Annotated in this window: 51 protein-coding genes (2 of these 51 cut by a window edge); 26 read left to right on the forward strand and 25 right to left on the reverse strand. The window is 59.6% G+C overall.

All coding sequences use genetic code 11. From position 1 onward, the window contains the following. Positions 1 to 1,837, reverse strand: partial view of a hypothetical protein gene (locus tag M9Q49_RS30500; RefSeq protein WP_254513084.1) — the 5' portion only. 1,358 nt of this gene lie to the left of the window's left edge; the window shows 1,837 of its 3,195 coding nt (coding positions 1-1,837); it begins with the start codon at positions 1,835 to 1,837; its stop codon lies beyond the left edge, outside the window. Positions 1,838 to 2,365: 528 nt separating this feature from the next. On the opposite strand from M9Q49_RS30500, the gene M9Q49_RS30505 reads away from it, so the two are divergent. Further along, positions 2,366 to 2,794, forward strand: coding sequence for a dual specificity protein phosphatase family protein (locus tag M9Q49_RS30505; RefSeq protein ID WP_254513085.1), 429 nt, complete (start codon positions 2,366 to 2,368; stop codon positions 2,792 to 2,794). 28 nt (positions 2,795 to 2,822) lie between these two features. Here the strand turns inward: M9Q49_RS30505 and M9Q49_RS30510 are convergent, their stop codons facing one another. The 5 genes from M9Q49_RS30510 to M9Q49_RS30530 form a co-directional block, all read right to left on the reverse strand. Then, complete coding sequence (locus M9Q49_RS30510) at positions 2,823 to 3,392, reverse strand: Maf family protein (protein WP_254513086.1); 570 nt, start codon at positions 3,390 to 3,392, stop codon at positions 2,823 to 2,825. Between the two features lie 24 nt (positions 3,393 to 3,416). Next, entirely contained in the window at positions 3,417 to 4,319 is a 903-nt protein-coding gene (locus tag M9Q49_RS30515) for a hypothetical protein (RefSeq protein WP_254513087.1), read from the reverse strand. Then, a complete protein-coding gene (gene uvrA / locus M9Q49_RS30520) occupies positions 4,309 to 7,140 on the reverse strand; it encodes an excinuclease ABC subunit UvrA (RefSeq protein ID WP_254513088.1) in 2,832 nt (943 codons plus the stop codon). The genes M9Q49_RS30515 and uvrA overlap by 11 nt, the downstream gene beginning before the upstream one ends. Positions 7,141 to 7,276: 136 nt before the next feature. Beyond that, the gene (locus M9Q49_RS30525) at positions 7,277 to 9,943 is read right to left on the reverse strand and encodes a tetratricopeptide repeat protein (RefSeq protein ID WP_254513089.1); all 2,667 of its coding nucleotides are present in this window, start codon (positions 9,941 to 9,943) and stop codon (positions 7,277 to 7,279) included. A gap of 21 nt (positions 9,944 to 9,964) precedes the next feature. Beyond that, complete coding sequence (locus M9Q49_RS30530) at positions 9,965 to 10,759, reverse strand: hypothetical protein (protein WP_254513090.1); 795 nt, start codon at positions 10,757 to 10,759, stop codon at positions 9,965 to 9,967. A gap of 292 nt (positions 10,760 to 11,051) precedes the next feature. Between M9Q49_RS30530 and M9Q49_RS30535 the strand changes: the two genes are divergently transcribed. After that, a complete protein-coding gene (locus M9Q49_RS30535; RefSeq protein WP_254513091.1) occupies positions 11,052 to 11,495 on the forward strand; it encodes a tellurite resistance TerB family protein in 444 nt (147 codons plus the stop codon). A 61-nt stretch (positions 11,496 to 11,556) separates the two neighbouring features. Then, entirely contained in the window at positions 11,557 to 12,000 is a 444-nt protein-coding gene (locus M9Q49_RS30540; RefSeq protein ID WP_254513092.1) for a tellurite resistance TerB family protein, read from the forward strand. 47 nt (positions 12,001 to 12,047) lie between these two features. Here M9Q49_RS30540 and M9Q49_RS30545 read toward each other — a convergent pair whose 3' ends face one another. Then, positions 12,048 to 12,791, reverse strand: coding sequence for a YdjY domain-containing protein (locus tag M9Q49_RS30545; protein ID WP_254513093.1), 744 nt, complete (start codon positions 12,789 to 12,791; stop codon positions 12,048 to 12,050). A 211-nt stretch (positions 12,792 to 13,002) separates the two neighbouring features. Here M9Q49_RS30545 and M9Q49_RS30550 point away from each other — a divergent pair, with 211 nt between their 5' ends. Then, positions 13,003 to 14,724: a hypothetical protein gene (locus tag M9Q49_RS30550; RefSeq protein WP_254513094.1), complete on the forward strand. Its 1,722-nt coding sequence runs from the start codon at positions 13,003 to 13,005 to the stop codon at positions 14,722 to 14,724. Positions 14,725 to 14,829: 105 nt separating this feature from the next. Next, positions 14,830 to 15,961, forward strand: a protein-coding gene (gene prfB, locus M9Q49_RS30555; protein ID WP_390845315.1) for a peptide chain release factor 2 whose coding sequence is annotated in 2 segments (ribosomal slippage) — positions 14,830 to 14,898 and positions 14,900 to 15,961 — 1,131 coding nt in all. Because the reading frame shifts where the segments join, the coding sequence is not laid out codon by codon here. 204 nt (positions 15,962 to 16,165) lie between these two features. On the opposite strand, the gene msrA is transcribed toward prfB, so the two are convergent. The 3 genes from msrA to pyk form a co-directional block, all read right to left on the reverse strand. Then, positions 16,166 to 16,699 carry a peptide-methionine (S)-S-oxide reductase MsrA gene (msrA, locus tag M9Q49_RS30560; protein WP_254513095.1) on the reverse strand — a complete coding sequence of 178 codons (534 nt, stop codon included), beginning with the start codon at positions 16,697 to 16,699 and terminating at the stop codon, positions 16,166 to 16,168. A gap of 138 nt (positions 16,700 to 16,837) precedes the next feature. Further along, positions 16,838 to 17,146 (reverse strand): pentapeptide repeat-containing protein, encoded by a 309-nt coding sequence (locus M9Q49_RS30565; protein ID WP_254513096.1) that lies wholly within the window; start codon positions 17,144 to 17,146, stop codon positions 16,838 to 16,840. A gap of 6 nt (positions 17,147 to 17,152) precedes the next feature. Continuing rightward, a complete protein-coding gene (gene pyk / locus M9Q49_RS30570) occupies positions 17,153 to 18,628 on the reverse strand; it encodes a pyruvate kinase (RefSeq protein ID WP_254513097.1) in 1,476 nt (491 codons plus the stop codon). 430 nt (positions 18,629 to 19,058) lie between these two features. Here pyk and M9Q49_RS30575 point away from each other — a divergent pair, with 430 nt between their 5' ends. The 3 genes from M9Q49_RS30575 (at position 19,059) to M9Q49_RS30585 (ending at position 22,206) form a co-directional block, all read left to right on the forward strand. Further along, the gene (locus M9Q49_RS30575) at positions 19,059 to 19,739 is read left to right on the forward strand and encodes a carbonic anhydrase (RefSeq protein WP_254513098.1); all 681 of its coding nucleotides are present in this window, start codon (positions 19,059 to 19,061) and stop codon (positions 19,737 to 19,739) included. Positions 19,740 to 20,811: 1,072 nt separating this feature from the next. Next, positions 20,812 to 21,120 (forward strand): hypothetical protein, encoded by a 309-nt coding sequence (locus M9Q49_RS30580; protein WP_254513099.1) that lies wholly within the window; start codon positions 20,812 to 20,814, stop codon positions 21,118 to 21,120. A gap of 156 nt (positions 21,121 to 21,276) precedes the next feature. Continuing rightward, complete coding sequence (locus M9Q49_RS30585) at positions 21,277 to 22,206, forward strand: alpha/beta hydrolase (protein WP_254513100.1); 930 nt, start codon at positions 21,277 to 21,279, stop codon at positions 22,204 to 22,206. An 80-nt stretch (positions 22,207 to 22,286) separates the two neighbouring features. On the opposite strand, the gene M9Q49_RS30590 is transcribed toward M9Q49_RS30585, so the two are convergent. Next, positions 22,287 to 22,574: a co-chaperone GroES gene (locus tag M9Q49_RS30590; protein ID WP_254513101.1), complete on the reverse strand. Its 288-nt coding sequence runs from the start codon at positions 22,572 to 22,574 to the stop codon at positions 22,287 to 22,289. Between the two features lie 233 nt (positions 22,575 to 22,807). Between M9Q49_RS30590 and M9Q49_RS30595 the strand changes: the two genes are divergently transcribed. After that, positions 22,808 to 23,902: a prenyltransferase/squalene oxidase repeat-containing protein gene (locus M9Q49_RS30595; protein WP_254513102.1), complete on the forward strand. Its 1,095-nt coding sequence runs from the start codon at positions 22,808 to 22,810 to the stop codon at positions 23,900 to 23,902. Positions 23,903 to 24,102: 200 nt separating this feature from the next. Here M9Q49_RS30595 and M9Q49_RS30600 read toward each other — a convergent pair whose 3' ends face one another. Continuing rightward, positions 24,103 to 25,014 (reverse strand): alpha/beta hydrolase, encoded by a 912-nt coding sequence (locus M9Q49_RS30600; protein WP_254513103.1) that lies wholly within the window; start codon positions 25,012 to 25,014, stop codon positions 24,103 to 24,105. Between the two features lie 152 nt (positions 25,015 to 25,166). Here M9Q49_RS30600 and argS point away from each other — a divergent pair, with 152 nt between their 5' ends. From argS to M9Q49_RS30640, 8 genes are all read left to right on the forward strand, one after another. Continuing rightward, on the forward strand, positions 25,167 to 27,122 hold the full coding sequence (argS, locus tag M9Q49_RS30605; RefSeq protein WP_254513104.1) for an arginine--tRNA ligase: 1,956 nt from the start codon (positions 25,167 to 25,169) through the stop codon (positions 27,120 to 27,122). A gap of 101 nt (positions 27,123 to 27,223) precedes the next feature. Next, a complete protein-coding gene (locus tag M9Q49_RS30610) occupies positions 27,224 to 28,084 on the forward strand; it encodes a tetratricopeptide repeat protein (RefSeq protein ID WP_254513105.1) in 861 nt (286 codons plus the stop codon). Positions 28,085 to 28,159: 75 nt separating this feature from the next. Then, entirely contained in the window at positions 28,160 to 28,384 is a 225-nt protein-coding gene (locus M9Q49_RS30615) for a hypothetical protein (protein WP_254513106.1), read from the forward strand. Beyond that, complete coding sequence (gene aroB, locus M9Q49_RS30620; protein ID WP_254513107.1) at positions 28,381 to 29,460, forward strand: 3-dehydroquinate synthase; 1,080 nt, start codon at positions 28,381 to 28,383, stop codon at positions 29,458 to 29,460. Before M9Q49_RS30615 ends, aroB begins: the two co-directional genes overlap by 4 nt. A 120-nt stretch (positions 29,461 to 29,580) precedes the next feature. Next, positions 29,581 to 30,213, forward strand: coding sequence for a response regulator transcription factor (locus M9Q49_RS30625; protein ID WP_254513108.1), 633 nt, complete (start codon positions 29,581 to 29,583; stop codon positions 30,211 to 30,213). Between the two features lie 265 nt (positions 30,214 to 30,478). Beyond that, a complete protein-coding gene (gene dprA, locus M9Q49_RS30630; RefSeq protein WP_254513109.1) occupies positions 30,479 to 31,600 on the forward strand; it encodes a DNA-processing protein DprA in 1,122 nt (373 codons plus the stop codon). Between the two features lie 100 nt (positions 31,601 to 31,700). Continuing rightward, the gene (gene rsfS, locus M9Q49_RS30635) at positions 31,701 to 32,117 is read left to right on the forward strand and encodes a ribosome silencing factor (RefSeq protein ID WP_254513110.1); all 417 of its coding nucleotides are present in this window, start codon (positions 31,701 to 31,703) and stop codon (positions 32,115 to 32,117) included. Positions 32,118 to 32,209: 92 nt separating this feature from the next. Beyond that, entirely contained in the window at positions 32,210 to 33,484 is a 1,275-nt protein-coding gene (locus M9Q49_RS30640; protein WP_254513111.1) for a hypothetical protein, read from the forward strand. Here M9Q49_RS30640 and kdsB read toward each other — a convergent pair. Then, positions 33,477 to 34,250 carry a 3-deoxy-manno-octulosonate cytidylyltransferase gene (kdsB, locus tag M9Q49_RS30645; protein ID WP_254513112.1) on the reverse strand — a complete coding sequence of 258 codons (774 nt, stop codon included), beginning with the start codon at positions 34,248 to 34,250 and terminating at the stop codon, positions 33,477 to 33,479. The genes M9Q49_RS30640 and kdsB overlap by 8 nt on opposite strands. A 102-nt stretch (positions 34,251 to 34,352) precedes the next feature. On the opposite strand from kdsB, the gene M9Q49_RS30650 reads away from it, so the two are divergent. The 3 genes from M9Q49_RS30650 to M9Q49_RS30660 all read left to right on the forward strand — a co-directional run bounded on the left by M9Q49_RS30650 (position 34,353) and on the right by M9Q49_RS30660 (position 36,443). Next, entirely contained in the window at positions 34,353 to 34,547 is a 195-nt protein-coding gene (locus M9Q49_RS30650) for a hypothetical protein (RefSeq protein ID WP_254513113.1), read from the forward strand. Positions 34,548 to 34,595: 48 nt separating this feature from the next. Continuing rightward, a complete protein-coding gene (locus tag M9Q49_RS30655) occupies positions 34,596 to 35,429 on the forward strand; it encodes a hypothetical protein (protein ID WP_261365343.1) in 834 nt (277 codons plus the stop codon). A 66-nt stretch (positions 35,430 to 35,495) separates the two neighbouring features. After that, positions 35,496 to 36,443: an aldo/keto reductase gene (locus M9Q49_RS30660; protein ID WP_254513114.1), complete on the forward strand. Its 948-nt coding sequence runs from the start codon at positions 35,496 to 35,498 to the stop codon at positions 36,441 to 36,443. A 48-nt stretch (positions 36,444 to 36,491) separates the two neighbouring features. Here the strand turns inward: M9Q49_RS30660 and M9Q49_RS30665 are convergent, their stop codons facing one another. After that, positions 36,492 to 36,905, reverse strand: a complete 414-nt coding sequence (locus tag M9Q49_RS30665; RefSeq protein WP_254513115.1) for an NUDIX hydrolase — start codon at positions 36,903 to 36,905, stop codon at positions 36,492 to 36,494. 90 nt (positions 36,906 to 36,995) lie between these two features. Here M9Q49_RS30665 and M9Q49_RS30670 point away from each other — a divergent pair, with 90 nt between their 5' ends. Next, positions 36,996 to 38,336, forward strand: a complete 1,341-nt coding sequence (locus M9Q49_RS30670) for a TlpA family protein disulfide reductase (protein ID WP_254513116.1) — start codon at positions 36,996 to 36,998, stop codon at positions 38,334 to 38,336. 64 nt (positions 38,337 to 38,400) lie between these two features. Beyond that, entirely contained in the window at positions 38,401 to 39,666 is a 1,266-nt protein-coding gene (locus M9Q49_RS30675) for a class I SAM-dependent rRNA methyltransferase (protein WP_254513117.1), read from the forward strand. A 38-nt stretch (positions 39,667 to 39,704) separates the two neighbouring features. Here the strand turns inward: M9Q49_RS30675 and M9Q49_RS30680 are convergent, their stop codons facing one another. Next, positions 39,705 to 40,454 (reverse strand): carbon-nitrogen hydrolase family protein, encoded by a 750-nt coding sequence (locus tag M9Q49_RS30680; protein WP_254513118.1) that lies wholly within the window; start codon positions 40,452 to 40,454, stop codon positions 39,705 to 39,707. 80 nt (positions 40,455 to 40,534) lie between these two features. On the opposite strand from M9Q49_RS30680, the gene M9Q49_RS30685 reads away from it, so the two are divergent. The 3 genes from M9Q49_RS30685 (at position 40,535) to M9Q49_RS30695 (ending at position 42,270) form a co-directional block, all read left to right on the forward strand. Beyond that, entirely contained in the window at positions 40,535 to 41,254 is a 720-nt protein-coding gene (locus tag M9Q49_RS30685) for a metallophosphoesterase (RefSeq protein ID WP_254513119.1), read from the forward strand. Beyond that, positions 41,220 to 41,627, forward strand: a complete 408-nt coding sequence (locus tag M9Q49_RS30690) for a hypothetical protein (protein WP_254513120.1) — start codon at positions 41,220 to 41,222, stop codon at positions 41,625 to 41,627. Before M9Q49_RS30685 ends, M9Q49_RS30690 begins: the two co-directional genes overlap by 35 nt. 100 nt (positions 41,628 to 41,727) lie before the next feature. Continuing rightward, entirely contained in the window at positions 41,728 to 42,270 is a 543-nt protein-coding gene (locus tag M9Q49_RS30695) for a hypothetical protein (RefSeq protein WP_254513121.1), read from the forward strand. Positions 42,271 to 42,332: 62 nt separating this feature from the next. On the opposite strand, the gene M9Q49_RS30700 is transcribed toward M9Q49_RS30695, so the two are convergent. From M9Q49_RS30700 to M9Q49_RS30730, 7 genes are all read right to left on the reverse strand, one after another. Continuing rightward, a complete protein-coding gene (locus tag M9Q49_RS30700; RefSeq protein ID WP_254513122.1) occupies positions 42,333 to 42,908 on the reverse strand; it encodes an NADPH-dependent FMN reductase in 576 nt (191 codons plus the stop codon). An 81-nt stretch (positions 42,909 to 42,989) separates the two neighbouring features. Continuing rightward, a complete protein-coding gene (locus M9Q49_RS30705; RefSeq protein WP_254513123.1) occupies positions 42,990 to 44,297 on the reverse strand; it encodes a DUF2092 domain-containing protein in 1,308 nt (435 codons plus the stop codon). A gap of 135 nt (positions 44,298 to 44,432) precedes the next feature. After that, on the reverse strand, positions 44,433 to 46,475 hold the full coding sequence (locus M9Q49_RS30710; RefSeq protein ID WP_254513124.1) for a hypothetical protein: 2,043 nt from the start codon (positions 46,473 to 46,475) through the stop codon (positions 44,433 to 44,435). 844 nt (positions 46,476 to 47,319) lie between these two features. After that, the gene (locus tag M9Q49_RS30715) at positions 47,320 to 50,085 is read right to left on the reverse strand and encodes a PSD1 and planctomycete cytochrome C domain-containing protein (protein WP_254513126.1); all 2,766 of its coding nucleotides are present in this window, start codon (positions 50,083 to 50,085) and stop codon (positions 47,320 to 47,322) included. A 240-nt stretch (positions 50,086 to 50,325) separates the two neighbouring features. Next, on the reverse strand, positions 50,326 to 51,828 hold the full coding sequence (gene glgA / locus M9Q49_RS30720) for a glycogen synthase GlgA (RefSeq protein WP_254513127.1): 1,503 nt from the start codon (positions 51,826 to 51,828) through the stop codon (positions 50,326 to 50,328). 401 nt (positions 51,829 to 52,229) lie between these two features. Further along, positions 52,230 to 53,210 carry a 3-keto-disaccharide hydrolase gene (locus M9Q49_RS30725; protein WP_254513128.1) on the reverse strand — a complete coding sequence of 327 codons (981 nt, stop codon included), beginning with the start codon at positions 53,208 to 53,210 and terminating at the stop codon, positions 52,230 to 52,232. Positions 53,211 to 53,409: 199 nt separating this feature from the next. Next, positions 53,410 to 53,826: a hypothetical protein gene (locus M9Q49_RS30730; RefSeq protein WP_254513129.1), complete on the reverse strand. Its 417-nt coding sequence runs from the start codon at positions 53,824 to 53,826 to the stop codon at positions 53,410 to 53,412. 102 nt (positions 53,827 to 53,928) lie between these two features. On the opposite strand from M9Q49_RS30730, the gene M9Q49_RS30735 reads away from it, so the two are divergent. Further along, complete coding sequence (locus M9Q49_RS30735) at positions 53,929 to 54,768, forward strand: glycerophosphodiester phosphodiesterase (protein WP_254513130.1); 840 nt, start codon at positions 53,929 to 53,931, stop codon at positions 54,766 to 54,768. Between the two features lie 233 nt (positions 54,769 to 55,001). Here the strand turns inward: M9Q49_RS30735 and M9Q49_RS30740 are convergent, their stop codons facing one another. The 3 genes from M9Q49_RS30740 to M9Q49_RS30750 all read right to left on the reverse strand — a co-directional run. Beyond that, entirely contained in the window at positions 55,002 to 55,424 is a 423-nt protein-coding gene (locus M9Q49_RS30740) for a putative quinol monooxygenase (RefSeq protein ID WP_254513131.1), read from the reverse strand. Between the two features lie 98 nt (positions 55,425 to 55,522). Further along, entirely contained in the window at positions 55,523 to 56,542 is a 1,020-nt protein-coding gene (locus M9Q49_RS30745) for a hypothetical protein (protein WP_254513132.1), read from the reverse strand. Positions 56,543 to 56,608: 66 nt separating this feature from the next. After that, a protein-coding gene (locus tag M9Q49_RS30750; protein WP_254513133.1) for a DUF1501 domain-containing protein crosses the window boundary here: on the reverse strand, positions 56,609 to 57,277 show its final stretch. Its footprint extends 867 nt past the window's final position; only the last 669 of its 1,536 coding nucleotides appear in the window; its start codon lies off the right edge, out of view; it ends in the stop codon at positions 56,609 to 56,611.

The following is a 57,277-nucleotide window of genomic DNA, read 5'->3' on the forward strand; positions in this document are numbered from 1 at the left end:
CGATCGCGCCATCAGCTCCCGCAGCCCCCGTCAATCCAGTCGATCCCGTCGGCCCTTGCGGACCAACGGCTCCGGTTGCTCCTTGAGGTCCCGCCGGCCCCTGCGCGCCAGTTGCCCCTGTACTGCCTTGAGGCCCTTGCGCTCCTGTCGCCCCTGTCGCACCCGTCAAACCTGTAGCCCCGGTCGCGCCTTGGGGACCTTGTGGTCCAACCGCGCCGTCAGCGCCCGCGGCACCAGTGGCCCCCGTTGAGCCTTGTGGACCTACCGGTCCTTGCGCACCTGTAGCGCCGGTCGATCCAGTGGCACCCGTCAAGCCTGTTGACCCTGTAGCACCTTGTGGTCCAGCTGGGCCTTGTGCACCTGTAGCACCTTGAGCGCCCGCTGCACCCGTCAAGCCAGTTGCCCCGGTCGCGCCTTGTGGTCCTTGCGGTCCAACCGCGCCGTCAGCTCCTGCGGCACCAGTGGCCCCCGTTGAACCTTGTGGACCTGCCGGTCCTTGCGCACCCGTCGATCCAGTGGCTCCGGTCAAACCAGTGGGCCCTTGAGGACCTACGGATCCTGTCGCGCCCTGTGGTCCCGCGGGACCTTGCGCGCCTGTCAAACCAGTGGCTCCCGTCGCACCGGTCAAACCGATCGGCCCCATCGGGCCTTGCGCGCCCGTTAAGCCCGTCAGACCGATAGGACCCTGCGCTCCTGTCGCGCCGTTTGCTCCCTGCGGCCCGACAGCACCATCGGCTCCGGCAGCGCCCGTCGCACCTGTTGGCCCCGCTGGGCCTTGAGGACCTGTGGCTCCGGTCGCTCCCTGAGGACCTTGAGCGCCTGTGGCACCCGTTAAACCTGTCGCACCAGTGGCACCCGTTGCGCCCACAGCTCCCGTCAAACCAATCGGCCCCATCGGGCCTTGCGCGCCCGTCGAGCCTGTCAGGCCGATAGGACCTTGCGCACCCGTTGCACCTTGTGGTCCTTGCGGCCCGACAGCGCCAGTGGCTCCCGCAGCGCCTGTCGCGCCCGTTGCTCCCGTAGCGCCAGCGGTTCCCGCCGGACCTTGCGGCCCCACCGCCCCCGTTGCTCCGGTAGCACCAGTCGCGCCGGCAGCGCCCGTCGCTCCTGCCGGACCCGCTGGACCTTGTGGTCCTGCCGGGCCCGTCGTGCTCGAGCCGCCACTGCCTGCGGTGGCTTGATATGTCAAACGCAGGCCAACGATCTGCACCGCACTGAGCGCGTTTTTATTAGCTTGAAAGCGAATGGCAAGCTGATCGACACCAGCCGTCAGGTTCGCGCCGGTAAACAGCTCGGTCACGTCAACTTTGTTGATGACACCCGTCTGCATCACTAACGGCTGCACCGTGCTGTACCGCTTCACCACATTGGTGCTGAGGTCGCCCGTCAAACCCTCCGATAGCGCGCTGAAGAACGTCGCGCTCGTGTTGCTGCGCGAGATCACTACGACTTCGGCTTTGACCAGCGACTGGAATTTTGTCGGCACGCCCCAGGAAAAATTCGCCAGGCCATTCACCGTCGTCGGCCAAATGCCGGAGGTGACGAAGGAGTTCTGCGGCAGCACCCACTCTTCTTCGATGGCGGGATTGTCCGCGTTTGCCGTTGGCAGTTCGAGCGATTGCAGGGACAGAGTGCTCGCGGCATTTGCCGTGCTCGCTGATTCTGCGGCTGGAGTTACATTGCCGAGCCAGACGCAGGCATCGCCGGTGTCGACAAACAGAGCGCCTGCCGGCGAGCTCCAGGTTTCTGGGATGCCCGTCAAGAGTTGTCGGCTTTCGAGCGATTCCAATTGCAAACGGCGCTTGGTCGTAGCACGACCCCGCTGATTCTGAGACATTCTTCTAACTGACCCGCCGCCTCGGCGCGTTCCTGTCGCTCGCGGCGTTGAGCCCGCAGCCCGGCAGTTCGCCAATGATGCAATGCACCACGACGACGTGCCGGGCTACGAGGAACTTCCCGGCTGCCCACCAGGAATTCAACGCTTGAACGTTCAGGCTGTAATGACCAAATCAAATACAGATTTTCAGGAGGCTCAACAACAGGCTGCCCCTCGTCCCTAAGGAGTTGTTGAGCGGACATGGAACCAAACCATGTCGCGGCGGCAGCCTTTGGCTACCGCATAACCAGTTCTTCGGCGGGGTTTAGTCCAATTTTCAACATTTTGGTGCCGCTACTACCAGCTGATGCAGACCATCCCTAAGACATGGGATAAGCCGCGGTTTCCCGCGAAGTGGTCGCGAAAGAATTGACGGGACTATCAACAATTCAGATTCGTTTGCATTTATTAATCACCGCGACGAGCGAATCATCAATGTTTACTGCGCCGGTGATTGATTGAAATGGTCAATAGCGACAATTGATTTCTATGATCAACGCCATTCATTCCGACAGATTGTTTCTCGGCAACGCGCTGGACATTCGCGATCTGCGGCAGCTCCACGAATATCGGATCGCTGCCGTGGTCGATCTTGCGTTGAATGAACCGGCGGCGCAACTCTCGCGCGAGTTGATTTACTGCCGTATTCCATTGGTTGACGGAGACGGTAACTCGACCGAGATCATCGAAGCCGCAATTCGCTGCCTAGTCTCTTTGCTACGCCTCGAGTTTCGCACGCTGGTGGCTTGTAGCGCGGGCATGAGTCGTTCGCCGGCGATCGCTGCGGCGGCGTTAGCTGTCGTCACTGGTCGCGCGGCGGATGAATGTTTGATGTCGGTCACTACCGACAGGCCGCACGATGTATCACCGCTCTTATGGTCGCAGGTGAGAGAGATTCAGCAGCGAATGATTCCTTAAATGAATCATTGATTGCACGACAGCGAATCTAAATACTTGCCAACATCCGCTCAAGCAGTTCCAGCGGCAGTCCAACAACGTTCGATTCGCTCCCCTCAACCACATGCACCCAGTCGAGTCCGTCTTGATAACCAAATGCGCCGGCCTTCCCTTCCCAGGCATCGGTGGCCAGATAATCCTCTAGGAGATCCGGCGCGAGCGAGTCCATGACGAGCCGCGTGACTTCGACTTGCACGTGATGTTCTTGGCCGGGCCGTGGCCAGAGGCAGAGGCCGCTGTAAACGCGATGTTCTCGGCCTGACATGAGCTGCAGCATCTCGCGGGCGTGTTGCTGATTCTTTGGTTTGCCGAGAATGTGCCCACAGCACTCGGCCACCGTATCGCAGGCCACAATCAAGCCTTGCTCGGTTCGCAGCGCGACGTCGGCCCCTTTTTGAAAGGCCAGGCGAGCAACCATTTCGGGCGGCGTTTCGCGACTGCAAATGCCACACTCGGCAGAGTCGTGAGGCGGTTGAACCTCGAACGAATAGCCGGCTTCTTCCAGCAGTTGCCGCCGCCGCGGTGAGGTGCTGGCCAGAATCAGATGTGGTTTCGACATACGCGTTGCTCCGATGATCGGACTTCAGATTCTGGAACGGGCGGCTGCTGAATCGACCAGATAACCGGCAAACTGTCCGCGCGGGGCCAGGTCGCGCTGCAACTGATCGCAATCGCTTCGTCCGGCGCTCTCTGCCGCGATGCGCAGCGCAAGTACTGGCAACGGCAGCTTGGGAAAGGGCCCGGCTTCGTCGACGACGATGCAATGTGCCCAGGGAGCAGGCTGATAGCCGATCGTCGCGTCACCCGGTGGAATCTGCTGCGCGAGCAACAGATTGGGCGCGACTTGTCGCAGGCTGGAGTCGAGCGTTTCGCCGTGCACGATGGCCATCATCACGGCAGGCCAGCGGGCCAGGCTGCGGAGTGCTTCGTGAAAGTCGCTGCGATCGGCCGACACGGCAACAATCAGGCAAGCACCGCGGCGCGACGCTTCGTTCAGCAAATCAAGCGACGGCGATGAACAAAGGCCGACGAGCGCTTCGCTGCGGAGATGATCCACCAAATTCAGTTCGGGCAATAAATCGATGGCTACGCCGCGCGGCACCCAAACTTTGCTCTCGCGGACGAGTTCGCCGCTGCTCTTGGCGCCGATGCCGCGGAGGCCGATCTGGCGCTTCTCGCTCGCGAGCACTTCGCTGCCGCGACGGAGCTCGATGTGCACGTCGTACAGATGCGGCAGGTCGCTGGTCCAGTAACACGGATCGGTGATTGTCGTGCGGGCCAGCAATGTCGGCCCCGCGCCGAGATCGGTCAGCACGTATTTCGCCGGCAGCGTGTGCGAGAACTCGCAGCGTGGCCCGTGCACATAACCATGCAACGTGCAATCGGCGAGCTCCGCGCTGCGCGGCGCGCGGACGAAAACCTGCGCGCGATTGACGGTCAATTCGCCGTGGAAAACATCGGGATCAAAAGCGATTTCAGCCGGCATCGGCTACCTCCTCGAGTGAACGGAGCGATTCGGCTAAATAACGGCCGGTGTGCGACGCTTCACACGCGGCAACCTCTTCGGGCGTTCCTTGCACGACGACGGTTCCGCCCTGCTCGGCCGCGCCGGGCCCCAGATCGATCAAATAATCGGCGGCCCGCATCAGCTGCAGGTTGTGCTCGACCACGATCAGCGAATGGCCGATGGCGAGGAGCGCATCGAAGCAATCGAGCAACTGCACGACATCGGCGAAGTGCAAACCGGTCGTGGGCTCATCGAGCAGAAACAGCGTGCGATTGCGTGTTGCTTCCGACAGGTGCGCGGCGAGTTTCAGGCGTTGGGATTCACCGGAAGAGAGCGTGTTCGCGGCCTGGCCGAGTCGCAGGTAGTCGAGGCCGACGTCGATCAGTTGTTTCAGCTTGCCTTGCACCTTGGGCTGACCGCGGAAGAACGAAAAGGCTTCGCGCACGGTCATATCGAGTACTTCGGCAATGTTACGGCCGCGATAAGTCACCGCGAGCACCTCGCGCCGATAGCGCGCACCGCCGCAGGTTCCGCACTTCATATATAGATCGGCGAGGAACTGCATCTCGACCTGAATCGCCCCTTCCCCCTGACAAGTATCGCAACGGCCACCGTCGACATTAAAGCTGAAATGCCCCGCCGTGAAGTTGCGCGTCTTGGCTTCGACGGTCTCGGCAAAGACCTTGCGAATTTCATCGAAGGCTTTGATGTATGTCACCGGATTCGAACGTGGCGAACGACCGACCGGGCTCGGATCGACGAGAATCACGTCGTCGATCTTCCCATCACCGAGGATATCGTCGTACGGTAGCGGCGTGTCGCAATCTTTTTGCTTACGGCGACAAAGCGCGCCGTACAGCGTCTCCTGCACCAACGTACTTTTCCCCGCGCCACTCACGCCGGTCACCAGGCAGAGCACACCGAGCGGAAAATCCACGTTCAGCCGTTGCAGGTTATTTCCTCGTGCACCGACCAGGCGAATCGTGCCGCGCGGTTCGCGGCGTTTGCCGGGGCGCGATACGCCGCGCCGACCCGCGAGAAAATCGCCCGTCGAGCTTCCCTTCGCCACGAGCAACTCGGGTAGTGTCCCTTGAAATGTCACCTTGCCGCCGAGTTCGCCCGCGCCGGGACCGATCTCGACAATCTGATCTCCCTCGCGAATCAGGGCTTCTTCGTGCTCAACAACGACAACGGTGTTGCCCCGCCGTTGCAAGCCGCGGATCGACTTCACCAGCGGTTCGACATCGCGCGGATGCAGGCCGACCGACGGCTCGTCGAGCACATACAGCATGTTCACCAAGCTTGAACCGAGAGCCGACGTCAGCGCGACGCGCTGCGCTTCGCCGCTGCTGAGCGTTTTCAGTGGTCGATCGAGAGCTAAGTAACCGAGACCGACCTGCACGAGAAACCGCAGCCGATTGCGGACTTGCTCGAGCATGGTGCGACTGACTTGCTTCTCGCGCGGCGACAGAGGTAACTCGGCGAAAAAAGTTTCACCCTGGTCGAGCCGCAGGGCTGCAATCTCGGCAAGGTTCAAACCGCCGACTCGCCAGGCGAGCGCTTGCGCATTCAACCGAGCGCCATTGCACGTCGTACATACGCGCGAGCTCTTCCATCGATTGTGAAAGACCCGCACCGGCATCTTGTACTTGTGCTTTTCTAGCCAAGCGAAAAAACCAACCAACCCGCCGAAGTTTCGCTCCGGCACGCCATTTTGAATGAGGTTTAATTGCTCGGCAGTGAGATCGTGATAAGGAACATCGACCGGCAATTGATAGTCGGCGGCGAGTGCGAGCAGCTCTTGCAGCTCATGCTCGTAGGCCGGAGTCGTCCAGGGAGCGATCGCGCCGTCGCGAAGTGATTTTGCTTTGTCGGGGACGATCAGATCGCCATCGAGATCGATCAGGTTCCCAAAGCCTTCGCAGGCCGGGCAGGCGCCGAGCGGGCTGTTGAAACTGAACAGCCGCGGCTCGGGTGGAATGAACTGCAGTTGGCAGCGCGGGCATTTGAGTTCGGAGACAAAACTCCAAACGTTCCACGCACTCCCATCGAGCGTTTCGTTTTGAACCGCGCGCTGCGGCGGCTCGGCTTCGGCGAGCGGTTGCCACCAAACTTCGCCATGGCCTGCCGTTTGTTTGAAGGCGGTTTCCAGCGAATCGACCAGGCGGCGGGAATCGGTTCCGCCAGCGACGAGCCGATCGATCACGACGCGGACCGTGGCATCTTGATTCGGCTCCGGCGTTTTCTGGTCGAGCGAAATCACTTTGCCGCCGAGAATGACGCGAGCGAATCCTTGCTCTCGCAGCGTCGAAAGCGATACGCCGGTTCGCGGCGCGACGATGAGCAGCTTGGTGCCGGCGGGGAGTTCGTTCACCACGGCGGCGGCGTCTTGCGGCGATTCGCGGGCGATGGGCTGACCGCAGCCGGGGCAAAAAAGTTTGCCGACGCGGGCTAGTAGCAGGCGGAGATAATCGATGGTCTCAGTCGCCGAGCCGATCGTGGTGCGGTTTGATTTGCTGGCTTCCTGCCGCGTGACGGCGATGGCTGCCGGGATGCCGTCGATCCGCTCGGCTGCGGGCTTTTCGAGTCGCTGCAGAAACTGCCGGGTGTAGGTCGAAAAGCTTTCGATAAATCGCCGCTGCCCTTCGGCGTAGAGAGTGTCGAGGGCGAGGCTGGTTTTGCCGCTGCCGCTCGCTCCGCAAAACACAATCAGCTGACCGCGCGGCAGATCGAGATCGATGTGCTTGAGGTTATGCACATCGACGCCTCGCAATTCGATCTGGTCCGTACCCTGCGCCACGATTGGTTCCTGTACCTAGCGGTTCCCGCGACCTGTGTCGCATCCCGCATTTTATCGTGGATGGTGCGGAGCGGCAGGTGGCGAAAAGACGCACCACGCGGAGCGTGATGACTACATTGCGGAGATTACTGGCGACTTAGCGCTGCGGAAATTCGCGTTTGGCGAATGCTTGCAGCCGATCTTCATAGAATTTCGAGCCAGGATCGAGGGCGGCCGCTTTGCGGGCCCATTCCAGTGCGAGTTCGCGATTGCCGCGGGCAAAGTGGACTTCGGCGAGCGTGTCGGTGTAGGAAGGATTCTCCGGCGCGAGTTTCACCGCCCGTTCTGAGAGGACCAGTGCCTCATCTAATCGGCGGGCACAGATCGCAGCAACCCAGGCGGCCTGGTTGTGAATGTTCGCGCTATCGGGATATTGCTTTGTCTGACTGTGATACAGCGCGAAGCAATCTTCGAACACCTTGTCGGCTTCCTTGGTCAGTCCTTGCTTGTTGAGGAGCGGGAAGAACTCCTCGACGAGCTTGATCTCGCCCGGCTGGAGCTGTTCGCAGAGAGCGAGCAGCGCGAAAGCGGCCTCGGTATCGGCTGGGCTGCGATCTTCTTTGCTGATCAAACCGCGGGCCCGCGTGCGATGCAATGAGTGCGCAATGTCGAGATAGCCTGATTGTTCAGTGAGGTTGGTCGTCGGCTTGAGAACGTGAAACCGAAGCTGTTCCCAGTGATCGGCTGCGGCGAGCGGTTCTTTTTCCGCGATGATATTTCCCAGGTGCTGATTGGTGATCGTGACGTATTGATCCTCCGGGTTGCCGGTCTTTTGCAACAGCTGCCATTGCTCGCGAGCTTCGTCGCGGAGACCACGTTCCTGCAGCGCGAAGGCCAGTTGATAGCGCGAAGGAGAATCGAGGCACATCAGATTTGCAGTCTGCAGCAACTTGCGGCCGGCTGCTTCGTCGCCACTGCGGATGAGTGAGGTTCCTTGCAGAAACCAGGTAAGTGGATTTCCTTGGTTCGCCGCCACGGCGCGGCCGTACTGCGCAGCCGCGTCGCTCCAGCGCTCGCCGGTAAACAGCCAATCGCCATAGGCTTCGGCCGAGGCTGGATCGGCGAGGATGGCCGCTTCAAAATGTGTTTCCGCGTCGGCGCGATTATCGCGAGCGGCCCAGGCTTCGGCGAGCAACACATGCAACCGACCGCGCTGGGCGGCAGTGTTAGCGGGATCATTGGCCAAGGTTTTTGCCTGCTTGGCGATCGCCGGCCAATCGGCAGTTACGAAGCGTTCGAAGGTTTTCGGCATTAACGCCACGGCCACGCCGAACAGATGATCATCCATTTCTTGCCAACGGCCGTCGGCGTTGAGCGTCTCCCACCAGAGCTGCGCTTTTTGCAGGCGTTTGCCCGTGAACGCCGCGCTCATCACGGCAGCCAGATTGGGCGCGGCGGCCCGGCTGAGGATTTTGAGATGTTCTTTTTGCCGGCCGGGCGCTCGTTCGAGTCGCGCGAGGGCCAGCCAATAGGCGCCGCGCGAATCATCGACTGAAGCGGTGGTTTCTAGGAACTCGCGCAGGGCAGCATATTGCTTCTGCTTGCCGAGGAGTCGCAGTTCAGCGGCGATGGTGACCGCGAACGAAAAGCGATCGACGGTGCGACTGGTTCGCACTGCTTTGTCGCCCGAGAGCGAACTGAGCCAGGCCGCGTCGAACTCAGTTTCGTCGGTCACACCCACGAGCTTTAGCGCCTCGTCGTGCCGCTGTTGCTGCACGAGTAACTCAAATGCCATCGGCCGCAAGCCGCTGTCGGTGAGCAACTTCAGCGCATCGGCAGGGCGGTCGTTGAGGAGCGCGATCTTGGCCGCGTACCAGATGTCGTCACCAGGCGCGGCGGCGAACACCGCTTGCAGCGTTTCTTCGGCCTGCTCTTTCTTTCCCAACAGCCGATAGCAACTCGCTCGCATGCCGAGGCGATAAAGTTCCGCCCGCGGCACGTCTGATTTGGTGGAGTATGTTCCAAGCAGTTGCTCCCAAGACTTTTGCTCGCGCGCCAGACCTTGCACGAAGAGTTGCGTCGGCGTCTTGGCCGCGGTCGCCACTTGCAGGGCTTGCGCGCCGTTGCCTCGTGCTCGGAGCATCGCGGCGAGCAAGATCGCGGCGTTGGCATCGGCTGGATTCTTGGCAAATTCGGCTTCGGCCTTTTTCAGTTCGGCTGGCAGCTGATCGCGCAGCGAGAGAAACGCGACATACTGCGACCGGCCAACGTCGGTGCTCTTGCCGAGCTCGAAGCATTGCTCCAGGATCGACCAGTCGTTGGCGGCGATCATCTGCGGAGCCAGCCGCTGAATGTCGGCTTGCAGGCTGTTGAAATAAAGCTGCTTACTGGCGGCATCGGTTTCGAGCTTGAGCAAACCGAATAGCGTGGTGAAGGCACCCTTCTGTCGCAAGTCGTTGATCACACGCAGCCGCGCGTTGCGATCGCCGTCGTAAAACTGCGAGACCATGATCTGCAACTCGATCGGCGAATCGGGCGTGATGCCGAGACGCAGGTTGCGGAGGATGAGATTGCCCCGCAGGCGCACTTCCGGATCGGTGCTCTTCACGGCCTGCTCGAGGAGCGGCAGGGCGGGATTGCCAACCTTCCAGACGTACGCACTGGCCCGCTGCCGAACCGAGAACTCATCGTCGCCGAGGGCTTTGACGGCCGCTTCGAGCGAAGGAAACGCCGGCTTTTCGGCTGGCGGATTCTCCTGCGCAACAGTAGGAGTGAGCAGCAGAAGAGAGACGAGCACGCCCCACAGCCGGGTCCGCCAATGCATGCGAGACTTTCTTGTTGAAGGCTATTTGGGCAACGCTTCGAGCCGTGCGAGAATCTCACGCTGACGAGCGCCGGTCGCGCGGCGGGCAGCCATTTGATAAAAGACTTTCGCCACGCCCGGTTTACCAGCCGCTTCGGCGCCTTGGGCTTTTTCGAGCATCGCGGCGAGCTCGGTGTCTTCCGTCTGCTGCGCAGAAACCGCTTGCGCTTTGATGGCGGCCACACTTTGCGCACCGCGCTCAGCCGAACTTCCGCGAGCGTTCCCGCCTCCGCCAGCGATTGGCGTACTCGCGGTTTCTTCAGGGACAGGAACTTTCACTTCGCCGGACTGCAAACGACGAAGGCGTTCGCGCAGGGGACTCGAATCGGAATTGTCGGCCTGAGCGCCGACCACGGGCACAATGCCGGTGACGAACGGCCGGAACGAGCCGTCGATAAACATGCCATTGCCGCCGTTGGGAATCGTCACGCTGGGCGTCTGAGAAACAAACGTGGAGTCGGCTCCCTGACCCGCCGTGAAGTTCAAAAAGCCGTTGACATTGCCGCCGCGAAAACCAACGCCGCCATTCGCGCCGGCGTTGGGGTCGAAGCCGCCGAACTGCGGCGCGACTCCCGGCGCACCGCCGCCGAAGTTGAAGAACCAACCCGGACCACGCGCGCCCCAGTTGGTGCCAATGCCTTCGTAAAAGCCATGCCCCACGCTATTGAACGGGCTGCTCACGGTCACTTGCTGAGCTGCGAGCGAACCGGCCAGGCAGGGGACTATCAACAGGCCGGCCGCCAGCGTCCACTGCCGCAGTTGAGTTGCCATAAACATTGCCAGTTCCTCACAAAAACAGCCGCTGCCCTGATGCGACCGTGCCGTCACTGTACCGCGATCTTGCTGAAGGGGTCAACTAAAACTTGCCCGAACAACCACTGCTTAGGTAGATCGTATTCAAGCAATAACTGGCAAAAAATCGCCAGCCGTTCTCTGCTTGATTTTTGGTGGTCACTGCGGCAATATTAAAACCCGGTAATCAAACGCAGTATAGATTTTCGCTGCTTGCCGCAATTCTTATTCACGGTTGCCCGAGCAACGGCTACCTCTTGTCGGGAAGGTCACGGGCATGGGACTGTTCGACGGCTTGTTCAACTCGATGGAGGGGAGCACTCGGCTCACTCCGCAGGAGTGCTTTGCCGGCATTCTCGTTGGAGCGACCTTTTGCGATGGTCACATTGCCGATGACGAAGTGAATGGACTCGTCGCCGCACTGCTGCGGATGAAGCTCTTTCAACGCCTTTCGGAAAAGCAGTTCGGCTCGACGCTCGACAAGGTTCTCGGCATCGCCAAACGCAACGGCGTGCCGGCGCTGCTCGAACGGAGCCTGGAAAATCTGCCGGCGGATCTGCGCGATACAGCCTTTGCCAATGCCTGCAATATCGTCCTCGCCGACGGCACGGCCGAACAAGCCGAGCGGGACTATATCAATACCTTGCAAGTCAAGTTGAACCTCGACCCCAAGACTTGCCAGACGATCGTGCAGGTCATGGTCATCAAAAACATGGGTTGATGCTGACAGCCGCCCCGCGATAGACACCAAGCCAGAACGCAGACGGAAAAGGTAGCGACCGATGGGAATGTTCGACGACCTGCTGGGGAATTTCGGCACGCCGCAGGCCTTTGGCCCGCAGGAAGGATTTGCCGGCGTTCTACTGTCGACGGCTGCCCACGACGGCCATCTGGCCGACGAAGAAATGTCGGCGATGTTCAACACGCTGAACCGCATGAAGCTCTACCAGCACATGCCGGAGCAGCGTTTCAAGAGCATGATCGACCGGTTGGTCGGTGTGCTGAAGCGCAACGGCCCCGAAGAACTCATGCGGCAATCGGTTAGCGTCGTCCCGCCCGAGCTGCGCGAAACCGTGTTCGCCAGCGCCACCGACATGATCCTGTCCGATGGCATCGTGGAACAATCGGAACGGGAGCTGATGCAGGAATTGATGATCAAACTGCAAATCGACAGCAACCGCGCCAAGACCATCGTGCAAGTGATGGTCATTAAGAATAAAGGTTAGAGCGCGCTCACCTCGTAAGATGGCTTAAGACGGACCATTGGTCCGTCTTACTTCTTCGGTTCTTCTGCTTTACCCGCACCCTTCTTCACGCGCGGCACGAGGATTACTCGCACTTCGGTTCCCTTCGGCGGAATGTTTTCCGTGAAGGCATTGAACAGCAGCCCGCCGTTGGCATCGGTGCTCGGCACTGGCAAATCGAGCGTTGCCGAGGGGAAGTTCGACACGCAGATAAAGTCGCCGCCGTTAGCTTGATAGTGTTCGCGGCCGGTTTGCTCATCTTTGAAGAAGCCGCTCCCCGCAAAGACCCAATCGAAGTCCATCGCCTTGCCGGTCTTCACGTTCTTAATCATCTCTTGAGCGCGAACTTCGTGGCTCTTGCCATCGGCATCTTTCCAGAGGACGAAGATTTCAATCGCGTCGCCGGTGGCCGCTTTGTATTGAGGATCGAAGGAAACGGGCGTCCCCTTCTTGGCCCCCACCGCGAGCAAGCCAGCGTGAACCTGTTCCGGCAGCACATTCAGGGCGACGATCGATTCGTGCTCCTTGGTTCCCTTGGGGCAGGCAAACATTTCGAGCTGCCCTTCGCGGAGGCAGATCTTGCCGTCGACGACCACGGCTTTGCGCTTGGTATCGATCCACACATCGTGCTTCTGCGAGAGGCGAACCAACCCTTCCGGGGCCTTGGCGGGCTTTTCGGCCGGCTTGTCCTCAGCCTTTTCTTGAGCGATTGAACAGGCGACGCAGAACAAAATCATGGCCACCCAGCCGCTGCCAGTCATCAAGCGTTGCATCCGAGAAACTCCGAGAAAGTAAAAGGTGGCGATGCTGGCGACATCGCGAAAAGTCGCCCATAGGCAACGGCGGGGATCATGTTAAACTGCGTCGACCCACAATCCAGCCTGTCGCTGCAGCGATTATACACCTTCGGCATGCGCCCTGAGAATGGAAGATCCTGCAAATCACTTTAGTACCAATCGCGCCGAATCGGCTGCAGGATCGCCCATGGAAATGGCCGTTGCTCCCAAACCGGCCCGCGCGATCGACGCCTCGGCCTGGCTGGCAAACTTAGCCCCCAATTCTGATTTTCCGCTCGCGCGAATCGCCGCGGGCAAAACTTCGCCGCTGCTGTGGGGCGCTGATTCGCTTCCTGCTGAACGTGTCAATCTGATCGGCAAGCTTCACAAGGCCACGCTGGTTCGCAAGTGGAAAGGTGAAGCGGCGGAACTCGCGCGGTTTCTCGCCCAGACTGTATCGAGCGAACCATCGACCGATCACGCGCTGGAAATTCTAGCCTGGGCTTATTTGCTGCCGGTCGTCAAATCGGCCGAACTCCTTCAGCAATTGTTCGCCTGGCACGATGCTGTGCTCGCCAGCGCGACGCCCGCCACCGCGCTGCCGCAGTTGCTCCTCAAGGTAGAACTGCCGCTGTTGCTCGCCCTAGCAGCGCCCGATCTCAAAACAGCCACCGCGCTGCGCAAGGGCGCCATCGGTGCGGAATCGCGCGTCGCCAATGCCTGGATCGATCCGCTGGGCCTGCCGTCGCAAGCACGCGCGGAGCTGCTGCGACCGTGGCTCGCGACCATCATTCGCGCGCAGGAATTGCTCCGCAACAGCGAAGTGCAGTTTTCCGACACGGCTCGCGAACGACTGGAAAAATTGACTCGCCATGTGCTGCGATTGTCGCGCCCCGATGGCGGCTCGACTTTGGGGCCTGCAGCAGGTTCGACCGCTGATCGCGAGTTACTCACGGCTGCCGTCATCGCCACCAACAGCAATGCCGCGCTCGCTCAACTCGCCCTCGGCAAAGGCGCTGCCGACAAAAAACCGGCCAAGGGCACGCCGCCGGCCGCGTTCTATTCGCAGAAGTCATCGTTCGCGGTGCTGCGCAATCGCTGGGCCGCGCCGCAGACGCAAGCCACGTTCGATTTCAGCGGCGACAATACCTGGCTCGACGTTAGCTGCGGCAATCAATCGCTGCTGCACGGCAACTGGGATGTCGCGCTCAAGGTGAACGACACAGCCCTCACGCCGCTCGGCCCGTGGACCGATGTTTGCTGGCACGCTGATCCGGATTGCGATTATCTCGAGATCGAGCGGAAGTTCAGCGGCGGTTGGTTGCTGCAACGGCACGTGATGATCGTGCGACAGGACGAATGCCTGCTCCTCGCCGATAGTTTGCTCGACGAAACCAAGCGCACGCCCGAAGAGTTTCTCGCCACGGCAGCCCAAGCGCCGCGGCTCGATTACTCCACTTCGCTGCAGCTTCCTTCGTCGATCGCTTTCGCGCCGCAACAAGATACTCGCGAGGGCTACCTACAAGCCGGCCGAAAACCGCTGGGTCTGGTCATGCCGATCGCGTTGCCGGAATGGCGCAAACAACCGAGCAGCGGCGAACTATCGGTGAATGGCAGCCAATTGCAACATCGCCTGCAAACCCGCGGCCGCAATCTCTTCGCGCCATTGTGGATCGACTTGAATCCCAACCGCTTCAAGAACGCCGAATGCACCTGGCGGCAACTCACCATTGGCGAGTTCCTGCAAGTGCAACCGCGCGAGGTCGCCGTCGGCTTTCGCGTGCAGGTTCGTTATTCCAATTGGCTTCTCTATCGTTCGCTCGCCTGGCGCGGCAACCGCACCGTGCTTGGCAAGAATTTCGCCACCGACTTCGCCTGCAGCCGCTTTCAACCCAACGGCGAAACGCAAGAGATTCTGGAAGTGCAGTAGCGCCTCGTGACTTGCCCGGAAGCGCTCAACGAAAGCTTCGCCGTCACGGCATATCGTGTATAGTGACGGATTACTGCTTCCTCGGCCCCGATCAGATTTTGTCTCATGGAAACTGAATGGTATTCGCGCACCACCGCGCTGCAGCAACGAGTCGCCCAGCTTCGAGACAGTCTTTGACTACGACAACAAGCTGAAAAAAGTCGCCGAGATTAACGAGCGGATGGCCGCGCCTGATTTCTGGAACAATCAGGAAAAGGCCCGCGAGGTCATGGGCAAATTCAAAGCCCTGCTCGCAGTCACCAAGCCGCTGGAGGAAGTCGTGCGCGGTGCGGGTGATTTGCCCGGCTTGCTGGAGATGGCCGAATCCGACAACAGCTTTGACGGCGAAGTGATTACCGAAGTCGAGCGGCTGGAAAAGCTGGTCGAAGAGCTCGAGCTGAAGGCACTGCTCAACGGCCCGCACGATTCGGCCAATGCGATCATGAGCATTTACGCTCGCGACGGCGGCACCGACGCCAACGACTGGGCCGAGATGCTGATGCGGATGTACATGCAGTACGCCGCCAAGAACGAATTCGAATTCGTCGTGATGGATCGCCTCGACAACGAGCAAGCCGGCATCAATCACGCGACCGTGATGATCAAAGGCCCGATGGCTTACGGCTATCTCAAGGGCGAAACCGGTTTGCATCGCCTGGTGCGGATCAGCCCCTTCAATTCGGAAGGGAAACGGCAAACCAGTTTCGCCGCGATCGACGTCTCGCCTGAAGTCGAAGACGAAGCCGAAATCGTCGTTGATTGGGCCAAGGACGTGCGCGAAGAAACGATGCGCGCCGGCGGCGCCGGCGGTCAGCACGTGAATAAGACCGAAAGTGCGATCCGCCTGCTGCACTACGAAACGGGCATCGAAGTGAAGTGCCAGAACGAACGAAGTCAGCATCAGAATCGCGCGCTCGCGCGGAAGATGATGCTCGCCCGCCTGGCCCGCCTCGCCGATGAAAAGCGCGAAGCCGAATCAGCGGCTCAGTACAAAGGCAAAGTAAAGGTCGGCTTTGGTTCGCAGATCCGCAATTACTTCCTGCATCCCGATCAGCGCGTGAAAGATCAGCGGACCGGTTACCTGATGAACAATTTTCACCAGGTGATGGATGGAAACATCCAGGGCTTTATGGATTCGTACCTGCGCTGGCGAATGAAAGAAGGCGGAGGAGAAGTCGCCGCGGATGATGAGGAGTAGAGTCGTTTAGATAGCATCGATTGCTTCAGCAATCGATGTCGCTTCAGCGAAAAGAGGCATTGTTATCGATGCCAGCGCCGCGAGCAAAGGTTTCTTCGCTCTTCAATTCCAACGAGTGGCAAGCTTCCCTTGCGCCCCTACGTTCCTGCGGATGCCTCTGATCGCTGCGCGACATGGATTGCTGAAGCAATCCATGCTATCCATTTAGCGCGCAATCCGGTCAGCATACTTCGCGCGGATCTTGCAAACCTTAGGAATCGCCGCCCCTTGAATGTACGGCTGATCGGGATGCAGCTGAGCATACCCCTGGTGATAGTCCTCGGCAGGGAAGAACTCGACCAGCGGCTCGAGCGTCGTGACGATCGGCGACTTGAAGTGATGACTATCGGTTAGCTGCTTGATCTTCGCCGCAGCCGCTTCTTTTTGTGATTCATCGGCATAAAAGATCGCGCTGCGATATTGCGTGCCGACGTCGGCCCCTTGGCGGTTGAGTGTCGTGGGATCGTGCGCGTCGAAGAAGACGTCGAGCAGCGTGTCGAGCGAGATGACGGCGGGATCGTACGTCACGCGAATCACTTCGGCATGGTCCGTGTTGCCGTCGCAAACGCGTTTGTAGTTCGCCGTTTCTTTCGCACCGCCGGCGTATCCACTCAGGACGTCGCTCACGCCCTTAAGTTGTTCGAACGAAGCCTCGGTGCACCAGAAGCAGCCGCCGGCGAGGACGATGGAAGCAGACATGAGTTCACCCGAAAAATGTGCTGTTGTCGAACAGATCATTATAGGCGCGAATGAGGTCAGGCGACGTAGTACGAACCCCTAGGTTCGTGCGAGTCGACATCCGCAATCCCTACGGCACTAAGAACCGCTCACACGAACCTAGGGGCTCGTGCTACGCGACTCGCGATAAACCCGCAGCAGTTCGGTCACCAAAATCCCATCGATCGTCATGCCGTGATAGGCCGACTCGGTGATGGACACATCGTCGAGACAGATCTCGCGAAAGCTTGCCCCTTTGAGCGTGACATTGTGAAAAGTCGCGCCGCTCAGGTTGATATTGTCGTACTTCGCGCCACTGAGGTTGATATCGACAAACGAGGCCTGCGACAGATTCACATTGTGAAACGTCGAGCCAGCCAGATTCGCGTTATCGGCAGCGTATTGTCCAGACGGCAGGGGCGTGGGCATGGATGGCTACTCCACTTCGTGAATGACGAGCAGGTTCTGAGCCATGGGATAAAAGTTGGTGCCGGTGAGGAAGACGATCGGGTCGCCCTTTTGCAGCAAGCCTTGTTTGCGGCCCCACTCGTCGATGAAGGCCCGCAACGCAGGTCCATCGTGCACTGGCGCGCCGGCCAGCGGTGTGACGCCCCAGAAGAGAGTCAGCCGGCGGAGGACTTCCAGTGAATCGCTGGTGCCGATGGTGGGCACAAAATCGCGCTGCTTGCTGCGCATCCGACAAGTGCCGCCGCCGCGAGTGGCGACCACGACGAGCTTGGCATTGAGCTGCTCAGAAAGGACTGCCGTGGCCCGAACGGCGGCGGCCGTGATGGGATGCACATCGGTGGCCGTGGTTTGCCGTAGCCGATAAGCCGATTCCTTGAGCAGCGGTTCAGTGGCGATGGCGATGCGGTTCATCGTCTCGACGGCTTCAACGGGAAATTCACCGATAGCCGTTTCGCCCGAAAGCATGCAGGCATCGGCGCCATCGAGAATGGCGTTGGCAACGTCGGTCGCTTCCGCTCGCGTCGGCCGGCGGTTGTGATGCATCGAATCGAGCATCTGCGTGGCCACGATCACCGGCTTGCCTTGTTCCTGGCATTCATGCACGATCCGCTTTTGAGCGACGGCGATTTCGGCGACATCGATTTCGACCCCCAGATCGCCACGGGCCACCATCACGCCATCGGCTGCCGCGACAATCTCTTTGAGATGCAGCAGCGCCTCGGGCTTTTCGATCTTGGCGATGACGCTCGCCCGGCAACCTTGCGATTGCAACAGCTCTTTCAGCAGCAGCACGTTCACCGGCGACCGAACAAAGCTCAAGCTGACGAAATCGATCTCGTGCTTCGTGGCCCACATGGCATTGGTCATGTCGGCTTCGGTGAGCGACGAAACGCTGAGCTTCGCGCCCGGCAGGTTGATTCCCTGGCGACTCCGAATCAAGCCGCCGCCGATCACTTTGCAGCGAACCTCTTCGGCTGTCTTTCCCACGACGACCATACTCACCGTGCCGTCGGCCAGCATTACGCTGTCGCCGATCTGCAGCTCTTGAATGAGCGCCGCGTAGGTGCAGGTGAGTTCATCCGCCGCTTGGGGCTTGGTGCCGCGGACGAAGCGAAAGATTTCTCCCGGAACGCAATCGGTGGGATCGGTATGCAGTTCGCCGAGGCGGATCTTCGGCCCTGCGAGGTCGACGAGCACGCCAACTTCGATGCCAACTTTCTTCGAAGCCACGCGGATGTCGGCGAGGACTTCGGTCCGTTGTTGTTCGTTGCCGTGGGCGGTGTTGAGGCGGAAAACCGAAACGCCGGCGCGAATCAATCGCTCCAGCATCTCGGGACTGCGACACGCCGGACCGACCGTGGCGACGATCTTGGTGCGGGCACGCGTGTTAAGCGGCAACGCGTCGAGGGGCAAGGCTTTGAAAGTCGATTCGCTGCTGCTCACGCGCAGTCCTCCGGCAAGAAAATCCGTTTCGGCAATAAATCCCTTCATCGCGGCGTGAGAGAGGGCCGCGCACGCTCCCTAGGCTAGCGGCGAACGGGATCGGGCGATAGGCGGGGAATTTGGTGGTTACGAGCTTGTCAGACTTCAGAAATGACGTCAGGGACAGCAGTTGCGCGACGCCAACCCAGCTGATAGCAGCCGCTGAAACTTAACGCCGGCGTAATGTGCAGTGCGACAGTCTGACGCAACCAAAACGCCGTAAAGTGCTTTGCGGCAGTACCTTTCGTCGAATCGCGAAAACCTTGCTTGTCTTTTCTCTGGCGTATTCTTACAGTTACGTAATGTTAAAAGCTTACTTTGCCGTTATATTCAATTAGGCGGCTTGACGAGCACGCTTCCCGCGCGGTCCGCGAAAGGTGAGGGATCTATCATGCAAAACCTGGTCAAAGGTGTTCACTACTTTCAGAACATCGGCTTCCGACAGCAGCGGGAACTTTTCGAAAGTTTAGCCGACGGTCAGAGCCCTGACGCGTGCTTCATCACCTGCTCGGACTCGCGGATCGACCCCAATCTGATCACCAATTCGCCGCCGGGCGGCCTGTTCATTGTGCGAAACGTGGGGAACCTCGTTCCTTGCTACGGCACGAGCAACAACGCCGAGCTGGCCGCGGTCGAATATGCAGTGACTGCCCTGGGCGTGAAGCACATCATTGTCTGCGGTCATACTGGCTGCGGCGCGATGCGGGCCCTGCTCGAAGGGGATCCGAGCAACCATTTGCCCGCCGTCATGTCCTGGCTCCGCCATGCCGAAACGACCTCGGCGATCGTGAAGGAGCATTACGGCCACCTGACCGGTAACAACTTGCTGACCGCAGCTGCCCAGGAAAACGTCCTCGTGCAGCTCGATCATCTGCGGACTGCGCCATCCGTCGCCTCCCGCATCTCGCGCGGCAAAGTGCAGCTGCACGGCTGGATGTACAAGATCGACACCGGCGAAATCTTCGTCTACGACTCGACGGTGCATGAATTCCTGCCGCTTGCGAGTGCTCACAGCCCTGAAGAAGGTGTGAGCGATCACGACCCGCTGTCGCGCGTGCGAGCGATCGCTTAAGCCTGCCTGGGTAACGCAGCCCTTATTTACGCTCGGTGATATAAGCGACTTCGCGAGCTCTCTTCATTTGCCTAATCAGCCGCCAGCTTTTGTTGGTGGCTAAGCAAGCAGTAGGCCCTCGCTTTCTCCGGTAGCAAGGGCTCTCTCTAACGCCATCGGCTCTTTCAAGGATGGGTTACCTTTCCTCGCGGTGATTCGATCGCAAGGCTTGCATGACAACCAGGACATCTGTACACTGCAACTTGCCGTGCTACCGACTGGCACCTCTCACTCTTTGTCAAAACGGTCGTTTCGAAAATCGGCGGGGCATTTTTGCGCTGCGGACGTTTGGTTCGCTGACGAGATACCTGGCAGGTGTGTAAGGTTTTAGCTCCGTTGTGCGGCTGTTGTAGGAGTAAAACCCGAATTAGTGGGTTGCAGACGCTAACAGTCAGCAAGCAGTTGCAGAGTTGAGACTTAGGGTCGATCCATTGCCCGCGCGCTTGACAAAGTCACTGCTGCGAAGGTGTTGTGGTAAAACCGAGGTCGTTACGCGCAAACATTTGGCAAATCAGCATTTATGAGCATCAGAGAATCGTAACAACTGTTGTATGTTCGGTGGCGAGCAGAAAATAAGGGCGATAGCGCCACCGCAAGTGCTAGCAGTGAATTCGCGGCAAGTGGCAATGTGATTACATCCGCCGTTAGGCTAGGTGTCTGGTGAGAATGCATCCGCACTAGGATTTGCAGGTTTTCCCGGTGAAATAGCCGTAATCGGGCATCTATAGCCGATTCAAGGTTGGCAAGTTAACGGGCGATAACTACACTTCGGATGGTTGATCGCGGTCCCCTCCTGGGCTCTCGCTTGTGTCGCGGTGAAAAAACACCGGCAGAGACAAGCAACGACCCTCGGCTGCGAATAAGTATCCAACTTGCCTGCGAAGATTACTCCGAACTTGCCAGCGGCCTGCGTGTCTAACAGACATGCGACTGACGGTTCGACAGAAATCCCTACCTCAGCGCAAAAAAAGAGGCGATGCCGCGATTCGACATCCGAATGGCGGACCACGTCGTCTAAACAGTGAGTTGCTCCATGTTGGCAGCCCTGCTTCGAAACGCCCGGCTTGGTGGTTGGCAATTTGGCCCTCACCCACAGCCGGCCAATGCAGAAGAGAAAGTATCAGACTCGGTGACGGTTATGAACGAACAAATCAAGCAAGCCATTCGCACTCGGGCCAGCCATGCCCGCTCGCAAGCGGAGGTGGCCGACGCCATCTTCACCACGCTCCGGGAATACCGGATCGACGTGAAGCATGTGTCGCTGGAAGAAATGAAGCGCACCGTGGTCGATGCGACACGCGCGGCGCGTGAAGACGGCCACGAGAACTCGTTGCCGGTGTAGTGCTGCTATCAGCTGCACGGCTATCGGTCGGGCGGACCAAAATTACATTGGTCCGTCCCGCCGCTTGATCGCTCTTTTACCTTCTTCGCCCGCCTGCTATCGTCCGCCTCCCCTGAAAAATAGTGGGGAATTCTCGGACTGCTGCGAGGCCGGTCAATGCGATCTTTCCTGCCGATTCTCATCGGGCTGTTGCTCAGCTTGACGGGCTGCATCGGTCCGCTGTCTCCCTTGGGGCGGATCCATTACACGTCGATGTTTCAGCCCGATAAGTATCCCGCCGGTGAGTGGGAGCAAACCACGGTGCTGGTGCAGGACGCCAAGTTCGCCGCCGAAGATGGCACGAAGCTGCATGGCTGGTATGCCCGTCAGCCGCAGCCGAAGGGTCATGCGCTGGTGCTGCACGGCAACGGTGGCAACGTGACGCTGCTGGCCGATTCGCTGCGGGTGCTGAATCATCGGCACAAAGTTTCGGCCCTGGCGATCGACTATCGCGGGTATGGCCGGAGTGAAGGAAAGCCAACCGAGCAAGGAGTGCTGCAAGACGCCCGCGCGGCCCGCCGCTGGCTGGCCGTTAAAGAAGGGATCGCCGAGAGCGACATCATCCTCATGGGGCAATCGCTGGGTGGCGGCGTGGCAATCGACCTCGCCGCCAAAGATGGTTGCCGCGGCCTGGTGGTGTCCGGCACGTTTACCTCCATTGTCGATGTCGCGCAGCATCACTTCACCTGGCTACCGATGCGCTGGTTCATGTCGAGCAAAATGGACTCGCTGAGCGAGATCAAAAACTACCGCGGCCCGCTGCTGCTCGTGCACGGCGACGCCGACGAAGTCATTCCCTTTTCGCAGGGCAAAGCACTCTTCGAAGCGGCCCCCGGCCCGAAGAAAATGATCACGAACTTCGGCGGCAAGCACAACGATCCGCTGCCCGAAGAGTATCGCGTGGCCCTCGACGAGTTCATCGCCAGCCTGCCGCCGCTGAAGGGCGATCCCGGCCAACTGCCCGTGCGGCAGGAGATCTTCAGCCCGGAGGTTGGAGATATTGACTATCAGCGCGAGCCCGATTCAAGCATCGGTTTTCCAGAGTAGCCAAGACGCTGCGTCAGCGCAGCAGTTTCAGCACGTCCTTGAGGCCAATGGTCATTTCCACCTTCGCGAGTTGCGCGGGACTAATCCAAAATCGCGAGAATATCGTCCTGGCGGCAGATCAGCAGTTCCTGGTCGGCGATCTTTACTTCGCTGCCGGCGTAGGAGTGGAAGACCACGCGGTCGCCTTCTTGCACGGTCAGCGGGCTGCGCGTGCCGTTGGGTAGCGTCACGCCGTCGCCGACCGAGACCACTCGGCCTTGCTGCGGTTTTTCGCGGGCTGCGTCGGGAAGGATGATGCCCCCTGCCGTCTTTTCGTCTGCTGCGAGCCGTCGAATGATGACCTTGTCGCCCAGGGGTACCAGCTTCATGGAAAGGAAAACTCCGGCGGAAAGCACCAGGCAAATGGCCTGTGTGCTGGGGCGGGATTGTCGCACGCAGGCCCGCCGAACGCAAGCTTCCGTCGCTAGCGGCAGCCCGCCGATCGGCCCGCCGTTACCAGGCAGTTACGCTCTTTTTGCCTTTCCCCTGGCGGATTGCGGGTGCGGGAGATGATAATAGGCTCGCTGAATCGCCGGATTGTTTTCGCCAGAGGACATCAGCCATGCCAGGTTTCCGCGCGCAGGATATTGCTGCGCCTGCCAGTCGTCGTCGTTTTCTTGCCACCGCAGGCGTTGCTGCGCTCCCCCTTCTTTTGCCGGGTCGCTCGCGCGCACAAGAAACGGTTGAACGGACCAGCGAAGCCCTCACGCCCGAAACACAACGGGCCGTCGACCGTGGTTTGACCTGGCTCGGCAAAAAGCAAGTCGGCTCGGGCGGCAGCCGCGGCGCGTTTGGCACCGGTGGGTATCCAGGCGGCGTGGCCGTTTGCAGTCTGAGCGGCCTGGCGATGATGTGCAGCGGCAGCGCGCCGGGGCAAGGACCGTTCGGCAAGAACATCGATCGCTGTGCGGAGTTTCTCTGCACGTGCGTCGGCGAGACCGGCTACATCTCGCAGCCCAACTTCGGCCAGGACAATATGTATGGCCACGGCTTTGGCACGTTGTTCCTTTCCGAATACTACGGCATGAGCGATCGCTCGGACCTCGATGCGACGGTCGGCGAGAAGCTTCGCAAAGCGGTCAAGCTGACCTGCGATTGCCAGAACAACGAAGGTGGCTGGCGCTATCAACCGATGAAGAGCGACGCCGATCTGTCGATCACCATCTGCAACATCATGGGGCTGCGGGCCGCGCGTGACGCCGGCATTCACGTGCCCGACCCGATTCGTAATAAGTGCATCGATTACGTCAAGAAAAGCCAGAACAGCGACGGCGGCTTTCGTTACCAAATTGCTCACGGCGGGGGCAGCACGTTTCCGCTCACGGCGGCGGGCATTTGCTCGCTGTACAGCGCCGGCATTTACGACGGCGAACAAATCGACAAGGGCCTGGCGTACCTGATGAAGTACATGCCCGGCAGCGGCTCAGGCAACACGGGCTACTTCTTCTACGGCCACTACTACGCCGTGCAAGCCATGTGGCATGCCGGCGGCACGCACTGGGCCAAGTGGTACCCCGCCATTCGCGAGACCCTGCTGAAGAAGCAAAGCGGCGACGGCAGCTGGGCCGACGGCGAAGTCTGCCCCGAATTCGGCACCGCGATGGCGTGCATCATTCTGCAGATGCCGAATAACTTCCTGCCGATCTTCACACCGTAGACCATCAGCTGGCCGCACGTCGGGAGGGCGAGGCTCCTGCCGAGCCGCGCCGGTCGAATGCAGGCGCCGGCAGCCATTGCACGTCCACCTCGGCGGCTCGGCGGGAGCCTCGCCCTCCCGAAAGAACTGCGCACAAAGTGCGGACCAAAGTTGTCAGCTCTCTGTCTATAGTTCTCGACAGTTGATTGACAATTTGGTTGCTAATCCTTTTTCTTCGTCAAGCCTTGCTGCGTGAGCCAATCGATGCAGCGGTCGGGCCAGTTGTTCACGGCGTGGCCGGTGTTACGCATGCCATAGCCATGGCCGCCGCTGGAATAGACATGCAGTTCGGCGGGAACTTTGGCTTTTTTCAGTTCCTGAAAGAGCAACACGCTGTTGGCCACCGAAACTCCGTCGTCCTGGGCATGCACGAGAAACATCTGCGGCGTGGCGGAGTCGATCTTGATGTGGTCCTGCAGAGTCCACGGTTCTTTTTTGTTTTCGAAACCGGCGGCGTAGATCAGGGCTGCGAAATCGGGGCGGCAAGAGACTTCGTCGATTTTGTCGACGGCATCGTATTGTCGCTTGGTGAGAATCGCCGCGAGACCGGCCGTTTCGCCACCGGCAGAGAAACCGAGAATGCCGATGCGCTGCGGATCGATCTGCCATTCGGCGGCTCGGCTGCGAACGACGCTGATCGCCCGCTGTGTGTCTTGCACGGCAGCTTCCCATCGCTTGTCGGGATTGCGGGCCGGCACGCGATACTTGAGCACGATGCCCGTCACGCCGTGGGCAGCAAAGAACTCGGCGCACTCGGTTCCCTCGTGGTCATAGGCCAGAATGTTGTGGCCGCCGCCGGGGCAGATGATCACCGCGCAGCCGTTCCGCTTGTCGGCGGGCGGCGAGTAGACGGTGAGCTGCGGCGTGCTGACATTCGTCAGCTTGATGATCTTTCGATCGCCGACTGGCTTGTCGGTGGGCTTGTTCACGTCCTGCTCGGGCGGCAGTTCCTTCACTTCGCCCGGCGCTTTGGCGGGCCAGATGTTGAAGGGCTGCGGATCGGCAGCAGTCGCGATCAGACCGCCGCAGATTAGAAAGCTCAAAAAACTAAGTTTGGCGAAGAGGGGTTTCATGGAGAGCTCCGCTGGTTGGGATTTTGGCAATGGCGTCATCATACCCGCCCCATTCCCGGCAGCGAGTCTGAGCGGCCTTGGCGTCATTGCCCGTTTGGCCGCAGCAGGTCAAACTTGTGGTTTCCCCTTTCGCCCACTTTTGGCCCAGCCCGATGAACATTCTGGCCCTTTTGCAACAACGCTTCACTCCTGCCCTGACCGCGCTCGTCAGCGATCTGCCGCCGCTGCTGGCCATGATCCGTCCGGCCCAGGATGCGAAGTTCGGTGATTACCAGGCCAACTTTGCGATGTCGCTGGGAAAGCAACTCGGCAAGCTGCCGCGCGACGTGGCAACACAAGTCGCCACCGGGACGAAGCTCGATGATTTCTGCAATCCGCCGGAAGTCGCCGGGCCTGGCTTCATCAATCTGAAACTGCGCGACGATTGGCTCGAGACGCAACTCAACGCGGCTGCTCACGACGAGCGACTCTGCATCGCCCCGACGACCAAGCCGCGGACATTTGTCATCGACTACAGCTCGCCGAACGTCGCCAAGCCGATGCACGTCGGCCACATCCGCTCGACGGTCATCGGTGATGCCCTCTATCGCACGCTCGAGTTCCTCGGGCACAAGGTGATCAGTGACAACCACCTCGGCGACTGGGGAACGCAGTTTGGGATGATCATTTATGGGTATAAGCACTTTGTCGATCGCGAACAGTTCAAGCTCACGCCAGTTCCCGAACTGAGTCGCCTGTATCGACTAGTGAACAAGTTAGTCGAGTATTGGGAGGCCCGCGCTGCTGTCGGCAAGTTGCTGGAAAAGTCGCAAGCCGCACTCAATGCCTGGATGGCGTTGGAAGGCGCAGCTCCGCCGGCTGACAAAGCGGCAGCTAAGAAGGCTGGACAGGATCTGGCCAAATCGAAATCAAATACCACGGACGAGTTCGGCAATCTTCGCTCGACGCTCGGCAAAATCTGCGACGTGCAGAACGACACGGACATGAACAAACTGGCGATGGCCCATCGCAACATCGGCGAAGCAGTGCTCGCCGAGACGGCGAAGCTGCACGAGGGAGACGCTGAGAACCTAAAACTCTGGCATGAGTTCCTGCCGAACTGTCGCGATGAAATTCAGCGCGTTTACAAACGGCTCGACATTCGTTTCGATCATGAGCTGGGAGAGAGTTTCTATCACGATCGTTTGGCGCCGGTTGTTGAAGACTTCCAGAAGCGCGGCCTTGCCCAGGACAGCCAAGGGGCCGTATGTGTGTTTCTCGACGGCTTCGAAACGCCGATGATCATCCGCAAAAAGGATGGCGCGTTCCTGTATTCCACAACCGATCTGGCCACGATCGCCTATCGCCGCGAGACCTGGAATCCTGATGCGATTTTGTATGTCGTCGATCATCGTCAGAGCGAGCACTTTGAAAAGCTGTTCGCCGCCGCGGCCAAGTGGGGCACGGAGAAAGTGCAACTCGTTCATGTCAAGTTTGGCACAGTGCTCGGCGAAGATGGCAAGCCCTATAAGACTCGCAGCGGCGACACCGTCGGCCTCGAAGGCTTGCTCGACGAAGCGGTTTCGCAAGCACTGACCGTGGTGCAAGAGAACAGCCCCGAGCTCTCGGCTGACGAACAGCGCCGCGTCTCGGAAACGGTCGGCATCGGCGGTTTGAAGTACGCCGATCTGGCGCACGATCGCGAGAGCGATTACAAGTTCAGCTACAAGAAGATGCTGCAGCTCAACGGCGATACGGCAACTTACTTGCAATATTTCTACGCTCGTTGCCGCAGCATTTTTCGCAAAGCCGAAACGACTCCAGCCGCGGTGCTCGCGAGTGGCGCGACGATCACGCTCGGACAACCGGAGGAGCGAGCGCTGGCGATTCAGTTGCTCCGTTTCGAAGAAGCACTCGCGATCGTCGAAGCCGATTTTCGTCCGCACAACCTGACGGTTTACTTGTTCGACCTCGCCAAGACCTACGCCGGTTTTTACGACCGCTGCCCCGTCCTCAAAGCCGACACCGAAGCCCAAAAACAAAGCCGCCTCCTCCTTTGCGATCTCACTGCCCGCACCATCGCGACCGGCTTGCGATTGCTGGGAATTGGCACCGAAGAAAAGATGTAAGAAAAGGTAGAAGTGAGAAGTCAGAATGCAGAATGATAAGGCCCTCGAATTTTCATTCTGCATTCTGCGATCTACATTTTGCATTCATTCAGGAAATCACTATGAGCAATTCACCGTGGGTCGTTGAAACGTCGGCGGAGACGTTTCAGCAAGATGTGATCGAGCGCTCGAAGCAGATGCCGGTCGTGCTCGACTTTTGGGCGGCGTGGTGCCAGCCGTGTCGCAAGCTCGGGCCGATGCTCGAGCGGATGGCGAATCAATTCGCCGGCCAGTTCACGCTCGTTAAAGCCGATGTCGAACAAGTGCCCGAAGCGGCCCAGGCCTTTCGCGTCGATGGCATTCCAGCCGTGTACGCACTGCGGAACGGCATGGTGGTCGATTCGTTTGTCGGGCTGCTGACCGAACCGCAACTCAAACAATGGATCGAGTCGCTCCTGCCCAGCGAAGCCGATCAACTCGTGCAGCAGGCCGAGGCAGTGGAGAAGTCAGATCCCGCCAAAGCCGCAGAGTTGTTTCAAAAGGCACTCGTTGTCGAAGACGATTTGGTCGCCGCAGCCATTGGTTTGATTCGTGTGCAACTCGCTCTCGAGCAGGTCGAAGAAGCTGAAAAGAATCTGGCCAAGCTCAACGAGCGGGGCTATCTCGAACCGGAAGCCGAGCGGCTGCAGGCCGAATTGCATCTGCGGCGGAGCCGTGTTTCGGGTGGCGATCTGACGGCACTGGAAGCTGCGGTGAAGCAGGCCCCGAACGATCAGGCCGCCCGGCTGAAATTCGCCGAAGCGTTGCTCGGCGCCGGCAATTACGAACCAGGGCTCAAGGAATTGTTAACTGTCGTCGAAGCTGGTCCAGGGCCAAATCGCGACAAGGCCCGGCAACTGATGGTCGATGCGTTCAAGATCCTCGGCGAAGGCAATCCGCTCACCGGCACGTTCCGGCGGAATCTGTCGCTGGCACTCTACTAATGCCTCCCCGATCGCCGGGCGGCACGATATATTGGGGCCTCCCGAACATTATCCCGCTTGATGGAGTTTGCCGCCGTGGCCGATACGTTTGATCCTTATCGCGAAGCGCTCGTGGTGGAAACCCACACCGTTTGGCCCGCGGAATTAGGAGCGATTCCCGCCGCGGAAAAAGTTCAGCTCGAGGCGAAGCTACACGCCAAGCCGGACGCCTGTGCCGGACTCGAATACGTCCGCGTGCACACCGGTTTCTGCCGGCAGATCACGGTTTCGGCGGCTGACCTGGCGCGCGTGCGGGCATGACCACGGTTCGTGTTCAGCTGGGGCCGCGGTCGTACGATATCGAAGTGGGAAGTGGTTTGCTCTCGCAGGCCGCGGCGTTCTTTCAGGCGCGACATCCTGGCCGCCATGCGGTGCTGATCTGCGATGCCAACGTTAGCGCTTCGTACGGTCAGCCACTTCAACAGGAACTAACTGCCGCGGGATATCGCTGCAGTTTTCTGGAAGTTCCAGCCGGCGAGCAGAGTAAATGTCTCGCTCAGGTCGAACGTCTCTGGAATGAACTGCTCGCTTGCAAAACCGATCGCAAGAGCATCGTGATTGCCATCGGCGGCGGCGTGGTTGGCGATCTCGGTGGCTTTATCGCAGCCTCGTTCACGCGGGGCCTGGCGTTTTTTCAGATCCCCACGACATTGCTCGCGCAAGTCGACAGCAGCGTCGGCGGCAAGGTCGGCATCAATCTACCGGCCGCGAAGAACATGGTTGGCGCCTTCTGGCAACCGACGGGCGTGCTGATCGATCTCGATGCCTTGAAAACGCTGCCGAAGCGCGAGTACCTCTCCGGCCTGGCCGAAGTAGTGAAGTACGGCATGATTCTCGACGCGCCGTTCTTCGAGTATCTCGAATCGGTGGTGCCGCAACTGCTCGACCGCGACTTGAAAACCCTGGAGTATGTGGTCGCCCGTTGCTGCGAACTCAAAGCGCAAGTCGTTGAAAAAGACGAGCGCGAAGAAACCGGTTTGCGGGCGGTTCTCAACTACGGCCACACGTTTTGTCACGCCATTGAATCGGTCAGCGGCTACGGCACGTTCCTGCACGGCGAAGCGGTTTCGATCGGCATGTTGCAGGCCTCGCGACTGGCAGAATTGCTCGGGCGGATCGACGCTTCTTTGACAGAACGGCAGCTCAATCTGCTCCGCGCGCTACAATTGCCAATAGCGGTGCAGGGGCTCGATCCGCAGCAGCTCATAGCAGCGATGCAGCACGACAAGAAAGTCGAGCATGGCAAATTGCGGTTTGTCCTACCTACAAGAATGGGGCACGTCGAATTAGTTTCGGGAGTCTCCCCTGATCTCGTGCTGAAAGTCCTGCAAAGCTAAGGGTGCTGGCACTAGTCGGCCAGAATTCCTTGTTTGATTTTTGCCGTAACGCTTGCCATCAGTCCGATAATTGAACTACCTTACGGGTAGCCGCAAGCGAGTTTTTGGAAGAGTGATCCCATGGCCAACCAGAGCACCGTTCACATTATCGATGACGACACCGCAGTTCGCGAGTCGTTGCTGGCCCTGGTAAACATGAAAGGGCTGACCGCCAAAGGTTATTCTTCGGCGGAATCGTTCCTCTCGAACTTGCAGCCGTCCGACACAGGCTGTGTCGTGTGCGACGTGCGGATGCCCGGTCTGACGGGCCTGCAACTGCTGGAAAAGATGGCCGAGCGGAAAAGTACGCTGCCGGTGATCATCATCACGGCGTTTGCCGATGTGCCGACGGCGGTGCGAGCCATGCAGGCCGGAGCCGTGACCTTCCTCGAAAAGCCGGCCAACGATACCGACCTGATCGCTGCCATCCAGCAGGCTTTGAATCTCGAACAGGCCCAGCAAGCCCTCCGCCGTCAGAAGGCCGATGTCGAGAATAAACTGACCACCTTGACCGCCGACGAAATTGCGGTGATGCGCAAGATGCTCGAAGGGCTCCCCAACAAGCGGATCGCTTCGGACCTTGATATCGGTCTGCGAACGGTTGAACTCCGACGTTCGAACATCATGAAAAAGATGGGTGCTGGATCCCTGGCCGAGCTAGTTCGCCTCGCACTTTTGGTGGACTTCTTTCAGGCCGACAGCAAGGGCTCCTAACCGCAATAAGGCGGTTCTAAGCACCGCAAAACCCATTCGCTGCGAGTTATAAGATCATAAAATTGAACGCCCCGTCGGTCGCGGGGGTTGGATTTTACAGCCTGCATGTAATGATAGTTACAGCGGTCGATTTGGAATCTCAAGCGAAGGCAGGTCGCGCGAGATACCGAGTCGACCGTTTTTTATTTCTTGCTTGCCGACTTGCTAGTCGGCATCATGGTAGGCCTCTCCTACCCATAACGCTCTGTCCCCTGCCTGGACAACCATGACCGAGTTGAGCTCCGATCCCGCGCGCATCGCCGCCGTCCGCCTCGCCCTGGTCAGCGGCGTCGGTCCGATCATTCGCCAGGCTCTGCTGGAACGCTTTCAATCCGCAGCTGCCGTCCTGTCAGCCCCGGAGAAAGAGCTGCGCGAGGTGAAAGGGGTCGGCGCTAAGTTGGCCGCGGCCATTCAAGCCGCGACCCGTGAAGTAAATGCCGAAGAAGAGTTGGCCCACTGCACTGCCGAAGGGATCGCAGTGCTGCTGGAGAGCGACGAGCAATATCCGCAACGGTTGCGCGATATTCACGATCCGCCCGGCGTCCTCTTTTTGAAAGGCGCACTTGCTACTGCGGACGAATTGGCCATCGCCATTGTCGGCACCCGCCACGCGACCTCGTATGGCTTGCAACAAGCCGAGCGACTGGCTGGCGGCCTCGCACGGGCGGGCTATACCGTGGTCAGCGGTTTAGCTCGCGGTATTGATGCGGCTGCGCACCGTGGCGCACTCGCAGCCGGCGGTCGAACGCTCGCGGTGTTGGGGAGTGGTCTGAGTGAGATCTATCCGCCAGAACACGCGGGCTTGGCGAAAGAGATTGCCACAAGCGGCGCGGTTCTCGGCGAGCAGCCGCCGCGGATGCCGCCGATCGGTGGGGCGTTTCCGCAGCGGAATCGAATCATCTCCGGACTCAGCCTCGGCACGATTGTGGTGGAAGCCGACAAAACTTCCGGCGCGCTCATCACCGCGCGGATGGCCAACGAACAAGGTCGCGAAGTCTTTGCCGTACCAGGCCGCGTCGACAATCGCATGGCGCATGGATGTCATCACCTGATTCGCGACGGAGCGAAGCTGATCGAAAGTGTCGACGACGTTTTGGAAGAGCTCGGCCCGCTTGCTTCGCCCGCCAAGAGCGACGACGGTCGGGAGATTCGACATCCGGTCGAGCTGCAGCTCAATCCGCAAGAACAAGCCGTGCTGGCCGCGATTGGCGACGAACCGAGCCTGATCGACGACGTGATCGTTAGTAGCTGCCTGCCCGTGCCGCGGGTTCTGTCGACCCTAAGTGTCCTGGAAATGAAGCGTTTGGTGCGGCGGGTGAGCGGCAACCGGGTGCAGCGCTACCACTAATTGACGGTGGTAATCCGCATTCCCGGTAGAATCCGGCGCGTAAGACGGTTTTGCCGTGAACCCCGGGCGTGTAATTTCGCACTTCCCTGAGTAGAATCAAATGTTGTTCCCTTCTTTCGCAGGAGTTCTCGTGGCCAGCATGGTGAGCCAATTGGAAGCACGCACTAGTACGCATCGCAGCATGGAGCTCGCCACCGCCGCCGCCCGCACCGCGGAAGAGCTGAACGGCAAAAACGTCATGGTGCTCGACATGCGCGAGCAAGCGCCGATCTTCGACTACTTCGTAGTCGCCACCGGCTCCAGCCAGCGGCAGCTCCGCGCCATTGCCGATGCCATCGACGACACCCTCCAAAAAGAGCTCAACTGCGGCCGCTTCGGCCAAGAAGGCTACCAGGACAGCCCCTGGGTGCTCCTCGACTTCGGCTCCGTGGTGGTTCATCTCTTCGACGAAAAGACGCGCGATTACTATCGCCTCGAAGACCTCTGGTCCGGCGCTCAGCCCGTGGCTTGGAAGTAGTTTCTCGAAAATCTGTTCGAGAAACGGTTGGGTTGTGCTGGTAAAAGGGGGATACTGTGAGTGTCCCCCGTTGTTCGTCACTGAGGTGAACGATGCCTGCCAGCTCTTTCCTCTACGGCGTGTTTGTTGCGCTGATTCTGTCGTTTGCCGGGCTGCCTTCTCAGCACGCTTGCGCTGATGAATTGATCGATCGATTGCTGCCCGCGATCGCGGCCCCGTCGCTCCCCAATCTCCGCGCAGCCGAACAAACCTGGCAGTCGTACGATCCTGCGACGGCTGATGTGCTGTCGAAATATGCAATGTCGCTCGCTCGAGCGGCTAATAACCGCGATTTGCCGGCTCTGGAATTGATCGAGAGCATTCCAGCCGGGGCCCGCAGCGCGGGGCCATTACGACGACTTCACCTTTGGCTGGCACTCAAGGCCAGCAAAGACGACGTGATTCACGCCGACATGCAAACGTTCATCGCCCAGTTAAAAACTCGCTCGGCCAATCCACCCACGGCAACCGATCTCGAGGATGTGCAGTTTCTCGGCAAGCTGGTGAGCTATCTCGAGCTGGTCGCAAATCGCGAAGGTGTGCTCGCGCCGCTGCAAGCCAAAACCTGGCGCGAGGCGCTCGCTGCCTTACCCGCCGGATGGAATGCGGACCTGCGCGACACTCAAACAGCAATGACCGCGACTTACCGCGAGCGCGAGCAGATGCTCAAGGAGAACTACGCGCTGTGGAGAGGAGACGCCGATGAAGACTACGCTGCCGCCCAGCAGAAAACCGCGGCGATCGCTGTCGAAGTCAACGCAGCGAATGATTTGGTAACGGCAGCGACTGCGGCGTATGACACGTTTCTCGCTTCCGCGAGACCGCAACTGCAAACGCTGATGGCGACGTTCAACCAATTAACGGTGCAGCGCAGCACCATTCCCATTCCTCTCGCACCAACGCTACCAGTCCGCCCGCAACGCGACCGAGACGGAAATATCGATGCCAGCGAAGAGCGATCCTACAAGCGCGCCTTGCGGCAGTATGACGACGACTTCGAGGCGTATCGCAAAGAGAAGATCGTCTACGACGAAATCGTCGGCGCCATCGATGCCCAGATCGCCATGGTCAACACCGCCGCCATGGTCCTGCAAAATCAAGACGCAGGCCATCAGCAAAACATTCAAGCCAAGCGGACCGCAGTTGCCAGACTGGAAAAACCCAAGCAACTGGCCGAGCGCAATGAACTGCGCGTGAAAAACCTGATTGCCGATCGCCCCGCGTGGGATTCGCCGGGCACGCTCGCCACGCTGCGGTCGCTCGATTCCTATGTGCAGATCAATCTAGCCCGCGAAGTGACCCGCATTCAGACCGCCCGGCTCAAGTAAGCGAACTATGGCGGGCAACGAACTCTCGATAGTCGGCTGGCGTGTCGATGCCGATGCTCGGTTCAGCGATGCTGCCGACGAGAATCGTCTGGCCGGCGTGTAGCACGCGCAGTTGTTCGAGGCTTTCGAGTTGTTCGATCGCTGGCCGGGGCAGCGTGGCGATCTGCAGCAGGAAGTCGCGGCGGTAAGCATACAAACCGATGTGCTGATGAAAATGCGCGGGCTCGGCAGCGAGCAACTCATCGTTCCAAGAGCGCGGATGAGGAATGACCGAACGGCTGAAGTACATCGCGCGCTGGGCTTCGTCGAAAACGACTTTCACGCACGATGGATCGTTGAGTTTCTCCTTCGTCCGAATCGGCGTACTTAAGGTCGACATGACTGCAGCCGGATTTTGCACGAGCAAGCCAACGACTTGTTCGATGGCTGCGGCGGAGATTTCCGGCTCGTCTCCCTGCACATTGACGATGATGTCGATGTCATTCCAACCGCGGGCCACTTCGGCGACGCGATCGCTGCCGCTGGCGTGATTGGGATCGGTGAGGACGACGTTGCCGCCGAACGAACGGACTTCGGCAGCAATCTCTTCGCCGTCGGCGGCAACGCAAATGCGATCGATGCCCGCCGCTTGCGAGGCGGCTTCGTAGGTGTGCTGCAGGATCGACTTGCCCGTTTCGCGCAGCAGCAACTTCTGCGGCAATCTGGTAGAGTGCAAACGAGCGGGAATGACAATCGCCACGCGCGGGCGAGGAGCAACAGTTGACATGGCGGTGCTAGCTTTTGTCAGAGAAAGAGATGCCTGGACCGCCGAATGTACCGTCAGAATTGCGGTCGACTCAACGGCAGTTTGCAGTGTAGGTGCTGTTCCATGCAGATCTCCAAAGCGAGCTTTTACTTTCACCTGACCCTGGTCTGGGCCTTCATCGCGATGGCGAGTTGGCCACCGCCGACCGGGCGTCGCGAATACGCTCTGACCTTTGCTGCGGCAGTGATCGGCACGGTTTGCCTGGTGCAATTCGTGCGCTGGCTAGCAATCTCGCTCAATCGCCCGTTCCAGATCTGATCCTTGTCTTATCTCGCCTCTCGTCTCCCATCCCTCGTCTCTCTCCCCATGATTCTCGACACGGAAGAATACATCGAGCAGGCTTATCTCTTTCGGGCGCTCGGTGAGCGACTGCCGGAGAATCAGACCGTGCAGGATCTGCTGCTGCAGATCAAGAACGAACTGCTCAGCACCACGCGGTTGCCGATGGCGATCGATTTTCTTCTAGCCGAGCTCAAGCATGCGGGGGCGATGGCTTCGGCGATGGCGCGACTGCCACATTATTTTGCGCCGTTTCAAACCTACGTGATTCGCGAAGCCGAAGCGGAGAGTGGCCGGTTCGACATGCGCATCGCCGTCGATATTTTGCGCAGCGAAGCCGAATATCGCAGTCACGCGCCGCGGCCGCAGGGGCTGTTTATGTTTCAGCTCGAGTGTCTGTGTCGCAATCGCTTGAAATACGATCCGGGCCTCGGTGCGATTGCCGAAGATCCACTCTTCGATGACGCGTGGAAAGAATGGATCTACATTGTGCGGGCGCAGATCGGCTTGATTGATTTCGCGGAATTGATTTATGCCCGCAGTGCGTATTACTGGCAGCAACGTGGCGAAGAGCCTCCTGCGGAACGGCCGGTGCTGTTCGACGTGAAGGAAGGAAAAATTGCCTGGGCCAACTGCCGTAAAGATCCGGTGTTTTTGTTCCTCGCGCTGCAACGGCACCTCGGCTATCCGCCGGTGCCGCGGCCGAAAAAGGCGGATCAAGCGCCGAACCTTATTCCGCAACTGCAAGCCAAGATCGGCCGGCTCGAGATCCGCTTGAAACTGCTCGAGGAAGACACCAAGAAAGGTGCCATCGACATCACGAAGTTCTACGGCCCGCAACCGCCCAGCGCGGATGAATAGCGTGCGCGCGGGATCGATCAATTCATTGACATTCATCACCAGTGAGATTTAGAGGATTACGTCGGTATGGAAATGCGAAGCCTGGGTCAGACGGGATTGAAACTTGCGCAGCTCAGTTTTGGAGCTTCCTCGCTGGGGCAAGAGTTCCGCAGTGTCGATTTGAATGAAGCACTGCGGAGTGTGCGCACGGCGCTCGACCTCGGCATGAACTTCATCGATACCAGCCCTTACTACGGCCGCGGCATGAGCGAAGTGCTGCTCGGCGTGGCCCTGCGCGACGTGCCGCGCGACTCGTATTTGCTCGGCACGAAGCTGGGCCGTTATGACGGCGCGCATTTCGACTTCTCCGCGCGTCGTGTCGTCGAGAGCGTCGATATCAGCTTGCATCGAATGGGCGTCGACTATCTCGACATCATGCTCTGCCACGACATCGAGTTCGTCGACATGCGGCAGATCATCGAAGAAACCCTCCCCGCGCTCCGCAAGATCAAGGAGCAAGGCAAGGTTCGCTTCATCGGCATCAGCGGCTACCCGATGAACATTTTTAAATACGTGCTTGATCAACAGCCCCTCGATGTCGTCCTCTCGTACAACCACTACACGCTGCAGAACACAATGCTGGCCGACTTGCTTCCGTATCTGGAGAGCAAGAAAGTTGGCGTGATGAACGCGGCGCCGTTCTCGGCCCGCTTGCTCACCGAGCAGCCGTTGCCGGTGTGGCACAAAGCGACCCCCAAGGTGCGTGCGATCGCCAAGCAAGCGGCCGATCACTGCCGCAGCCGCGGCGTCGACATCGCCCAGCTCGCCGTGCAGTTTAGCATTGAGAATCCAGCGATGACCACCTGCATCGTCGGCTCGGCGAATCCTGAAAACGTCAGGAAGTGGGTCGATTGGGCAGCGCTACCCATCGATCAAACACTGCTCGCCGAAGTGCAGCAGATTCTCGCGCCGATTCACAATTGGTGTTATGTGGAAGGTCGGAAAGAGAACAACGATCCTGGTGCGGGCGAGTAGTGTAGTCGTCACGCTCCGCGTGGCGCGACACCACGCGGAGAGCGATCACTAAACTGCAAACGCCAACCTCACGCCGATCTCGGCGAGATCCACGAGCGGCGGCAGGCTGTCCTTCGGCCACCATTCGCAGCGGTCGGTACTGCCGGAGACTTCGTGTCGCAGCTCACCGCCAATCACACGCGCCCGGTAGATAATTCGCACGTGGTGTGTGGTACGTTCGGGCGTCGGCCGCACGAAGGAATCGACGTGCGCGACATCGATCGGTTCGACGGCCAGGCCGGTTTCTTCATTTACTTCCCGAATCATGCCAGCCAAGGGCGTTTCGCCGAAGTCGATGCCGCCGCCGGGCAACGTCCATTGTCCGGCGAGATCGGGCAGCTGCGCGGAGATGCGGCAGAGCAAAATCCGCTCGCTGTCGGCGATCACGGCATAGGCGGCGACGCGGGTTCGTAGAGTAGTCATGCGGCGGCGATTCTCTGTTTTCTGGATGCCACTTAGGTTACGCTATTTGCATCCCGCCGGCTTCCCACCTTCCTCTTCCTGAGGCTCGCCATGCACGCGTTTCTGCTTCTCACTCTCGCTGCGCTCGCGCCCGCTCAACTCCCTGACGGCACACTGCTGCGTTACGAGGGAAAGATGGTGGCCACGCGCGACGATGGCAATCCGCAGCACAAGGAGTTCACGCTCACCGCCGTGATGGGGCCAACCACCGGGACGGCGCGCGAGGTCGATTGGGTCATCACCGAACTGGGCCGCGGCAGTTGGTCGTGGACGGAGCGTTTCAATCGCTGGAGCGTCGACTCGACGCAGCGCGGCGATCAGCCGACCGCGCCGGCGCTGCTGTTTGAACGAAACGATGGCAAGAGTGTCGTGCCGCTGTCGCCGATTCTGTTTACTGCCGAGAGCCCGCTGGCCAAAGGTCAGAAGTGGTCTGCCGATCGGCTCGATTACGAAGTGACCGGCGAATCGACCAAAGCGAATCAAAGCTGCTGGACGGTCGACGTGCGAACCGCCTACGGCCCGAAACGCACGCTGCACGTTGCGAAAGACAGCGGCCTGGTCGTCGCCGTTCGCGAAACGGTGTTTGTCGGTCAAGGACAACAACACGAATTGCGTTACGAGCTCAAAGAGCAGAAGCAACTGACCGCCAGCGAAGCCTCGAAGACTGCTCAAGCCTTCACGTCATGGCTGGAATTGCAAGCTGCGCTGCAACGACAACCACGACAAGAGCGAGCCGAACTGAATGACGAACAACTGGCCCTCGCGCGAAAGCAGATCGCCGGTCTGCAAAAGGCCGCCGAGGGAACGCCGCTGGCCGAGTTCGCCTCCGCGGCTGCCGCCGATGTGCAGAACCAAAAGGGCAGGGCCGGCGCGCTCCTCGCGCTGAAAACGGCTGCGGTCGGCAAGTCGCTCGCCGAGCTGAAGATGCCGGAGTTGAAATTGACCGACCTCAATAGTAAAGAGTTGAACACCGCCGACTGGAAAGACAAAGTCGTGGTGCTCCACTTCTGGGAATATCGCGACGCGCCGCTGGAAGAGCCCTACGGCCAGGTCGGTTATCTCGATTTCGCCTCGCGAAAGCATGCCGACACAGCGGTGATCATTGGCGTGAACGTCGACGATCGGCTGGCCTCGGCCGATACTCGTCGCGCTGCCATTTCTTCGGCTCGCAAGCTGAAATCGTTCATGAATTTGAGCTATCCGATCGCCCTCGACGACGGCGCGCTAGTTAAGCAGTTCGGCGATCCACGCACGGCCGGCGGCAAGCTGCCGCTGTTTGTGGTGATCGACGCCGCCGGCAAGATTTCGGCGTATCACGCCGGCCTGTACGACATTCGGCCCGAGCAGGGTTTGAAAGAACTGGAAGCCGCGATTACCGCGGCTGTCAAGTAACTTTGCCCGTCTTGCGCGTCGCCGTCACCTTGCCAGCCGCAGGCAAAAGGGGAAGATGGACTCGATGAACACCATTTCCCCCCTTCTCGCGCCGCGGCCTCTCGCGCCGGAACATCCCGACCGCATTCCCACGATCGAAGTGAAATCGGCCGGCCAGCATCCCAACCTCTTCCGCAAGCGGATCGATTTCGTCGCTCGCGAGGTTCGGCCTGGCGATTATGTGCGGGTAATCGATGCGGATCGCCGCGTCGTCGGTTACGGCATTATTAATCCCCGCGCCGAACTCGCCGTGCGGATGCTCACCTGGGGCGAGCGCATTCCCGACAAGAGTTTCTGGCAGGAAAAGCTCGTCGAAGCCGTCAAGCTGCGACGGGATGTGCTCAAGCTCGACGATGTGACCGACAGCTACCGCATCATCCACGGCGAAGGTGACGGAATTCCAGGGCTGGTGATCGACAAGCTGGGCGATGTGCTGTCGGCTGAAGTCTTCACCCCCGGTATGTATCAGCGAGCCGATGCGATTCTCGCCATGCTCGAGCCATTCTGTGGCACGACGCATCGGCTCATTCGCTGCGGCCCGGCCACGATGTCGCAAGAAGGTTTCGAGGGGCCCGATATCAAGTCGGAGTTCTGCCCGTCGCGCATCACCATTCAAGAATACGGCACGCGGTTTCGTGTCGACTTCGGCGAAGGTCACAAGACCGGTTTCTTCTGCGACCAGCGCGACAACCGCCGCCAGCTCGCGGCGTATTGCAAGGACCGCACGGTGCTCGACGTCTGCTGCTACACCGGCGGCTTTGCGATTCAAGCGAAGAAGCTCGGCGGCGCTGCCGAAGTGACCGGCGTCGATCTCGACGAGCATCCGCTGGCTCTCGCCAAGGAAAACGCCAACCTCAATCAGGCCCGCTGCAAGTTCGTCCAAGCCGATGCGTTCATCTATATGCGCGACCTACTCTCAGCGGGAAAGAAATTCGACGTCGTCGTGCTCGATCCGCCGAAGCTGATCCGCACACGACTCGAGTACGAAGAAGGCCGTCGCAAACATCTCGATCTCAATCGCCTCGCGATGCGGCTCGTCGCGCCGGGCGGCTTGATGCTGACTTGCACCTGTGCGGGTTTGCTTCCCGCCGATGACTTCATGCAGCTCGTCTGCCTCGCCTCCCGCCAGGCCGGCCCTGAGTTGCAAGCGGCTACCAAAGAGCAAGGCGCCCGCAACGGCCCGCGGGCGATGCAGATCCTCTCGAAGTGCGGCGCTGCGCCGGATCATCCGGTGGCGAGCAATTGCCCCGAGAGTGAATACCTCAACGGCGTGTGGATGCGAATGCTCTAAAGGTAGCCCAGAGCGTTAGAGGGAGTGGCGACTATCGACTAAACCAAGACAACCTCGCCGCGCCACGTATCCTGTTCGCGCGTGGCGATGACAAGTGCCGTTTCCGTTCCTCGTGCTTCCGCGAGCAACTCGCCTCCCGGCAACCAAATCGCGCTCTTGCCGACCGATTGCAGCGTGCCGCGCGAAGCGCCTTGATTGGCCATCACGGCGAGGAATTGATGTTCGCGGGCGTAACGCGGAAAGCGCGGCGAGTCGGACGTGTACCATTCCTCGGTGAGAAAGACGCTGGCTGCATAAATATCCGCGCCGCCGGCAGCATACGTCTGGGGGTGTGACGGCTTGCCGGTATCTGCACAAATGGCTAGGCCGATGGAATGACCCGCGACGCTAAGCACTTCAGGCCGATCGCCAGGAATAAAGTAATCCGGCTCGTTGCCGCCGAGATGCATCTTGGCGTAGGAATTACGTGTGCCGTTCGCGCGCTGGATGATCGATCCTAGGAACGGCTTGGCGGAATTACTTCGCAGCGGGGCGCCGAGCACGATATGCATGTTCGCCGTGCGGGCGACTTCATGCAGCGGATCCAGTCGCGCGTCATCAATGGACATCGCGAACTCCGCCGCGATTTCGAGTTCATATCCGGTCAGCGACAGTTCGGGAAAGATCATCACCGAAACGTCGTGTTCGGCCGCAGCTTCGAGCGCGGCCAGGTGGGTTGCCAAGTTCGCGGCCAAGTCTCCGCGCTGCGACGGGACTTGAGCGGCGGCGATGCGAAAGCGATCAGACATCACGACGTTACTTGATTGACGATTGGTTTTGATGGATTTACGGTAGCATAACGAGCACGAGAGAAATGAGAGGTGATCGCTTGGCTCGCACCATAGCGATTGGCGATGTCCACGGTTGCGATCGTGCACTGGCGGCAGTGCTGGATCGGATCGCACCCAGCCAGGACGACGTTGTCGTGCAACTCGGCGATCTTGTTGATCGCGGGGTTGATTCCTGCAGCGTCATCGATCGCATGATGAGGCTGGCACTTCGCTGTCGAGTAGTGCAACTCATCGGCGATCACGAAGAACTGATGCTCGACGCATTCAACAATCCTGCAGCACTGGATCGCTGGCTCCGGAACGGCGGTGATTGCACGTTGTCGTCGTATGGATGGTCGCCGGGGCTGCCGCTCCGCGAAGTTCCTCGCCTTGCCGACCATGTTGCCTATCTGCAAAACGGCGTGAACTATCTCGAAACAGACACGTACGTATTCGTGCACGCGGGCTTTGAAGAAGATGTCGCCTGGGAGAATCAATCGCCAATGGCGCTGCGCTGGCGAGTTATATCCGCAGCCACAAAGCCACATTGCTCGGGGAAGCACGTCATTTGCGGACACACGGCACAGCGATCTGGCAATGTGCTAAAGATGAACGGCGTTACTTGCATCGATACCAACTGTGTGCGTGGCGGCTGGCTGACAGCGCTTGATGTGACCAACAATGTGGTATGGCAGGTCAACAACGTTGGCGAGATTCGCAAAACTCAATCATTACGAGGTAGCGATGAGCTATCGAACGGTCGAAGCCGCGAGCTTTGAAGAATACTTGGCCAGCGATGACGACTCTGTTGAAGATCGCGCCTCGCAAAAAATAGAGCGCAACGAACGGCTCTTACGTTTCCCCTTCAGCGTCATGTTGAAGGTGTCGTTTCCCGAACTCGACTTTGCCAATCGTTGGTGCTGGCAAAACTTCGGGCCCGGCGATGGAGAATGTACCCAGAGTTATTCGCGTTACCGAGTGTGTGACCGTAAGGATCGTCACACGCACGAAGGGAGATGGGCGTCGCATTGGTTTGTCAAAACCGACTACGACTTTGGCTTCAACGAGTGGTACTTTGTGGCTAGCCGGGATCACGAGCTGTTTGTGGCAAACATCGCGAATATCAACTGGGGCGAAAACTTTCTCAAGTGAGTAGGGCAGGCTCCCGCCTACCCTACTCCTCCTTCCCTGTTTCGACTCCGAGGCCGTCCGCGACTATTTTGCTTGCTTCCGGGAGTAGTGAGATATCTGCATGCCACTCTTACTTCCCACTTTCAGCCTGGCGCCAGGAAACATTTACTGTCTGCATATTCCTCTCGGGTTTCACGACGAGGCATCTGCGCTGGAGTCTGAGATTCAAGACATCGCCAGACGCCAAGGCAAGTCCGCGATCATTTGCCGCCCCGCCATGCAGGCGCGTGGAATTCGCTACTGGCTGCGCGCTCAGGGGTCGGCAGAGTGGTTAGCCGCAGCTGCCAAGATCTCGAAGCAAGAAGCGGCGCGGGTGATCGCCACTTTGGGCGAGCCAGTGCATGAAATCCTCGGGCGAAATCCGTGGACGCCCTGCTGTCTGCTGGGGGTTGCCGCGGCTCTTCAACAAAGACCAGAAGTTTTGCTCTACTCGACAGTAGCTCTCGATCCGCTGGGAATCGCGGCAGTTCATCGTTTGATCGCTTTGAATAATTCCGGCTTATGCGCGATTCACTTTTCTTTCCAATCGTTCTACGGTAGTGGCGAACCAGCGCCCCGATATTGTTCTGAGAAGAGCCTTTGCATTGACTTGTCTCCAAATTGAGTTTCTCGTTGCACATCGCCCCGGAGTTAAACGTTCGCTTCCCTCGGGGTGAGGCATGCAGTTCAGCCATGCAGCTTCTTCAGCAACTCGGCCAGCTTCTGCCCGACTGCTTTGACATTGGCTTGCTGTTTCGCATCTTTCAGCGAGCCGTCTTCATTGAAGACATTCATCGCTTGCGGCACCGATGATTGGGTCGGCAGGACCAGCACGTCGATGTTGCCGAGGATGGAGCGGAGGTGAACGAGGCCGCGCGAGCCGCCGAGTTGGCCGGGGGAGGCGCTGATCAGGCCGGCTGCTTTGCCGCGGAAGGCGAGCAAGCCTTGTTCGCCCGGGAAGGGGCGGGAGACCCAGTCGATGGTGTTCTTCAGCAGCGGCGTGATCGAGCTGTTGTATTCGGGCGAGGCGATGAGCAAGCCCTGATGATCGATGAACAGCTGCTTGAGCTTTGCCAATCCGGGAGGAGCGCCGGCGGCTTCGAGATCTTGATTGAAGAGCGGAAAGTCGTAATCGGCGAGTTCGACGACGGTGACTTCGGCGCCGGCTTCGCGAGCGCCGGCCACGGCGATTGGCAGGAGTTTGCGGTTGAAGGAATCTTTACGCGTGCTGCCGGCGAAGGCGAGAATTTTAGGAGCGGGCATGGTGTTGGCTCTGCAAGTCATGCCGGAACTGCGCGAGTACGCTGGTTCCGGCCTACGACAATAAGGACGAAGTGAATCGTCCTATTGTTTCAAGCCGGTCACGGGTGGTCGAGTGGGGGCGAGCACTGGCGAAGCAGCGATGGCTTGCAGTTCGCGGGTGACGTTGGCTTGCAGGTCTTTGGCAGCGCCGTGCATCACCGAGCGAATCTTGCCTTGGCGGTCAATGATTACGACGGCAGGGAGTTCGCCGAGGCGGAAGGCGTGGCTAACTGCACCAGCGGGATCGCAGACGGCAGCCGAAGTGAATTCGTGCTTCGTCGCAAACCGCCGAACCAGGCTCACGTCTTCGCCGACGTTGACTGCATAAAATTGCACACCTTGCGAAGCGGTGTCTTTGACAAAGCCGGTAACCTTCGGCATTTCAGCCGTGCTCGGCGTGCACCACGAAGCCCAGAAAATCAGCACCGTAGCGAGCTTGTCTTCGGCAGGCTTGAGCTTCATTCGGCTGCCGTCGAGTTGCACTAGTTCGATGGCGGGGACAGGCTGACCGACGAGATCGACGGCTTCGTCGCAGGAGAGCGCTTCATAGATGCAGTGCACGCGGCGAGCATCTTGAGGCAGGCTGATTTGGAAGGTTCCTTCCGGAATCGTGCCACCGATTTTCCAATTGAGCTTCGACGTGGCGACCATTTGAAACTGATTGTCGGCCGCGATGTTGACCTGCGTGGTCCGGGAGAACTGCTTCAGCAGCGGTGCACCCTGAGCGCCGATCCAAAGTTCCACTTGTTGCTGACCCCACTGCGTGTGGAAGTGGTGGCAGCGAGCGTTGTCGAGCATTTCCAAGCCGATGTACTTCACGCTGGTGGCGTGAGCGTGAATGAAGTCGAGCAGGTTCGGCTGCATGAGGATCTCGATCCCCGAGCCGGCCAGGCTTTGGGCGAGCATCACGTTGTGCGTGAGTTCACCTTCTTCAGCGGCAGGATGCTGCGAGTACAACTGTTGCGCGTCGTGCAGGGTTGTTACCTGCGTGCCATCGTTGGCACAGATCAGATCGGGGGTTTTGGAAAATCCCGACTGCACCTCGATGCGATACAGGTTCGGCCGGGCGTGAGTCATCTTGTAATGATTCTGCCCTTCGGCGCCGCGAGCGGTTTTCCAATCGTTGGTGACTTCGAGTTTGTAGTTGGGGGCCGTCTTCAAAAACTTCACGCACTCGGCCAGCACTTCATCGAACTTGGCCTGGTCGGCACTGGCTTGTTGCTGCGAGTACGCCGGCTGACCTTGCGGAGCAGCGGGATTTTGTGGCGCGGGCTGTCCTTGGCCCAACACCGACGTGGCAAACAAACAGGCCGAAACACCGGCGCAAGCGAGCGATAAAACGAGACGCATCGAACGAGCTCCTTCCCGCGGCTAATCGGCGTCGCTTTCCAGTCCCTGGAATATTCGCCGATCAGGTACAGACGTTGAACTAGCTAAGGATCAATTGAAAACAAACGCAAGAAACGAGAACTACAAGAACAAAAACTACGGCAGTTGATTCACTTCGCGCTCCAGATCATTGAGCTCACCGACAATCCGTTCCGTATACCGCCGCACGTCGGCAGCCCGCAGCTGACCATCGCGATCGCGAGCGGCCAGGGCCCGGTCTTCCAACCGAGCCGTGTTGGCGTCGATGTTCTGCACAATCCGCTGCATCATGGCGACCGTGCGACGTTGATCGTCGTAGGTTCGCGTCCGATCGCGTTGCAGGTTGGTCAGCGTTTGCGTGTAACCATCGAGCTGGCCGAACGACTGCGAGATCGCTCGCGACTCGGTGTAATTCACCAGGCCTTGCAGCGTGGTTTGCACGGCGGCCGAATCTTGGCTGATGGCGGTGATGAGCGTATCGACTCGCGAGCCGTACACCGGGCGAGCGACGCCGATGTAGGTCTTGTCTTGCTGCAGGAGCAGATCGATTTGATCGATGCTGCTGCCGACCGGCGAGAGCTTGGTGTAGTTGATCAGCTTGTAACCGGTGACGATTTGGCTCCAGCGGTTGTAGGCCGTGTCGAAGTCGAGCTTCATCAGGCGAACTTGTTCGGTCGAGTTGAAGCTCGAGTCGCCTTGCACCGCACTCTGCCGCAGTTCGGCCAGGCGGCCCTTCAGCGTGCGGATATCGCGTTGCAGCCGCGGCACTTCCGGAATGCCGAAGACGAAGGGGGCGAGACCGGCGAGGAACGCATCGCTCTGGGCCATGGCTTGGTCGATGGCGACGAGCAGTTCTTGATTGGGGCGATAGATCGGGCCGGGGTTAATCGGGCCAGGGTTGAAAGGTCCCGTCGGGTTGCTGCCAATCGTGCCAGTGCTGCGAGCGAGCGTGTCGTTCAGCTGGAGCAAACCGCTTTCGACGCTCTGCCAGTAAAGGCGAGTGAAGGTCGGCGGCGTGCCTTGCAGCAACTGCGGGCGAATCCGCTGGGCTTGATCGTTCAGCTGTTGAAATTCCCACTGCAACCGTTGCGGCGACGAGGTCCGTTGGGCCGACAGGCGGAAGTTATCGAGCTGACCGGCGAAGGTATCGAGGTCACGCAGCGTGGTATTGAGCGTGTAGTCGTAGCTGCCGCGAGTCTGATACAGCTGAATGATCGATTGCGTGCCGCGAGCGATCGAGTCGACTTGAGCGAGAATCCGTTGCGTTTCGACCACACCCGTGCCGCCACCAGGAACACCCGGCAACGTCGGCGGATAGTCGCCGTAGATCGGATCGGTCGGCAGGCGGAGCGACGAGCGAGTATCGCTGAGCAAGGTTGCCACGCGGCGAGCGATCGACGAGGTCGAAGGGGCCGTGCCCGGCGGATTGCTCAGTGCGGCTTGCACGGCATCGAACGAGCGATCGACGTTTTGCAGTTCTTGTTGCACCGATTCAGGGCGGAAGTTGCGTTGAGCGACAGCCCGGCGAAACGATTCAGCCGAGTCGAGCATCGCCTGGCTGCGAAGCGTGACTTGTTGACCTTGCAGCGTGCCGCCGAGTTCGAAAGCCGCGGTGTCGTTCAGCAGGCGAACGGCCGACGACAAGCGAGTCGACAGATCGACGACCGTGCCGGCTGCCACGTTGGGCTGGCTGGTGGTGTTCGTCATCAAGATTTCGCGCACCAGGGCAAAGCGGTCGCCACGCAATTGCGTGAGGCGATTTGTCCAGCGCTGCAGATCTTGATTGGTAGGTTGGTTCCAGGTCACGGCTTGTAAGGTTTCGAGCACAAAGGTCTGCGGGTCGCGGCCTTTGCTGTTGAAGAATTCATCCGAGCCGAGGATCGTGGCTTGCAGATCGACGGGCGACATGCCGCCGCGGAGCAACTCGACCCAGGCGGTCAATTCTGGTCCTGGTTCGCGACCAAGGTAATCGCGATACCACATGCGGACTTGTTCGGCTTCGGCACTGCGCTGCGGCTGGATGGCCGGCTGGGCGTAGATCGGTTGAGCCACCGAAGTTTGTCCGAAGGCAGGCACCACTTGCGCGGTAGCCGACGTCGTTGTCGAGAAGAAAACAAATGCGGCAATCAACACCGCTGCCACCATGGCGATCCGTCTCATGGCCTCGTCCCTCAGATTCCTATGCGGGCAAAACGCAACCGAAAAGTCACCCTCAATCCTTGTGGCAATCAATATAGCGCACCTGCTGAATTTCTTACAATCGCAGCTTTGGTGTGCTAGCACCGGGTAATCCCGGTGGAACACTGCGGCCTGGCGTCCGAACCAGGAATATCCAATTTCCGCGTGCTGGCGTCGCATCCCAGCGAACGAGCTTCCGGTAGGGATACTACGCGAGCGGCCGAAAAAGGTTCGCGTCAAAAAGTCGGTGCAGGATTGCCAGCAGAGCATGATTACCACTCCTATCCACTAAGGCATGCGTGTCTGGAGTGTCTATCGCGAGCTGGCGGACAACTTAGGTCCGCGAAAATGAAAACTCGAAAGCCGGAATGGCGAGGCTGCTGGCGAGTCATGCGTGGAGTGGTCAGCAATTTTGGAACAACTTGCCCCCCTTTCATACCCCCAGAATGTAACAGGTGATGCAAAAGATTATTTCATCCACAAGTAGTTGCCAGACCAGACTTAAGAACAAAAACGGGCTGTAATATCGTGGCTCCAATATCACACTTTATAACACCTCCCTATCGCACCGATATTCGGCCGAACCCATTGTCGTCGATCGCTCCGCCGATCGATGGTGGAGGCCAACCTAACCGCGCGCCGCCGAAAGAGCCCCGCGACTTTCGGCGTCTTTGGCGAGTTAGCGTGGCAGCGAAGTAGACCGTCTTCAAAACGCAACGGCGAGTTACCTTCGCTCGCCAAAGCCGGAACTTCGCGGGGCTCGTTCCTAGGCGTGCTGCGGATCAACCTCAACCCACCGATTTCGGAGAAATCGGCGACAATCAGCTCAGTCCACGTACAAGAATTCATTCGTGCGGAACAGCACGCGAGCCAGTGCCGACCAGACGCGTTGATCTTGCTCCGCGGCAGGAATGCCAGACATGGCAAACTGCTCGCGCAGTTGGGCAAGCCAAGGGGCGATCTGCGCTCTCTCGATATCGCTGGGCATGCGACCGAGCGTCAAGGCAAACGCCCGTTCCAAGCGCGCGGCATCGTCAGTTCCTTCGGCGAGCAGCCGTTTCGCCAAGGCTTCGGCCCGCTTGTGGACGAACTCGTCGTTGAGCAAGTAGAGCGACTGCACCGTCGTGACGCTGCTGTCGCGCTTGGGTGTCGTCGCGTTGCGATCGGCGCCGTCGAAGGTGGTGAAGAAGGGTTTGCTGTTGAGGCGGGCCGTCATCAGGTAGACGCTGCGGCGGTTGCTGTCGTAACTGCCGCGAAAGGGATGATGCTGCGTGAAATCCCATTTGTCGACCGGCGGAAAAGGATGCGGCTCGGTCATCATCGATGGATCGAGCTCGCCGCTGATCGTCAGGAGTGAATCGCGCAGCTCTTCCGCATCGAGGCGTTGGCGATTGAAACGCCAATGAAAGTTGTTGCTGGGATCGATCGCCGTAGGACGGACCATTGGTCCGTTCTCGGTTGACTTGGACGAACCAATGGTTCCTACTTCCGAAGACAGCTGATACACACTGCTGAGCATGATTCGCTTGTGCAACTTCTTCAGCGACCAACCATCTTTGACAAACGTCGTCGCTAGCCAATCGAGCAACTCCGGATGCGTCGGCGGTTGGCCGCGCAAGCCGAAGTCGCTGGGCGTTTTCACCAGGCCGCTGCCGAAGTGATACTGCCAGACGCGGTTGACCATCACCCGCGCAGTGAGCGGGTTTTTCGGATCGGTGATCCACTCGGCGAGTTGCAGCCGGCCACTTTGTTTACCTTCCGATTCCGAAAGCGCTTGCCCGCCGAGGATCTCGGGGAACCGCCGTGGCACTTCGTCGCCGAGGTTTTTCGGCTCTCCCTTCTGCTGAATGCGCGCATCGGCGATCTGCTTCCCTTCGGCCATCGCGTAAGCCACTTTTTGGGCCGGCTTGCCGTTCTCGACCAGCGGCACGAAGTCGCGCGGCTTTTTGTCGAGCTCGATCCCCGGGAAGGGATAGCGCGTGCTGTCGAAGATTCCGTACAAGCCGTAGTAGTCATCGTTCGAAATCGGATCGAACTTGTGATCGTGACAGCGAGCGCAACTGATCGACAGCGCGAGTGTCGTTCGGCCGAGATTTTCCAGCGTGTCTTCGATGGTCAGATGCTGCGGATAGTTTTCAATGAGCGAACCAAAGCGGCGCGAAATGGCGATGTAACCCGTCGCGATGATCTGCTCGTTCTTCTGCGCATCGCTCTCGGCGGGAAGCAAATCGCCGGCGATCTGCTCGCGGAGAAATTGATCGTAGGGTTTGTCTTTGTTGAAAGCCTCGATGATGTAATTGCGATAGAGATAGGCCTGCGGAATCGGATAGTCGGAGTTCTCGCCTGCCGTGTCGGCGTAACGCACCAGGTCCATCCAATGTCGGCCCCAACGTTCGCCGTATTGGCGCGAGGCGAGCAGTCGATCGACAAGTTTTTCGAAAGCCTGTGGCGAATCATCGGCGAGGAACGTCGCGATCTCTTCTGGCGTCGGCGGCAGACCGGTGAGATCGTAGGTCGCGCGGCGAATGAGTGTGCGCTTGTCGGCTGCGGCAACTGGCGAAAGATGGTTGCGTTCGAGTTCGGTGAGAATGAAACGATCGATGTCACTCTTCGGCCAAGCTTCGTTTTTCACCGCGGGAATCGGCGGATCCTGGATGGGCGCGAACGACCAGAACTTTTTTGCCTCCGTCAGATCGACCCGCCGTTTGACGAACTTCGTGGCCTTTGTACGCGGATCGGGCGCGCCGAGCTGAACCCATTTTTCGAGGTCGGCGATTTCCTCGGTAGCGAGTTTCTTCTCCGGCGGCATTTGCAGCTCGTCGGAGTAGCGCACGGCTTTGATGAGCAGGCTCTGGTCGAGATCGCCAGCGACGATGGCGGGGCCGGTGCTGCCGCCCTTGCGGAGCGCGGCGCGCGAATCGACGAGCAACTCTCCTTCTACTTTCTTCGCTTCGCTCGAATGGCATTCGTAGCAATGCTTGACGAGGAGCGGCCTGATACGCTTTTCGAAAAAGGCGAGGTTCTCGGGCGTGATCTCGGCCGAGCCGTCGTATTCGCCGCGCCAGATTTCGAGGCCGGAGAAATTGGCAGCGCCCCCTTTGCTCGTCACTTCGATCTTGCCGCCGTCGCGCACGTCGACAAACCACGGGCCGAGGCGCTCCCAGTGACCGGCGTTGCCGCTTTGATATCGCTTGATCACCTCGCGGCCGTTCACGCTGATAGCGAAGGTCTCACTGTTGTTGTCTTCCCATACATAGAGGAAGACGGAGTAGCGACCCGTGGGGACGGCAGTGATTTCAACCTTATTGCCGCCCCAGCGACTGCTGCGAATCATCTTCGCCCGCTCGGCATCGGTGGCGGGGACTAGCGGCACGTCTTGATTGGCGAACGCTTTGTCCTTGCAGACAAAATTGGCCGGCGAGTTTTTGTCGTCCTGCCCTTCCCAAGCATGACCATCGATCGTCACCGCGGGACCGTTGAGATTCACGCCGCGATAGAAGGTGGGCTTGGCATCGTCGGCGCGCGAAACGACGGCGACTCCCAGGCAGAGAATCAGCGTAAGAAAACGCGCGGGAGAGGAAGGGGAAATCATTCCCCCATGTTAGCCGTGAGAATTAGGCGAGGGAAGTTTTTCGGCGTGGGCTTTCGCGCTCTTAACACCCTCTTCTCGGTACTCCGGAGAGAGGGGTTGAAGCGGCGAAAAAGCGCAGCGTTGCGGCGGTTCTCGCTCAATAAGCACTCGCCAACGGCCGAAAGTCGCGGGGCTCTTTCGGCGGCGCGCGGTTGGTTCACTTCCATTCATCGTTCGCGGAGCGAACGACGACGATGGGGGCTATAGCAGTTCTTGTAGGCGTTCCCACTGTTGGACGCGGCGGGCTTTGACTTGCTCGTAGAGCTCGACGTATTCGAGCGCACTCTTTCGCCACGACCAGTCTTGGTTCATGCCGGTAGTGACGAGTTGGTTCCAGCGCTCGGGGTTGTTGTGGTAGGCGTCGAGCGCGCGACTGAGGGCGGCTTCCATGTCGCTAGTCGAGTACGTCTCAAAGCTGAAGCCCGTGGCGGTTTGGTTCCACAGGTTGTCGTCGGTGGCATCGACGACGGTGTCTTTCAAACCACCTGTCGCGCGAACGACCGGGACCGTACCGTACTTGAGGCTGTAGAGCTGATTCAAGCCGCAGGGCTCGTAGCGACTGGGCATGAGGAAGATGTCGCTGCCGGCTTCGATGCGGTGCGACAAGCCTTCGTTGAAATCGAGTCGCAGGCCCACCTTGTGTGGGAAGTCGCGGGCCAGCCAGGTGAGATGATCGTGGAAGTGCTGTTCGCCCGTGCCGAGAATGGCAAACTGCACGTCGGCTTCGCGGACCCAGCGATTCATGAGATCCATAATGAGATCCCAGCCCTTTTGTTCGGCGAGGCGACCAATCAGGCCGATCACCGGCGTGCGGGGCGCGATCGGCAAACCGAGCTCGCTTTGCAGCGCACTCTTGCACGCGCCTTTGCCGCTCTGCCAGTTGCTCACGTCGTACTTGTAGGGGAGGTGCATATCGGTGGCAGGATTCCAGTCGGCATAGTGCACGCCGTTGACGATGCCGCTAAGGACATCGCGCCGGCCTTGCAGCATGCCTTCCAGACCACAGCCGAGCGGATCGCTTTGAATCTCTTGAGCATACGTCGGGCTGACCGTGTTCAAGCCGTCAGCAAAGGCCAAGCCGGTCTTCATCAGGTTGAGCTTGCCGTAGAACTCCATCTGGTGCCAATTGAAATACTTCCAATCGAGCCCCGTCAGCAGCATGTCCCAATGCCAGAAGATCCCCTGATACGCCAGATTGTGAATCGTCATCAGCGAGCCGATGGTTTCGTAACCATGGCAGTGGGCGTATTCAACGTGCAGATAAGCCGGGATAAGCCCCGCTTGCCAGTCGTGGCAGTGAATGACTTCGACGTCGAGCTTGACGAGGCGAATGGCTTCGAGGGCGGCACGGCAGAAGAACGAGAAGCGTTCGCAGTTGTCTTTGTAGTCTTCGCCTTTGTAGCGATAGAGCTCGGGGCGGTCGAAATATTCGTCCTGCTCGACGAAAAAGACCGGCACTTCGGAATTGGGCAACGTGCCGCGCAGCAATCGGCCGCGGACGATCTTGTTGCCGATCGGAATATCGAACTTGACGTTGAGCGGCTCGATGCCGGGATGGCCCTTCACCTGGCGATAGGCGGGCATCATCACCGAGACATTGTGCCCCAGTTTGCTCAGCTCGATCGGCAGCGATCCGCAGACATCGGCCAGGCCGCCAGTCTTGGCAAACGGAACCACTTCGCTGCTGACAAACAGAATATTCACTTCAGCCCCTCGACGGTCTACTCAACTGCAGGTCGGTGTACAGCAAAAACTGGGGCCACGTCGCTGGAAAAGAGGCCCTGTTCGGGCAGCGACGGTCGCCCAGCGCACGGATTTGGCCACCATGCGCGATGCAGCAGATTTATACCCCATTGCCGCCAAACAGGCCAGCGCCGGGGCCGTTACAAATCCCCCAAATTCGCGATTTGATGAACAACGGGAGGGGTTGAGACGGTTGAAATGGCTAGTCGCGAGAGTGGGTGCGCGGGCCGATGTCGGGGCTGAAGCCTCATGGTGGGAGATCAAAATGAAAGGAGGGAAGCGCTAGTCGCTTCCCTCCTTAGTTTTTCAGGCTTCACTCGCCAAACCCCTGGCTGACGCCGCGGGTTGTGACGAATCGCGACTTACTTCTTCTCGACGACCCAGATGTTGCGGAAGGCCACCGGGTTGCCGTGGTCTTGCAGGAACAGGCCGAGCGGCTTTTCGCCTTCGCCGTCTTTGCCGGGGGTGCCCTTGGGCAGCTCGAGGTCTTCGTGAATCAGCACGCCGTTGTGCTTGATCGTGACGCGGGCGTTCTTCACCTTCTTGCCCTCTTCGTACTTCGGCGCGGTGAAGTCGATGTCATACGTCTGCCACACCAGCGGCGGCAGGCACATGTTCACCTTCGGCTCGGCGATGGTATAGATGCCGCCGCACTCGTTGTTCTTGCCATCGAGGCCGAACGAATCGAGGACCTGCAGTTCGTAACGGCAATGCATATACACGCCGCTGTTGCCTCGACCCTGACCGCGGGCAGCGGCCATGTAGGGCGTGCGGAACTCGATGTGCAACGAGTGGTCTTGCCACTTGGCGTTGGTTTCGCAATTGGTCGCGCCGAGCAAGTTCCCTTCCACGATCTTGCCGTTCTTAAAAGCGTCGGCCGAAGTGCCATCGAAGAGGACCGTGGCGCCGCTCGGAGCCTTGGCTCCCATCGTCGGGCTGGTCCGTTCGGTCTTCTTCAGCTCGCCGACCTTCTTGCCATCGTGCTCAACCGTCATCGCGCCGTCCTTGATCGTCGCGCTCCAGCCGTCGTCACCCTTGACAGTCGTCACGCCGTCTTTCAGCTCGGCTTTCCCCTTCTTCACTTCATCGCCGCGCTTCCAGCCGTCGCCAGGCAGACCGCCGGGATAACCCACGACGTCGAACTTGTCGCCGCCGAGCGCGATGACCTGGCAACCCCACTTCTTGCCTTCGACATCGGCGCCCACGTATTCGCCTTGCACGGCGAAGTCCGGTCCGGCTTCCTTGGCATCGGTGATCGCCCCTTTGGCATCGGCAGCACTGGCCACGCCGGCCGCGGCCAGCACGCAACCCAACACGTAACTCAACATTCGCCCGTAACGCATAACAAACTCCTGGAGAAGAATAACGGTGATGCTTGGAAGATTCGCAGCAAGCGCCCGTCATTCTGGATGGCCGAGCAAGGTGAATCAAGCACTGCAATGTCGAATCGACTGTAGCTGAATTCGCCAGAATTCAGACGGTTACCATTAGCGGCCAGGACTGAATTCTGGCGAATTCAGCTACTTCGTCGTTGCAGAGAATTCACTCCTTGGGAACATCCCACGTCAAGTCGATGGTCCCTTTGGTATCGACAGGGACGGTTACCTTTTGCCGATTCTCGCCGATGGCGAAGCGGTCGGGGAGGTAGCTCTTGCGGGTGCTCGGATTGTCGGGCGAAGGTTCGATCTCGTTGCAGGTGATGCTGATCACGTACTCGCCCGGCGGCAACTGAACCAAGTAACTGCCATCGGCGGCGGCGACGGTCGTTATGGTTTTTCCCGGCATGCCAGGCGCGGGTTTGGTGGGGGTGAAGTCGAGCGTCGCGGGCTTGGGCCAGGGAACACCGCCGAAGGTGACTTTTCCCTGCACGGGAATAACTGGCGGGCCGCTGGGACCGCAGGCCGTGAGCATTGCCAACAGGGCCAGGCCGAGAGTCGCGGCTGTTAATCGAGTCTTCATCTATGTCGCTCCTTCAATGGGTATAATCGCCTTCTTACCTTTGATTTTCGTCGACCTGCAGCGCGGGAGCAATTCCCGGCGGCTTGTCTGGGAGTGGTTGGAATGTTGAATGCTTTGAAATTCAGCGCGTGCGGAGTTTGCTTGTTGATGTTTGCCTCGTTCGCTGCCGCCGTAGAGCAGGCGAAAATCTCGCCTGCCGCCGAACTCGTCGGCGCCAAGCGAGTGCTGATCATCGGCCATCGCGGCGCGAGTGCTCACGCGCCAGAGAACACGCTCCCCTCGTTCGAAGCGGCCGTGAAAGCGAAGGCTGACATGGTCGAGCTCGATTACTACCACTCGGCGGATAAGGTGCCGGTGGTCATGCACGACAAAGATCTCGATCGCACGACCGACGCCGGGAAGGTGCTCGGCAAATACAACATCAAGCTCGAAGATGTCACGGTCGCCGATCTGAAAAAGGTCGACGCCGGCAAGTGGTTCAAGACGCAGTTTGCCGGCACCAAGGTGCCGACGCTCGAAGAAGCCTTCACCGTCATTCAAGCCGGCAGCATGACGCTTATCGAACGCAAAGGTGGCGACGCGGCGACGATCGTGAAAATGCTCGACGACAAAAAGCTCCGCGGCAACGTGGTCGTGCAAGCCTTCGATTGGAAGTACATCGCCGACTGCCATAAGTTAGCGCCGGATCTCGCCCTCGGTTGCCTCGGCAGCAAGGAACTCGGTACGAAGCAAATCGCCGATGCCAAACAAGCCGGCGCCGCCGCCGTCGGTTGGCGACACAGCGATCTCACCAAAGAAAACATCGCCGCCGCACACGCCGCCGGCTTGAAGTGCTGGGCCTACACGGTGAACGACAAGAAACGCGGCCAACAGCTCATCGATGTCGGGATCGATGGCATTATTACCGACGATCCCGGTCTGATGCGCGAACTGCTGAAGTAAGCATCGGCAGATTTCTCGCACGTTGTGATAGTCTCGATTGCTTCAGTAATCGAGACCGCGCAGCGGCAAGAGGCATCCCGTCTCCAGTCAACTGCAACGGGCGTCAACCATCGAATCGGTCCGGGGTTGAAAGTATACGACCGAACCTCGCAGCACTCGCGTCAATCGAGATGCCTCTGTTCGCTGACGCGACATCGATGGCTGACGCAATCGATGCTATCCGCCCTGCAAAATTAGCCCGCCGGGCTGAGGATTTGCAGCGAGACTTGCTTGACGAATTCTTTGACCCGAGGCCGATAGGCCACCATGTGTGGCGCGATGAGGTGGGCTTCGAGAGCAGCAGTGCTCTCCCACTTTTCGCAGACCACGACCGTGTCGTTGCGCGCCGGCGGTTGGTTCTGCAAGTTGGTCGGGTGATCGACGGCTGGGAAGTATTCGATGCAGCCGTTCTCGGCGCGAACGGGGGCGATGATCTTTTGAAACTCGGCCAGGAAATCATTCCGCTTGCCGGGGTGCAATTCGATGGTGGCGAGGACGACAATCACGGGAGTGACTCCAAGGAAAGTGTGCGAGTTGATCGTGCGAATGGATGCAGTGACCATATCGCGCGAGTCTTTCGCGGGATAGGGAACTAGCGACCTGATCATGGTCGACATCGCGCGTTCAAAATCAGCCGCCGGGCGCTAGCCCCCGGCTATCTCTGGGCACCGTTTCCAAGCCGGAGGCTAGCGCCTGGCGGCTGATTCGTCAGTCGCTAATCAGCCGCTCGCGCCCGCTGTCCCGCGAGCAACTTCTCATACCAACTACGCTGCGCATGATCCTGCAGCGCTGCTGGCAACGCTTCGTGCGCGCGATACCAGGGGGCGATGCGCTCGCTGGTGAACTGCTCGACGGCGGGCCAATCTTGCAGCCAATGCTCCGTTCCTGCCGGCAAGTGCAACGCGATCTGGCTCGCAAGTTCTACGCTCAGCCAATCGCTACTGGCAAAGACCGGGTCGATCCAGCCGTCGTACTCCGGCACGTGAATCGCGCCGGTCAATTCAGCGAGCGGTGCGCTCTCTGCAGCCGTTGACGAGAGATGCAAACTGCCGAGCAGCTCCGCCGAGATCAGCCGCTGCGTGAGCGCGGGACAAGCGACGAGCGCTTCTTCAAGAACATCGGCAATGGAGTCTTCGGCAGATAATTCCGGCGCAGAAGTCAGCAGCCCTAGGCTCCACTGACCGTCAGCGAGCGGCACGAGCCAAAAGACTTCGCTCGCGCGGAGCGTGGCGAAGAGCAACGCTTGGCGCTCTTCACCCAGATCGCAAGCAACATCGCGATAGATGCCGCCGATGGCAGTGCTCGTCGGTTGATAGTCTCGCTGTTCGACAGCAACGATGAGTTCAGCGCGAATGCTCGTGGGCGGGAGCGCGCCGTTCAAATGAAGCTCGCGCGGCGAATGACAAGTGAGTTGGCAGCCGGCGGGGAGTGCGAATGAATCAGCTGTCGAGAGGCGTTGCGCGGCAGAGGCCGACGACGTTGCGGCGCGGAGCACGGTCGTTCGTTTGCCTGCCGCGTTCACCACGCTCACGCCGCTGAGTGGCGAGCGGAGTTGTTCTTCGCCCTCAACGACGGTCCAGCGTGGATGGAGCCAGGCCGGCCGCGGAATCGTTGGACTACTGAGCTGCAGCGTTTGCCGGCCGGTGCGAGCCACGGCGGCGGCGATCAGGCCGGCGGTTTTACCGCTGCCGATGACGACGCAGTCGTAGGCTTGTTGGAGTGAGATCGCAGCCATGCAAAACAACCAAGGTGGGTAGTCCGGGAGGGAGGACGGCCTGCCTGTCGTCGGTGCAGTTCGAGATCAGGCAAACAGGTCGGTGATCGGCGCGCCGGCATAAACCTGGTGGGGCCGGCGGTCGCGATCGTGCAAAACAGTCTCGGCAGGAATTCCCAGGGCGTGATAAATCGTCGCGGCATAATCGTGCGGCGTGACAGCGTTCGTGGCGGGATAAGCCGCGTGCTTGTCGCTGCTGCCGTAGATCGCACCGCCGTTGATCCCCGCGCCGGCAAACAGCCCGGAGTAAACGTAGGGCCAGTGCTCGCGACCCGTGCCATTCGAAATCTCCGGCTTGCGGCCGAACTCGCCGACCCAGCACACCAGCGTGTCTTCCAGCATGCCGCGCTCGCTCAGATCGGTGAGCAAGGCAGTCAGCGCGCGATCGGCGGGCGGGATCAAATCGTCTTTGAGGCGGTTGAAATTATTGCCGTGCGTATCCCAAAAGTTTTTGCCGTCGTCGTGCCAGTTGATATTCACCAGCGGCACGCCATGCTCGAGCAAGCGGCGGCCGAGGAGCACGCTTTGGCCATGAATATTGCGGCCGTAGCGCTCGCGAGTCTCGCGCGATTCCTTCCGCAGCTCAAAGGCTTCGCGAACGCGAGGCGAGGCGAGCAACTCGAGGGCTTTGCTTTGATGAACGGTCATCGCCGCCGGTCGCGGCAACTGATCGAAGGCCGCCCGCTGCTCGTCGAT

Source organism: Anatilimnocola floriformis (assembly GCF_024256385.1).
Taxonomy (GTDB): domain Bacteria; phylum Planctomycetota; class Planctomycetia; order Pirellulales; family Pirellulaceae; genus Anatilimnocola; species Anatilimnocola floriformis.

Coding starts and splice junctions, on each gene's coding strand:
- M9Q49_RS30505 (WP_254513085.1), top strand. CDS start 2,366: ATGATCAACGCCATTCATTCCGACAGATTGTTTCTCGGCAACGCGCTG.
- M9Q49_RS30510 (WP_254513086.1), bottom strand. CDS start 3,392: ATGTCGAAACCACATCTGATTCTGGCCAGCACCTCACCGCGGCGGCGG.
- M9Q49_RS30515 (WP_254513087.1), bottom strand. CDS start 4,319: ATGCCGGCTGAAATCGCTTTTGATCCCGATGTTTTCCACGGCGAATTG.
- M9Q49_RS30525 (WP_254513089.1), bottom strand. CDS start 9,943: ATGCATTGGCGGACCCGGCTGTGGGGCGTGCTCGTCTCTCTTCTGCTG.
- M9Q49_RS30530 (WP_254513090.1), bottom strand. CDS start 10,759: ATGTTTATGGCAACTCAACTGCGGCAGTGGACGCTGGCGGCCGGCCTG.
- M9Q49_RS30535 (WP_254513091.1), top strand. CDS start 11,052: ATGGGACTGTTCGACGGCTTGTTCAACTCGATGGAGGGGAGCACTCGG.
- M9Q49_RS30540 (WP_254513092.1), top strand. CDS start 11,557: ATGGGAATGTTCGACGACCTGCTGGGGAATTTCGGCACGCCGCAGGCC.
- M9Q49_RS30545 (WP_254513093.1), bottom strand. CDS start 12,791: ATGCAACGCTTGATGACTGGCAGCGGCTGGGTGGCCATGATTTTGTTC.
- M9Q49_RS30550 (WP_254513094.1), top strand. CDS start 13,003: ATGGAAATGGCCGTTGCTCCCAAACCGGCCCGCGCGATCGACGCCTCG.
- msrA (WP_254513095.1), bottom strand. CDS start 16,699: ATGTCTGCTTCCATCGTCCTCGCCGGCGGCTGCTTCTGGTGCACCGAG.
- M9Q49_RS30565 (WP_254513096.1), bottom strand. CDS start 17,146: ATGCCCACGCCCCTGCCGTCTGGACAATACGCTGCCGATAACGCGAAT.
- M9Q49_RS30575 (WP_254513098.1), top strand. CDS start 19,059: ATGCAAAACCTGGTCAAAGGTGTTCACTACTTTCAGAACATCGGCTTC.
- M9Q49_RS30580 (WP_254513099.1), top strand. CDS start 20,812: ATGTTGGCAGCCCTGCTTCGAAACGCCCGGCTTGGTGGTTGGCAATTT.
- M9Q49_RS30585 (WP_254513100.1), top strand. CDS start 21,277: ATGCGATCTTTCCTGCCGATTCTCATCGGGCTGTTGCTCAGCTTGACG.
- M9Q49_RS30590 (WP_254513101.1), bottom strand. CDS start 22,574: ATGAAGCTGGTACCCCTGGGCGACAAGGTCATCATTCGACGGCTCGCA.
- M9Q49_RS30595 (WP_254513102.1), top strand. CDS start 22,808: ATGCCAGGTTTCCGCGCGCAGGATATTGCTGCGCCTGCCAGTCGTCGT.
- M9Q49_RS30600 (WP_254513103.1), bottom strand. CDS start 25,014: ATGAAACCCCTCTTCGCCAAACTTAGTTTTTTGAGCTTTCTAATCTGC.
- argS (WP_254513104.1), top strand. CDS start 25,167: ATGAACATTCTGGCCCTTTTGCAACAACGCTTCACTCCTGCCCTGACC.
- M9Q49_RS30610 (WP_254513105.1), top strand. CDS start 27,224: ATGAGCAATTCACCGTGGGTCGTTGAAACGTCGGCGGAGACGTTTCAG.
- aroB (WP_254513107.1), top strand. CDS start 28,381: ATGACCACGGTTCGTGTTCAGCTGGGGCCGCGGTCGTACGATATCGAA.
- M9Q49_RS30625 (WP_254513108.1), top strand. CDS start 29,581: ATGGCCAACCAGAGCACCGTTCACATTATCGATGACGACACCGCAGTT.
- dprA (WP_254513109.1), top strand. CDS start 30,479: ATGACCGAGTTGAGCTCCGATCCCGCGCGCATCGCCGCCGTCCGCCTC.
- rsfS (WP_254513110.1), top strand. CDS start 31,701: ATGTTGTTCCCTTCTTTCGCAGGAGTTCTCGTGGCCAGCATGGTGAGC.
- M9Q49_RS30640 (WP_254513111.1), top strand. CDS start 32,210: ATGCCTGCCAGCTCTTTCCTCTACGGCGTGTTTGTTGCGCTGATTCTG.
- kdsB (WP_254513112.1), bottom strand. CDS start 34,250: ATGTCAACTGTTGCTCCTCGCCCGCGCGTGGCGATTGTCATTCCCGCT.
- M9Q49_RS30650 (WP_254513113.1), top strand. CDS start 34,353: ATGCAGATCTCCAAAGCGAGCTTTTACTTTCACCTGACCCTGGTCTGG.
- M9Q49_RS30655 (WP_261365343.1), top strand. CDS start 34,596: ATGATTCTCGACACGGAAGAATACATCGAGCAGGCTTATCTCTTTCGG.
- M9Q49_RS30660 (WP_254513114.1), top strand. CDS start 35,496: ATGGAAATGCGAAGCCTGGGTCAGACGGGATTGAAACTTGCGCAGCTC.
- M9Q49_RS30665 (WP_254513115.1), bottom strand. CDS start 36,905: ATGACTACTCTACGAACCCGCGTCGCCGCCTATGCCGTGATCGCCGAC.
- M9Q49_RS30670 (WP_254513116.1), top strand. CDS start 36,996: ATGCACGCGTTTCTGCTTCTCACTCTCGCTGCGCTCGCGCCCGCTCAA.
- M9Q49_RS30675 (WP_254513117.1), top strand. CDS start 38,401: ATGAACACCATTTCCCCCCTTCTCGCGCCGCGGCCTCTCGCGCCGGAA.
- M9Q49_RS30680 (WP_254513118.1), bottom strand. CDS start 40,454: ATGTCTGATCGCTTTCGCATCGCCGCCGCTCAAGTCCCGTCGCAGCGC.
- M9Q49_RS30690 (WP_254513120.1), top strand. CDS start 41,220: ATGAGCTATCGAACGGTCGAAGCCGCGAGCTTTGAAGAATACTTGGCC.
- M9Q49_RS30695 (WP_254513121.1), top strand. CDS start 41,728: ATGCCACTCTTACTTCCCACTTTCAGCCTGGCGCCAGGAAACATTTAC.
- M9Q49_RS30700 (WP_254513122.1), bottom strand. CDS start 42,908: ATGCCCGCTCCTAAAATTCTCGCCTTCGCCGGCAGCACGCGTAAAGAT.
- M9Q49_RS30705 (WP_254513123.1), bottom strand. CDS start 44,297: ATGCGTCTCGTTTTATCGCTCGCTTGCGCCGGTGTTTCGGCCTGTTTG.
- M9Q49_RS30710 (WP_254513124.1), bottom strand. CDS start 46,475: ATGAGACGGATCGCCATGGTGGCAGCGGTGTTGATTGCCGCATTTGTT.
- M9Q49_RS30715 (WP_254513126.1), bottom strand. CDS start 50,085: ATGATTTCCCCTTCCTCTCCCGCGCGTTTTCTTACGCTGATTCTCTGC.
- M9Q49_RS30725 (WP_254513128.1), bottom strand. CDS start 53,210: ATGCGTTACGGGCGAATGTTGAGTTACGTGTTGGGTTGCGTGCTGGCC.
- M9Q49_RS30730 (WP_254513129.1), bottom strand. CDS start 53,826: ATGAAGACTCGATTAACAGCCGCGACTCTCGGCCTGGCCCTGTTGGCA.
- M9Q49_RS30735 (WP_254513130.1), top strand. CDS start 53,929: ATGTTGAATGCTTTGAAATTCAGCGCGTGCGGAGTTTGCTTGTTGATG.
- M9Q49_RS30740 (WP_254513131.1), bottom strand. CDS start 55,424: ATGTCGACCATGATCAGGTCGCTAGTTCCCTATCCCGCGAAAGACTCG.
- M9Q49_RS30745 (WP_254513132.1), bottom strand. CDS start 56,542: ATGGCTGCGATCTCACTCCAACAAGCCTACGACTGCGTCGTCATCGGC.